This window comes from Kitasatospora sp. NPDC024654, from assembly GCF_055559155.1.
The window spans coordinates 205207-261615 of sequence record NZ_JBVHLF010000001.1 but is presented as its reverse complement, the minus strand read 5'-3'; the positions used below and the strand labels follow the sequence as shown (position 1 = coordinate 261615).

Here is a 56409-nt window from a genome sequence, read left to right as displayed (position 1 = left end):
CGCCGTCCAGGATCGGCATCCCGAGGAAGTCCTGCAGGTCGGGGTGGGCTTCCGGCCAGCCCTCGAAGGCGGGCGCCCGGCGGACGTCGGTCAGCCGGGTCGGCTCCAGCTCGTGCAGCATGGTGGCGAGCACCCCGTGCTGGCGCGGCAGCGGCCCGATCGCCCGCCACTGCTCGTCGGTCACCCCGTCCACCACGAACTGCGCGAACCCGCCGTGGTCGTCCGGCACCCCGAGCGCCGCGTACTCGGCCCCGAGCAGGCTGCGGGCGGAGGCGGTGATCCGGCGCAGCACCTCGCGCACCTCCAGGTGCCCGCTCATCGCCAGCACCGCCGCGCTCACGGCCTCCAGCCCGTCCAGGCACGGGTCCTCGGTCATCCCCATGCGCTCACCGTACCGCCGGGCCGGGCGGCGGCACCTCGGGCGCGGGACCGTCGGACGTAGGCCTCGGGCCCTACGTCCGACGGTCCCGCGCGGCCGACACGGGTCAGATGTCGCGGAAGGTCTCGATCTGGGCGCCGATCGAGTTGAGGCGCTCGGCGAGGTCCTCGTAGCCGCGGTTGATGACGTAGACGTTGCGCAGCACCGAGGTGCCCTCGGTGGCGAGCATGGCGAGCAGGACGACCACGGCCGGGCGCAGCGCCGGGGGGCAGACCATCTCGGCCGCGCGCCAGCGGGTGGGGCCCTCGACCAGGACCCGGTGCGGGTCCATGAGTTGGACGTTGGCGCCGAGCCGGGTGAGCTCGGTGAGGTAGATCGCGCGGTTGTCGTAGACCCAGTCGTGGATCAGCGTGGAGCCCTGCGCGGTGGCCGCGATGGCGGCGAAGAAGGGCACGTTGTCGATGTTGATGCCGGGGAACGGCATCGGGTGGATCTTGTCGATCGGCGAACGCAACTTGGACGGGCGGACGGTGAGGTCGACCAGCCGGGTGCGGCCGTTGTCCGCCACGTACTCCGGGCTGCGGTCGTAGTCCAGGCCCATCTCCTCCAGCACCGCGAGCTCGATCTCGAGGAACTCCACGGGCGCCCGGCGGACGGTCAGTTCGGAGGAGGTCACCACGGCGGCGGCGATCAGGCTCATCGCCTCGACCGGGTCCTCGGAGGGGGCGTAGTCGACGTCGCAGGTGATCTCGGGGAGGCCGTGCACGGTGAGGGTGGTGGTGCCGATGCCCTCGATCCCGACGCCGAGGCGCTCCAGGAAGAAGCAGAGGTCCTGGACCATGTAGTTGGGGCTGGCGTTGCGGATCACGCTCACGCCGTCGTGCCGGGCGGCGGCCAGCAGGGCGTTCTCGGTCACCGTGTCGCCGCGCTCGGTCAGCACGATCGGGCGGTCCGGGCTGACCGTGCGGTCCACCGTGGCGTGGTACAGGCCGGTGGTGGCGGCGACCTCCAGGCCGAACCGGCGCAGCGCGGCCATGTGCGGCTCCACGGTGCGGGTGCCCAGGTCGCAGCCGCCGGCGTAGGGCAGCTTGAAGCGGTCCACCCGGTGCATCAGCGGCCCGAGGAACATGATGATGGACCGGGTCCGGCGGGCGGCGTCGGCGTCCATCGCGGCCAGGTCGAGCTCGGCCGGCGGGGTGATCTCCAGGTCGGCGCCGTCGTTGATCCAGCGGGTCTTCACGCCGATGCTGTTGAGCACCTCGAGGAGGCGGTAGACCTCCTCGATCCGGGCCACCCGGCGCAGCGTGGTGCGGCCGGTGGTGAGCAGCGAGGCGCAGAGCAGCGCTACGCAGGCGTTCTTGCTGGTCTTGACGTCGATGCCGCCGGAGAGCCGGCGCCCGCCGACCACCCGCAGGTGCATCGGGCCGGCGTAGCCGAGCGAGACGATCTCGCTGTCCAGCGCCTCGGAGATCCGTGCGATCATCTCAAGGCTGATGTTCTGCCCGCCGTTCTCGATCCGGTTGACGGCGCTCTGGCTGGTGCCCAGCGCCGCTCCGAGTTCGGCCTGCGTCCAGCCACGGTGCTTACGGGCGTCACGGATGAGCCGGCCGATACGGGCGAGGTAGTCGTCTGCCATGCGGCGACGATATCTCATGAATGAGATATGGACCTGGGCGGTACCCCCATTCGGGGGAACCGCCCAGGTCATGGGTGCTTGAGGCGCGGTCAGCCCTGCTGCATGACCTCCGGCTCGTGCCGGCGCAGCAGACGCAGCACCAGGAAGGCCAGCGCGGTGGAGATGGCCACCAGCGCGAGCGAGTCGATGGACCACTGCAGGGCGCTGTGCTTCCACAGGCCGTCATGCTCGTTCAGGTGCGCGGGGTCGAGCACCATCAGGTGACCGAGGTCCAGCGTGGTGCCGACCACGGCGACGCCCCAGCGGGCCGGCATCAGCCAGGCGAACTGCGCCAGCCCGGCCTTGTCGAAGAGCTGGAACAGGCAGCCGGTGAAGACCACCTGGACGATGGCGAACATCACCAGCAGCGGCATGGTCTTCTCGGCGGTCTTCACCAGCGAGGAGATCACCAGGCCGAACATCATCGAGGCGAAGCTGAGCAGGATGATGCCGATGGCCATCTCGACGGCCGGGGCGTTCTTGAAGATCAGGCCCTCGGTGGGCAGCTTGCGGGTGGAGAAGCCGACCGCCGCGATGATCGTGCCCTGCAGGATGCTGAAGAAGCCCAGCACGATGATCTTCGACATCAGGTACGCCGACCTGGACAGGCCGGTGGCGCGTTCCCGTTCGTAGATCGCCCGCTCCTTGATCAGCTCACGGACCGAGTTGGCCGCGCCGGAGAAGCAGGCCCCGATCGCCAGCACCAGCATGATGGTGCCGGCCGCGTTGTTGGAGCCGCGCGGGTTGGGTTGCAGCCCGTAGGTGGCCGGGACGACGGTACTGACCACCCCGAGCACCGCCGGCAGCAGCACCGACAGCGCCAGGAAGCCCTTGTCGGAGGCGATCACCGAGCAGTACCGGCGGATCAGCGTCCACAGCTGGGAGCCGTAACTCTGCGGCTTCGGCGGGTGGATCTGCTGCTGGGCGATCGGCGCCGACTGGTGCTGCTGCACGGCCACCGCGTCGACGTCCGCGGAGTACTGCTGGTAGTGCACCGAACTGCGGTAGCGGCCGGCCCAGTCGTGGTCCGGGTAGTTCTCGAAGGCCTGGAAGACGTCCGCCCAGGTCTCGTAGCCGAAGAAGTGCAGGGCCTCGTCCGGCGGGCCGAAGTAGGCCACCGACCCACCCGGGGCCATCACCAACAGCCGGTCGCAGAGCGCGAGTTCGGCCACCGAGTGGGTGACCACCAGGATCGTCCGACCGTCGTCGGCCAGGCCGCGCAGCATCTGCATGACCTCACGGTCCATGCCCGGGTCGAGACCCGAGGTGGGCTCGTCCAGGAAGATCAGCGAGGGCTTGGTGAGCAGCTCCAGGGCGACCGAGACGCGCTTCTGCTGGCCGCCGGAGAGCGCGGTGATCCGGTTGTCGGCGCGCTTGTCCAGGCGCAGCTCGTAGAGCACCTCGTCGATCCGGCGGGCGCGCTCGGCCGGCTCGGTGTCGCCGGGGAAGCGCAGCCGGGCCGCGTACTTGAGGCCGGTGCGGACGGTCAGCTCCTTGTGCAGGATCTCCGACTGCGGCACCAGGCCGATCCGCTGGCGCAGTTCGGCGAACTGCTTGTAGAGGTTGCGGCCGTCGTACAGCACCTCGCCGCGGTCGGCCGGGCGGTAGCCGGTGAGCGCGCGCAGCAGGGTGGACTTGCCGGAGCCGGACGGGCCGATCACGGCGACCAGCGACTTCTCCGGCACGCCGAAGCTGACGTCGCTGAGCAGCACCTTCTTGGCGCCCTTGTGCTCGACCTCGACGGTCAGGTGGTGGGCGGAGAAGGAGACCGGGCCGTTGTCGATGAACTCCTGCAACTGGTCGCCGACCAGCTGGAACGAGGAGTGGCCGACCGTCAGGCGGTCCTGCGGGCCGAGCAGCTGGCGCTGCACCGGCTGACCGTTGACGTAGATCCGGTTGTGCGAGCCGAGGTCGACGATCTCGTAGCGGCCGTCGGGCAGTTGGCGCAGCTCGGCGTGGTGGCGGGAGACCTGGAGGTCGGAGACCACGATGTCGTTGTCGAGCGCGCGGCCGATCCGGATCACTCGCATCCCGGCCGTCAGGCTGCGGATCATCGTCGGGTTGCGCTCGCCGGCCACCGGGGCGGCGGCCTGCGGCGGAACGGCCTGCCGCGGCTGGACGCCCGGCCCGGACTGCGACGGCTGCGGCTGCGCCGGCGGCGGGGCCCACTGCTGGGCGGCCTGCGGCGGAACGGCCTGCGCTGCCGGCTGGCCCGGCTGGACATGCTGCTGCCAGGGCTGCTGGTCGTACGCCGGCGCCGGCTGCTGCCAGGCCTGCCCGGCGCCCGCGCCCGCTCCGGCGGCGGCGGGCGCCGTCGCGGCCGGAGCGGGCGCGGCGGCCGGGGCGCTGAAGCTGAGCCGCGGCCCGTTCTCGGCGTTGCCGAGGTTGATCACCGTTCCGGGTGCGAGCCGGGTCTGCTGGGTCCGCGCCCCACCCAGGTAGGTACCGTTGGTGCTGCCGTGGTCCTCCAAAAGCCAGCCACTACCGTCGTAGGAGATGGTGGCGTGCCGCCACGAGACCCGGGCGTCGTCGAACGGGAAGCTCGACTGCGGGTCCCTCCCGATGGTGTAGGGCTCCCCCGGTTGGAGTGTCCGGTACTGCCCGTTGATCTCAAGTACGAGTTGCGGCACTGTTCCGCCTGCCCCGCTCTCTCGGTCCCCCGTGGTTCTCCCTGAGGGGAGAGTGGTGAATTGTCGCTTCTGACGGGGGGTAATCATTCCAGCTCGGCCAGGACGGCGGAAAGTCGCCCCCGCCGACTGTGACCTGGCGGAAACCATGTCACGGTCCACGTAACGGACGGTCCCGGAATCCGTCCGCTCCGCCAGGTAGCGTGGGGCACACCATGAATCCCATGCCACCGCAGCCCCGGACCGCCGAAGACGAGCGCACCCTGCTGGTCAAGGTGTTCGGCAAGGACCGTCCTGGTATCACCACCGGCCTCTTCACCACCCTGGCGGCCTTCGACGTCGACGTGATCGACATCGAGCAGGTCGTCACGCGTGGCCGGATAACGCTCTGCGCGCTGGTCACGCCGCCGGCCGGCGGTGCCCCGGGGGCGGAGGGCGGCCTGCGTTCCACCGTGCACCGGTGGGCCGAGGAGCAGAAGCTGCAGGCCGAGATCATCTCCGGCACCGGTGACAACCGGCCACGCCGGGAGGGCCGTTCGCACGTCACCGTGCTCGGCCATCCGCTCACCGCGGCGGCCGTCTCCGCGCTGACCGCCCGGATCGCCGAGGCGGGCGGCAACATCGACCGGGTGTTCCGGCTGGCCAAGTACCCGGTGACGGCGGTCGAGCTGGCGGTCTCCGGGGTGGCCACCGAGCTGCTGCGGGCGGAACTGGCCCGCGAGGCGGCCGTCCAGCGGGTGGATGTCGCGGTGGTCTCGGCGGGCTTGGAGCGCCGGGCCAAGCGGCTGGTGGTGATGGACGTCGACTCCACGCTGATCCAGGACGAGGTGATCGAGCTCTTCGCCGCGCACGCGGGCTGCGAGGCCGAGGTGGCCCAGGTGACGGCCGCGGCGATGCGGGGCGAGCTGGACTTCGCGGAGTCGTTGCGGGCCCGGGTGGCGCTGCTGGCCGGGCTGGACGCGGGGGTGGTGGAGAAGGTGCGCACGGAGGTCCGGCTCACGCCGGGGGCACGCACCCTGATCCGCACCCTCCAGCGGCTGGGGTACCAGGTGGCCGTGGTCTCCGGCGGGTTCACCCAGGTCACCGACTACCTGGTGGAGTTGCTCGGGCTGGACTTCGCCGCCGCCAACACCCTGGAGGTCGAGAACGGCCGGTTCACCGGCCGGGTCACCGGGGAGATCGTCGACCGCGCCGGCAAGGCCCGCTGGCTGACCCGGTTCGCCGCGCAGGCCCGGGTGCCGTTGGAGCAGACGGTGGCGATCGGTGACGGCGCCAACGACCTGGACATGCTGAACACGGCCGGCCTGGGCGTGGCCTTCAACGCCAAGCCGGTGGTCCGCGAGGCCGCCGACACCGCGGTCAACGTGCCGTTCCTGGACACCGTCCTCTACCTGCTCGGGATCACCCGTGAGGAGGTCGAGGCGGCCGACGAGCTGCACGGCACCCCGTCCGAGTAGTCGCCGCCCGAGCAGGGGTGCGGGAGCGCTCCCGCGGGCGCGCTCCCGCACCCCTCGGGCCGGTCAGTCCGGCACGAAGAACGAGACCAGCTTGGCGGCGCCCGGCTCCACCGTCTTCCAGGAGCCGTCGAAGGCCAGCACGGCGACGGCCGCGGTCGGGAAGCCCCGCTGGCGCAGCTCGGCCAGTGTGCCGCCGATGCTCTCGCCCCCGGCCAGCACCTCGGTGAGGTTCTGCACGCCGGGGTTGTGGCCGACCAGCAACAGGTCGTGGACGTCCTCGGGGGTCTCCTTGAGCACCTCGATGATCTCGCCGGCGGTCGCGTCGTAGATGCGCTCCTCGAAGACCGTCCGGCGGGCCCGCTTGGGCAGCTCGTGGCCGGCCAGCTTCCAGGTCTCCCGGGTCCGCACCGAGCTGGAGCAGAGCACGTAGTCGGGGTTGATCCGGGAGTCGGCCAGCCAGCGGCCGGCGACCGGCGCCTGCTGCCGACCGCGGTCGGCGAGCGGGCGCTCGTGGTCGGCCACCTGCGGCCAGTCGGCCTTCGCGTGCCGAAGCACGATGATCCTGCGGGACGTGTCGACGCTCATTCCGCCAGCTTGGCAGAAAAGCCCGACCGGGGCGCGGCGCTCCCGGACGCCACCACCCGCGGGAGTGGTGGGTGACCGGACGTCAGCCCATCGACTGCGCGATGGTCGCCACGATGGAGACCACCACGAGCAGGCCGAAGATGATGCCGAACAGCCCGAGGAGCTTCTTCTGGCTGTTCTGGGGGTTGGGATCGAGGACAGGCATGGGTACGAGTGTGGCACCCGGGCGCCGCTCCCCCGGCTCCCGGGGTGCACTGCTTGACCTGCGCTTGAACCTTCCGGCCCGGAGGGCGGCTCAGCCGACCTCGTCCTCGATGTGCCGGGCCCGGGCGGCCCGCAGGCCGATCAGCAGCTGCGGGACGAGCAGCGCGACCAGGAAGCCGAGCGGGACGTGCCAGCCGTGGGTGCCCTGGTAGAGCCGGCCGACCAGGATCGGCCCGGGGATGGAGATCAGGTAGCCGACGCCCTGGGCGAAGGCGGAGAGCTGGGCCACCCCGCCACTGGTCCGGGCGCGCAGGCCGATCATCGTCAGGGTGAGCCCGAAGGCGCAGTTGGACAGGCCCGCCAGCAGCGCCCAGAGCCAGGCGCCGGCCGCCGGGGCGAGGGCCAGGCCGAGGTAGCCGGCGATCCCGCAGCAGGCCAGCGCCACCACGAAGACACGCTGGTCGGCACGGCGGGCGGCCCAGTTGGGGAGGAGGAAGGAGACCGGCACGCCGATCGCCATGGTGGCCGCGAGCAGCAGCCCGGAGGTGCCGGCGGAGACCCCGGCGTCCTGGTAGATCTGCGGCAGCCAGCCCATGGTGGCGTAGGCGTTGGTGGCCTGCAGGCCGAAGAAGAGGCCCAGCGCCCAGGCGGTGGGGCTGCGCAGGATCGGCAGTCGGTCGGCGCTCCGGCTCCGGCCGTCGGCCGCCGCGCGGCCGTCCCGGCGCAGCGCCACGGTGAGCAGCCAGAGCAGCAGCGCGACCCCGCCGGCCACCGCCCAGATGCCCAGGCCGAGCCGCCAGCTGCCGCCGAGCGCGTCGGTCAGCGGCACGGTGACGGCGGCGGCCAGCGCGGTGCCGCCGGAGAGCGCCATCGAGTAGAGGCCGATCATCGGGCCGACCCGGTCCGGGAAGTACCGCTTGATGACGACCGGGATCAGCACGTTGGAGACCGCGACCCCGGCCAGTGCGACGGCGGTGAGCAGCAGGAAGGGCGCCGTCCCGCCGGCGAACGAGCGCGCCGCCACCCCGAGCGTGATGGCGCCCATGCCGGCGGTGACCACCAGCGTCGGGCCGAAGCGGCGGGCCAGCCCGGGCGCGGCGAAGCCGAACAGCGCGAAGCAGATCGACGGCACGGCGGTGAGCAGCCCGGCCACCGTCGGGCTCATCCCGAGGCTGGTGCGGACCTCCTTGAGCAGCGGCCCGAGGCTGGTCACCACCGGCCGCAGGTTGAAGGCGGCCACCGCGACGGCGGTCGCGAGCAGCCCGCCGAGCAGGCGGGCCCGAGGCCGGTCGGGGGGCGGCTGCTCGCCGGTGCGGGCCGCGACGGTGGTCTCTGCTGCGCTGGACATGGAGAGCATCATAGAATGATGGGATGAATTAGCGAAGCGCGGGAGAGGGAAGATGGTGCCAGCGGCACCGCAGCCTTCCAGCCCTTCGCGCGACCAAGGAGTCCCATGACGCTGTCCTCGCCCCGGCGCACCCCGCTGGCCGACCAGGTGATCGCCCAGCTGCGGGCCCAGATCACCTCGGGCGAGTGGCCGGTCGGCTCGCGCATCCCGACCGAGGCCGCCCTGGTCGAGCAGCTCGGGGTGGCGCGCAACACCGTGCGCGAGGCGGTCCGGGCGCTGGCGCACAACGGGCTACTGGACATCCGGCAGGGTTCCGGCACCTACGTGCTGGCCACCAGCGAGCTGGCCGGGGTGATGCACCGGCGGTTCTCCGACGCCGACCAGGCGCAGGTGGCCGAGCTTCGCTCGGCGCTGGAGGCCTCGGCCGCGGCGCTGGCCGCCGCCCGGCGCACCGAGCGGGACCTGGTGCTGATGGAGAACGCGCTGGCCCGGCGGGAGGAGGCCTGGTTCGGCGGCGACCCGGAGTGCTTCGTGCAGACGGACGCGGCCTTCCACCAGAGCGTGGTGGCCGCCGCCCACAACGACGTGCTGGCCGCGCTCTACGCGGACCTGGGCGAGGTGCTGCGGGCGCACCTGCGGCAGGACGTCGGGCCGGTGCTCTCCCCCGAGCGGTACGTCGGGCACGACCGGATCCTGGCCGCGATCCGGGCCGGCGACGCGGTGGCGGCCTCGATGGAGTCGTCGAACGTGATCGGCGCGTGCGAACGGGCCGATCGCGGCTGACCCACCCCGGACACCGCGCTGCCCCGGACACCGAAGGCGTCCGGGGCAGCGGCGTACCGAGGGGGTGTCAGGCGCCGATCGCGTGCAGCCCGCCGTCCACGTGGACGATCTCGCCGGTGGTCTTCGGGAACCAGTCCGAGAGCATGGCGACCACGCCGCGGCCGGCCGGCTCGGGGTCGGTGACGTCCCACTCCAGCGGCGAGCGGTGGTTCCAGGTGTCGGCCAGCTGGTCGAAGCCGGGGATCGACTTGGCCGCCATCGACTTGATCGGGCCGGCCGAGACCAGGTTGCAGCGGACGTTCTGCTTGCCCAGGTCACGGGCCAGGTAGCGGGAGGTGGCCTCCAGCGCGGCCTTGGCCGGGCCCATCCAGTCGTACTGCGGCCAGGCCAGCTGGGCGTCGAAGGTCAGGCCGACCACCGAGCCGCCGCCCTCCATGAGCGGCAGGCAGGCCATGGTCAGCGACTTCAGCGAGTAGGCCGAGACGTGCATCGCGGTGGCGACCGACTCCCACGGGGTGTTCAGGAAGTTGCCGCCGAGCGCGTCCTGCGGCGCGAAGCCAATTGAGTGCACCACGCCGTCCAGGCCGCCGAGCTCGGCGCGGACCTGGTCGGCCAGGCCGGCCAGGTGCTCGGTGTTGGTGACGTCCAGCTCCAGCACCTTGGCCGGGGCCGGCAGCTTCTTGGCGATCCGCTCGGTCAGGCTGGGCCGGGGGAAGGCGGTCAGGATGACCTGGGCACCCTGCTCCTGGGCCAGCTTGGCGGTGTGGAAGGCGATGGAGGACTCCATCAGCACACCGGTGACCAGGATCCTCTTGCCCTCAAGAATTCCGCTCATGTGATCAGTGACCCATGCCCAATCCGCCGTCCACGGGAATGACGGCTCCGGTGATGTACGCGGCCTCGTCGGAGGCGAGGAACCGCACGGTTGCGGCGATCTCGGCCGGCGCCGCGTAACGGGCCAGCGGCACCCCCGCGACGATCTCCTGGCGGCGCTCCTCGCTGAGCACCGCGGTCATGTCGGTGTCCACGAAGCCGGGCGAGACCACGTTGACGGTGACGCCGCGCGGGCCGAACTCGCGCGCCAGCGAACGGGCGAAGCCGACCAGGCCGGCCTTGGAGGCGGCGTAGTTGGCCTGGCCGGGCGAGCCGGTCAGCCCGACCACCGAGGAGACCAGCACCACCCGGCCGCGACGGGCCCGCAGCATCTTCGCGGAGGCACGCTTGACCACCCGGAAGGCACCGGTGAGGTTGGTGTCCAGTACCTGGGTGAAGTCGTCCTCGGTCATCCGCAGCATCAGGACGTCCTTGGTGATGCCCGCGTTGGCGACCAGCACCTCGACCGGACCGTTCTTCCCCTCGATCTCGGTGAAGGCGGCGTCGACCTGGGCGGCGTCGGTGATGTCGCAGCGGACCGCGAGCACGTCGTACTTCGCGAGCTGCTCGGGGACCTCCCCGGAACGGCTGGTGATGGCGACCTTGTCGCCCGCCTCGGCGAAGGCCTGGGCGATGGCGAGGCCGATGCCCCGGTTACCTCCGGTGACGAGAACCGAGCGGCTCAACGGTGTCACCTCTCCTAGTTCGTGGTCGGTACGTTCGTTTCGGTACGTGGAGAACGTACGCAATGTGACGCTATCGGTCGGCTCCGGGCCTCGGCGCATCGAGCCTCGACAGGTCATGAGCTGCGGAACTGTCACCTTCCGACAACCATCCGGCCACACCCCGGACCACGGACGGATCCATCCTAGTGATCGGGAACAACCGGGCCGCCAGGCCCGTTGCCCTCACGGTGCGCGGCACCTCCGCACCGAGAGCGACCAGGACGGAGCCCCGATGACCGAGGCAGACCCCACGATCTCCAGGCACCGGGGCCGGCTGCTGGCCCTCACCGCGCTGGCCGCCGCGGTGGGAGCCGCGGCCTGGGCCCTGCGCGATGTCCCGGCCGCGTTCGGCCGCCGGCCCGATCCCGAGCGGGACGCCCGGATCCGGAACTCCCCGCAGTTCGCGAACGGCACCTTCCACAACACCCCCTCCACGCTGGCCCGGGCCGCCGAGGGCCCGACCGTCGACCGGGCCACCGTGCGGCGGATGCTCTTCGAGCGGGCCGGCCGCACCCCCGTGCTCCCGGTGCCGACCGTCCGGCCGGACGGCGAGGGGCGCCCGCCGGCCGAGGGCGTGGAGATCGTCTGGTACGGCCACGCCTCCGCACTGGTCGAACTGGAGGGTGCCCGGGTGCTGTTGGACCCGATCTGGAGCGACCGCTGCTCCCCTTCCGAACACCTGGGCCCCAAGCGGTTGCACCCGGTCCCGGTCGAGCTGGAGGAGCTGCCGGCGGTCGACGTGGTGCTCATCTCGCACGACCACTACGACCACCTGGACATGCCGACCGTCAAGCGGCTGGTGCTCAGCCAGTCCGCGCCGTTCGCCGTGCCGCTCGGCATCGGTGGCCACCTGCGCCGCTGGGGCGTACCCGAGCACCGGATCATCGAGCTGGACTGGAACGAGACCTGCACGCTGGGCGAGCTCACCGTCACGCTCACCTCGGCGCACCACTTCTCCGGCCGCTCGCTGACCCGCAACACCACGCTCTGGGGCTCCTGGGTGATCGCCGGACCGACCCGCAAGGTCTTCTACACCGGCGACTCCGGCTACTTCGAGGGCTATGCGGCGATCGGTGCCGAGCACGGCCCCTTCGACGCCTCGCTGGTGCAGATCGGCGCGTACGACGCGGCCTGGGCCGACATCCACATGACCCCGGAGGACGCCGTGCTGGCGCACCGGGACCTCGACGGCGGCCTGCTGGTGCCGGTCCACTGGTGCACCTTCAACCTCGGCCTGCACCGGTGGTCCGAGCCGATCGAGCGGCTGGTCGGGGAGGCCAAGGCGCAGGGCGTCCCGCTCGCGGTGCCGCGCCCCGGCGAGCGGGTGGACGTGGCCGACCCGCCGGAGCTGGACCACTGGTGGGAGGGCCTGGCCTGAGCGTCCGGTCCGCCACGCCGGCCGCGAAATCGCCTGGCCGAACAACCCGGTGACAGGACATGATGCGGTGCGGGTGCCCCTGCCCCGGGACGCCCGCACCGCCGTCACGATCCCCCGCCGGCGGTGCGCCGCCCGCAGCTCAGGGAGTCCGATGCCGCCGACACCGCGCAGCGCCCACCGCGACGGCCAGGCCGTCGATCCACAGTTCCTCGCCCTGCCGCTGCGCCCGCTGGCCGCCGCCGCGCTCGACCGAGCCCGCCAACTCGGCGTCAGTCACGCCGACTTCCGACTCGAACGGGTCCGCAGCGCCTCCTGGCGACTGCGCGACGCGCGCCCGGCCGGCACCACCGACACGGTCCAACTGGGCTTCGCGGTACGGGTCCTGCTGGACGGCGCATGGGGCTTCGCGGCCGGCGTGGACCTCACCACGGACTCCGCTGCCAGGGTCGCCGAGCAGGCGGTCGCGGTGGCCCGGCTCTCCGCCGAGGTCAGCCGCGCGGCCGGCGGCGGCGACCGGGTCGAGCTGGCCGACGAGCCGGTGTACCCCGACGTGACCTGGGTCTCCGCGTACGAGATCAACCCCTTCGACGTCCCGGACGCCGAGAAGACCGCGCTGCTGGCCGACTGGAGCAGCCGGCTGCTGGCCGCCGAGGGCGTCTCGCACGTCGAGGCCTCCCTGCTGACCGTGCAGGAGAACAAGTTCTACGCGGACACCGCGGGCACCGTCACCACCCAGCAGCGGATCCGGCTGCACCCGGACCTGGAGGCCACCTCGGTCGACGAGCGGACCGGCGCCTTCGAGTCGATGCGCACCGTCGCGCCGCCGGCCGGCCGGGGCTGGGAGTACCTGCGGGGCACCGGCTGGGACTGGGCGGGCGAACTGGCCCGGCTGCCCGAGTACCTGGCCGAGAAGGTCAAGGCCCCCAGCGTCGAGGCCGGCGTCTACGACCTGGTGATCGACCCGACCAACCTCTGGCTGACGATCCACGAGTCGATCGGCCACGCCACCGAGCTGGACCGCGCGCTCGGCTACGAGGCCGCCTACGCCGGCACCTCGTTCGCCACCTTCGACCGACTCGGCACGCTGCGCTACGGGTCCGAGCTGATGCACGTGACCGGCGACCGCACCGCCGAGCACGGCCTGGCCACCACCGGTTACGACGACGAGGGCGTCGCCACCCAGTCCTGGGACCTGGTCACCGACGGCATCCTGACCGGCTACCAACTGGACCGCCGGATGGCCAGGCTGAAGGGTCTGGGCCGCTCCAACGGGTGCGCCTACGCCGACTCCCCCACGCACGTCCCGGTGCAGCGGATGGCCAACGTCTCGCTCCAGCCGGCCCCGGACGGCCCGGCCACCGAGGAGCTCTTCGCCGGAGTGGACAACGGCCTCTACATCGTCGGGGACCGTTCGTGGTCGATCGACATGCAGAGGTACAACTTCCAGTTCACCGGCCAACGCGCCTACGCCATCCGCGACGGCCGACTGGCCGGCCAGGTCAAGGACTTCGCCTACCAGGCGACCACCACCGACTTCTGGGGCTCGATGACCGCGGTCGGCGGCCCGCAGACCTATCTGCTCGGCGGCGCGTTCAACTGCGGCAAGGCGCAGCCGGGTCAGGTCGCGGCGGTCAGCCACGGCTGCCCGGCCGCGCTGTTCCAGGGGATCAAGGTGCTCAACACGCAGCAGGAGGCGGGTCGTTGATGTCCGACACCGGAACCGGCGGGAACGCCCCACACGAACTCGTCGAGCGCGCACTGGAGTTGTCCCGGGCGGACGGCTGCGTGGTGCTCGTCGACGAGGAGACCACCGCCAACCTGCGCTGGGCGGCCCCCGACCAGAGGCCGGGGGCCGCGCTGACCACGAACGGCGCCACCCGGGGCCGCCGGCTCACCGTGATCGCCGTGGTGGACGGCGCCGAGGGCGCCGCCTCCGGCGTGGTGGCCCGCGAGGCGGTCACCGCGGCCGACCTGGCGGAGCTGGTCCGGGCCGCCGAGGCCGCCGCCCGCGCGGCCGGCCCGGCCGAGGACGCCCAGCCGCTGGTCCAGGGCGGCCGGCCGTCCGCCGACTTCGCCGCGCCACCGGCCGAGACCTCGATCGAGGTGTTCCGCGACCTCGCCCCCGAGTTGGGCGCCGCCTTCGCCAAGGCCCGGTCGGCCGGCGAGGCGCTGTACGGCTTCGTCCGGCACGAGCTGGTCTCCACCTACCTCGGCAGCTCCACCGGCCTGCGGCTGCGGCACGACCAGCCGACCGGCATGATCGAGCTCAACGCCAAGAGCGACGGCGGCTCGGCCTGGGCCGGCGCGGCCACCCGCGACTTCCGCGACATCGACCTGGGCGAGCTGGGCGACCGGCTGAGCGAGCGACTGCGCTGGGGCCGGCGCCGGATCGAACTGCCCGCCGGTCGCTACGAGACGCTGCTGCCGCCCACCGCGGTGGCCGACCTGATGGTCAGCCTGAGCTGGTCGATGGGCGCGCGGGACGCCGCCGAGGGCCGGACCGCGTTCAGCCGGCCGGGCGGGGCGACCAAGCTGGGCGAGCGGCTCTCCCGCCTGCCGCTGACCCTCCGCTCGGACCCCAGCGCCCCCGGGCTGGGCACCGCGCCCTTCGTGCTGGCCCACTCCTCCGGCGCCGACCTGTCGGTCTTCGACAACGGCCTGCCGGTGACGGCCACCGACTGGATCCGGGACGGCGAGCTGACCAACCTGGTGAGCACCCGGCACTCGGCCGGCCTGACCGGCCTGCCGGTCCGTCCGATCGCCGACAACCTGCTGCTGGAGACCGCCGACCAGACCGCCGCGCCCACCCTGGAGGAGATGGTCGCCCGCACCGAGCGCGGGCTGCTGCTCACCTGCCTCTGGTACATCCGTGAGGTGGATCCGGCCACCATGCTGCTCACCGGCCTGACCCGGGACGGCGTCTACCTGGTCGAGGACGGCCAGGTGGTCGGTGAGGTCAACAACTTCCGCTTCAACGAGTCCCCGCTCGACCTGCTGAGCCGGATCACCGAGGTCGGCCGGACCGAGCGCTGCCTGCCCCGCGAGTGGAGCGACTGGTTCACCCGAGCCGCGATGCCGCCGGTCCGCGTCCCGGACTTCAACATGAGCTCGGTCAGCCAGGCGTCCTGAGGAGAGGTCCGCGGAGTGGACGAGAAGCGCACGGTCAAGACCTCGAAGCTGCTCTCCCGGGTGCTGCGGCACGACCCGGGGGCGGTGGGCATCACGCTGGACGAGGCCGGCTGGGTCGAGGTGGACACCCTGCTCACCGCCTTCGCCCGGCGCGGCACCCGGCTGACCCGCGAGCAGCTGGACCACGTGGTGGCGACGAACGACAAGCAACGCTTCGGCTACTCCGCGGACGGCCGGCGGATCCGCGCCAACCAGGGCCACTCGATCGAGGTTGACCTGGGGTTGGCCGCCGCCGAGCCGCCGGCGGTGCTGTACCACGGCACCGCGCAGGGCTCGCTCGCGGCGATCTTCCACGAGGGCCTGCGACCGATGGGCCGTCAGGACGTCCACCTGTCGGCCGATCCGGGGACCGCGCTCCGGGTCGGCGCCCGGCACGGCCGGCCGGTGGTGCTGCGGGTGGACGCCGCCGCGCTGGCCGCGGCCGGCCACCGGTTCCGGGTCAGCGCGAACGGTGTCTGGCTCACCGACCGGGTCCCGCCGGCCTTTCTGACCCGGGACCGAGGCGGGTCGGCCGGTACCCGGTCTCGTTTGCCGGAGTTGTCCGGCGTACCGTGGGGGAACCGGGCGGAATCGGTGTCGCGCGGGTGGTTGTCGAAGGCGGCGGGTGACGAGTGAGCAGAAACACGGACGGCGGCCGGGTGTTCCGGATCACCGGGGCTCGGACCAGCCTGACCGAGGACGTGCGGGGGCGACAGCGCCGCTACGTCATCTCGATGCTGATCCGCACGGCCTGCGTGCTGCTCGCGGTGGTGCTGTGGAACGTGCAACGGTACGTGGCCTTCGGCGCGCTGGCCGCCGGCGTACTGCTGCCGTACTTCGCGGTGATCATCGCCAACGCGGGCCGGGAGAAGGCCCCGGGCCTGCCGAGCACCTTCGACGTGCCGGCCGACACCCCGCTGATGCTCGGCCCGGGTGGCACCGGGGGCGGCGGGCGGGTGGACAGTCCCGCGAGACCCGAGGGTCACTCCAGCGCAAGTTGACTCTCCGTACTCGGGGGAGTGGCGAGACCGGCTCGAGTTTCACTGGAATTAGCGTCCGTTTGTCCACTTCTGTTGACATTTACTGGGCCGAAACCTCAAGCGATCCTCAAATAAATCTTGGCAGGCCTAGCCAAGCCCCCATGCCTTCGTGACATACTGCGTACGCGCTCCGCATCCCCCGTCGGAGCGACGGACCGACGCCGGGCGGCTCCCCCCGTGGCTGCCCGGCGTCGTCATGTCCGCGACGGGATCGTCCACGGTCGGCTCGTCCGCGGCGGAAACCGGGGTGAGAGACTGACGATCATGAGCATCGACTTCTTCGGCAGCGCGGCGGACGGCCCGGCCGGACCCCCCAAGTGCTCGGCCAAGGGCTGCCGGAACGCCGCCGCCTGGGTGCTGGCCTGGAACAACCCCAAGCTGCACGCCCCCGAGCGCCGCAAGACCTGGCTGGCCTGCGAGGAGCACCGCGAGTCGCTCTCGCAGTTCCTCGGCGTCCGGGGCTTCCTCAAGGAGGTCGTCGCGCTGGCCGACTGGACCGACCCCGAGCAGAGCTGAGGTCTCCTCGGCGTCAGCCGCCGATCGCCGACATCGGGCGCTCGGGCTGGAGGAACTCCGGGTTGTCTATCCCCGCCCCCGCCTTCTTGCCCCACATCGCCGCCCGCCAGAGCGCACCCAGCTCGGCGTCCGAGGCGCCCGCCCGCAGCGCGCCGCGCAGGTCCGTCTCCTCCCGCGCGAAGAGGCAGTTGCGGACCTGACCGTCGGCGGTCAGCCGGGTGCGGTCGCAGTCCCGGCAGAACGGCCGGGTCACCGAGGCGATCACGCCGACCCGCTGCGGACCGCCGTCGACCAGCCAGCGCTCGGCCGGCGCCGCGCCGCGCGCCGCCGCGGGCTCGGGGGTCAGCGTGAACCGGGCGGAGAGCCGCTCCAGGATCTCCTCGGCGGTGATCATCCCCGAGCGGGTCCAGCCGTGCTGGGCGTCCAGCGGCATCTGCTCGATGAAGCGCAGCTCGTACCCGTGATCCAGGCTCCAGGCGAGCAGGTCGGCGGCCTCGTGGTCGTTGAGCCCGCGCATCAGCACGGCGTTGAGCTTCACCGGGGTCAGCCCGGCGGCCTCGGCGGCGGCCAGGCCGGCCAGCACGTCGGGCAGCCTGCGGCGCCGGCTCAGTCTGAAGAAGGTCTCCGGGTCCAGGGTGTCCAGCGAGACGTTGACCCGGTCCAGCCCGGCCTCCCGCAGCGCGTGGGCCGTCCTGGCCAGCCCGATGCCGTTGGTGGTGATCGACAGCTCGGGGCGCGGCTCCAGCTCGGCGCAGGCCCGCACGATGCCCACCACCCCGGGCCGCAGCAACGGCTCACCGCCGGTGAAGCGCACCTCGCGCACGCCCAGGTCACGCACCGCCAGACCGACCAGCCGGACGATCTCCTCGTCGGTCAGCAGGTTGGCCTTGCCCAGCCACTGCATCCCCTCCTCCGGCATGCAGTAGGTACAGCGCAGGTTGCACCGGTCGGTGAGGGAGACCCGCAGGTCAACCGCCCGACGACCGAAGGTGTCGAGAAGCACGGTGCGCACCCCCCTTCCGGAGTCGGCGTGGCCCGGTCCGCCGGTGCGACGGGCCGGGCCAGCTTATCCGGAGCGTCGGACGGCGCCCGTGGGCCGTCCGACCGATGGGATCTGGTGGGCTCCGGCCCGGTGCGGGATCGGACTTCCAGTTCAGCGTACTTCTCCCGATCGGCGGCCCCGGCCGAGGGCACCGGATCGCGATCGGCCGGCGACCCACCGTACTCGAACACCTCCGGCCCCGCCGGCACGCGGAACGCCCGGGCGGAACCGGCCGAGGCCGTCACCGGGCACGCCCCCCGGACGGGCCGACCGGACGACACCACCAACGAGCCCTGTCCCCTCGTATTCTGACGGTCGATCAGAAGGCGATCCGGACCTTCAGCGCCGTGCGGTCGTCCATCGCGCGGTAGCCGTCCGGAACGCCGTCCAGGTCGACCGTGCGGTCGAAGACCAGGCCGGGGTCGATGGTCCCGTTGAGCACGTCGGCGAGCAGCTCGGGGATGTAGGCGCGGGCCGGGGCGACGCCGCCGCCGAGCGAGATGTTCCGGCCGAACATCTGGCCGATGTCCACGCCCGCGCTGCCACCGTGCGGCACCCCCACGTAGCCGACCCCGCCGCCGTCCCGGGTGATCGAGATCGCGGTGCGCATCGACTCCTCGGTGCCCACCGCCTCCAGCACGGCGTGCGCGCCCTGCCCGCCGGTCAGCTCGCGGACCGCCTCGATCGCCGCCTCGCCGCGCTCGGCCACCACGTCGGTGGCGCCGAACTTGCGGGCCAGGTCGGTGCGGGCCTGGTGGCGGCCGAGGGCGATGATCCGGCCGGCGCCCAGCCGGCGGGCCGCCAGCACACCGCACAGGCCGACCGCGCCGTCGCCGACCACCGCGACCGTGCCACCCTGCCGGACCCCGGCGGACACCGCCGCGTGGTGGCCGGTGGCCATCACGTCGGAGAGCGCGAGCAGGTGGGGCAGCAGGGCCTGGTCGGTCGCCGCGTCCTTCGGCAGCCGGACCAGCGTGCCGTCCGCGAACGGCACCCGGACCGCCTCGCCCTGGCCGCCGTCCGAGCCGACGCTGCCCCAGAACCCGCCGTGCGGGCAGGAGGTCTGCAGGCCCTCGCGACAGAAGTCACAGACGCCGTCCGACCAGACGAACGGCGCGACCACGAAGTCGCCCGGCTTGACGTCGGAGACCTCGGAGCCGACCGCCTCGACGAAGCCCAGGAACTCGTGGCCGATCCGCTGGCCGGGCTCGCGCTCGGCGACGCCGCGGTAGGCCCACAGGTCGCTGCCACAGATGCAGGCGTTGGCCACCCGGACCACGGCGTCGGTGGGCTGCTGGATCACGGGGTCGGGGACCTCCTCGATCCGGATGTTATTGGGGCCGTGGATCACGGTGGCGCGCATGGCGGATGCCTCTCACGGAGAGCTCGGGATTGAACGGAACTGAATACTCCGCCCATATGACCACCCCGCTAGCCACTCTATTCCCGTCCAGTCCCACCCGACGCTTGTGCGGGCTCGCCTGCCCGCCCGCTCCCAGGCCGCACGGCGGCCCCCGCGCCGACCCTTAAGCTGGTGCACCATGCATCCGCTCCAGCCCTCGCTCGGCCCGATCCCCCCGCAGCGCACCGGTGCACCCGAAACCCCCACGGGTTACGCGGTGGTCGACGTCGAGACCACCGGACTGGGCCGCACCGACCGGGTCATCTCGGCCGGTGTCTACCGGCTGGACGCCCAGGGCGAGGTGCTCGACCACTGGTACACCCTGGTCAACCCGCTGCGCGACCCCGGCCCGGTCTGGATCCACGGCCTCACCAGCGCGATGCTGGCCGACGCGCCCACCTTCCCGGAGATCGCCGACGAGCTGAGCACCCGGCTGACCGGCCGGGTGATGGTGGCCCACAACGCGCTCTTCGACTGGAACATGATCTCCCGTGAGTACTCCCGCGCCGGGCTGCGGGCACCGGTGGACCAGCGGCTCTGCACCATGGTGCTCTCTCGGGACCTCGGGCTGCCGCTGCCCAACGGCAAGCTCTCCACCCTCGCCGAGTACTTCGGGGTCCGCCAGCGCAACGCGCACAACGCCCTGGACGACGCGCGGGTGCTGGCCGAGGCGTTCCGTCCCAGCCTGCAACTGGCGCTCAGCGGCGGTATCCCGCTCCCGCTGACCAACTGCGTCGCGGTGACCGACCTGGGCGAGGACACCCCCGGCGGCGGTGGCCAGTCCCCGGCGCGCGGCTCCTGGAGCTCCTCCGCGTCCTCCTCCTACCGGCCCAGCCGCAAGCGCCCGCCGTGCCCCCACCCCAACCCCGGCCGCTGGCGGCCGGGCGGTCCGCTGGTCCAGGGCATGCGGGTGGCCATCACCGGCGACACCGCGACCGACCGTGAACTGCTGGAGGACCGCGCGATCGCCGCCGGGCTGCACATCGCCTCCTCGGTGAGCCGGCTCACCAGCCTGCTGGTCACCAACGAGCCCGGCAGCTGGAGCGGCAAGGCCCGCAAGGCCCGCGAGGTCGGCACCCCGGTGATCGGCGAGGACGCCTTCCTGCAACTCCTCGCCGACGTCGCCCCCCACCCGGGAAGCTAGCGACTCCACCTCCCGCCGGGCGTGCGCGTCGTGCCAGCCGGCCCTGAGCTCCCCCCTCCCGCCTCCTACGGCAGGATTGCGCCCATGGATCTCGGACTTCAGGACAGGGTTTACGTGGTCACCGGGGGAACCCGGGGGCTGGGCTTCGCCGCGGCCCGCGAGCTGGTGGCCGACGGCGCGCGGGTACTGCTGACCGGCCGCGAGCCCGCGGCGGTGGACGCCGCCGTCGAGGCCCTCAGCACCCGCGACGGCAACGGCGCGGTAGCGGGTCTGGTCGCCGACAACGCCGCCCCGCAGACCGCCGAGCGGCTGGTCACCACCGCCGTCGAGCGCTTCGGCCGGCTGGACGGTGTGCTGATCAGCGTCGGTGGGCCCGCCGCCGGCCCGGTGTTCTCGGCCACCGACGAGGCCTGGCGGACCGCCTTCGAATCCGTCTTCCTGGGCGCGCTGCGGATCGCCCGGACGGCGGCCGGGACGCTCGGTGCGGGCGGGGTGATCGGCTTCGTGCTCTCCACCTCGGTCTACGAGCCGATCAACGGGCTCGGCATCTCCAACGGCCTGCGCCCGGGCCTGGCGATGGCCGCCAAGTCACTCGCCAACGAACTCGGCCCGCGCGGCATCCGGGTGCTCGGCCTGCTGCCCGCCCGGATCGACACCGACCGGGTGCGCGAGCTGGATGCCATGAGCAGCGACCCGGCCGCCGCCCGCGAGAGCGCCACCGCGGGCATCCCGCTGGGTCGCTACGGGACCCCGGAGGAGTTCGGCAAGGTGGCCGCCTTCGCGCTCTCCCCGGCCGCCTCCTACCTCACCGGCCTGATGCTCCCGGTCGACGGCGGTGCCCTGCACGCCCTGTAGCGCCTCCCCCGCGCCAGCGGGGACGCCCGAGCCCCGCGCGCCACCCGCGCCCAACCACCAGAACCGCTCGGATGGCCGGCCCCGGCTTCGCCGCCCTTCCGGCCCGGCGAAGCCGGGAGCCGGGGCCGCACGACACACCCCGCCCCCGCGCAGGCCCCGCGGCGACTCCCCACCCCTCACACCACCCGTGGCCGCTCCTCCCCGCACGGCTGCCCCTCCGGCACGGCCGGCGGGTGCGCGACGCGGATCCGCAGGTCCAACGCCGGGTCCGGCAGCCCGTCCAGCGCGGCGGCGCCCCGCGCCAGCGGCCCCGTCCGGAACGCCCGCACCGCAGCGTGCGGATCCGCGCCCGGCGCCAGCAGCAGGACCGCCCGCCACCGCAGCCCCGGCGCGCGCCCCAGCAACCGGACCCGGGCCGCCGTCACTTCGGGCAGCGCCACCGCCGACGCCTCCATCGCACCGGTCAGTGCCGTGCCGCGCAGCCGCAGGGTGAGCCCCGGCGTGTCCGGCGTGGGCAGCGTCAGCTCGGCCGGCCCGGGGCGGAGCAGTCGAGCGAGCAGCCGGGCCGACGCACCCAGCGCACCGAGCGTGACCAGTGCGAGCCCGCCGATCACGGCCGGCCACCACCACTCCCGATCCCGCCAGCGGGTCCGCGCGGCCCGGCTCAGCGCCGCCTGGTCGGGCGAGGTCCACGGCCAGTGGGCGGGCGGCGCGAGCCGCCAGTGCCGGTAGAGGTCGAGCCCACCGGCCAGCACCAGCAGCCCGGCGAGCAGCAGGACCAGCCCGACCAGGCCGAGCAGCACGCGGTTGACGGCGGATCGGCTCATCGGACGCCCGCCCGGCCCCGGCGGCGCCGCGCCGGACGTCCCCGGACGGTGAGCCGCGGCGGCCGGACCAACCCGATCCGGGCCAGCTCCTCCCCGAGCTCCCGGCGCGCCCCGGCCAGGTCGGCGCTCCCCCGCACGGTCACCCGGGCGCGCCGCCGCCCCACCCGGGCCCGGGCCGCGGCGACCATGGTCAGTTCCAGCGCCCGCGCCTCCAGCAGCGCCGCCACCCCGGCCCGCTCGATCACCACCCCGGGCTCCCGCGCCAACGCGAGCCACCGACCGTTCCCGCGCCGGACGGCCAGCGCGAAGAGCCCGCCGCCGAGCAGCACCACGAACCCGGCCGTGCCGAGCACCCACGGTGAGTCCAGCCGCCGGGCGGCCAGCTCGCGGGCCAGCCAACCGCGCCACGCCTCGGCCCGCCCGCCGGCCCGCACCACCGCCACGTCGTACAGCAGCGTCCCCGCGGCCACCAGTACGACCAGCGCCACCAGCGCAGCCGTCCGCTCGCGCGCCGCCCTGGGCACCCGCGGCACGCGCCCGGTGCCGGTCACGCCCCGCCCCCGTCCGTCGCCAGGTGCAGCCGCTCGACCACCACGAGCACCTCGCCGATCGGAATCCCGGTCAGCGCCGCCACCCGTTCGGCCACCGCGCCCCGGACCGCCGCCGCCCACCCCACCAGGTCGTCCGGGAACGGCAGGTCCACCCCCACCCGCACCCGGGCCACCCCGTCCACCACCACGACCGTGGCCCGCGGCGCCTTCCCGGCTCCGACCCCGGCCACCGCCAGCGCCTCCCGCGCCGCCTGCCCGGCGATCCGCCCGAGCACCCGGTCGGCGATCCGCAACCGCCCACGCTGCGCGGGCGGAGCGGACCACCCCGTCGCCGCGGCCATCAGCGGCGCCGGTCGCGGCGGCGCAGCAGGTCCCCGAGGTCGCCCAGACGGACGTCCGCCTCGAGCAGCCACCCGACCGCGAAGCCGATCGCACCGAGCACGGCCACCAGCAGGAAGGCGGCGAACCCGCCGAAGTAGCCGGCGAAGCCCAGGGCCATGCCGGCCAGCATGCCGACGGGGGCGAGATTCATCGTGGTCTCCGTGCGGGTGCGGGGGCCGGCGGGGACTACTGGACGCGGGCGCGGCGCTCGGTGGGGGGCTGCTCGTCCTCGTCGTCGTCCTGCTCGTAGGGCAGGTGCACGTCGTCGACCGCGATGTTCACCTCGACGACCTCCAGACCGGTCATCCGCTCCACCGCGCCGATGATGTTGCGGCGGACGACGGCGGCCACCTCGGGGATGACCACGCCGTACTCGACGACCAGCGCGATGTCGATCGCCGCCTGCTTCTCCCCGACCTCGGCCTTGACCCCCCGGGAGACGCCGGGGCGGCCGCCGGGGCCCCGGTCCCGCACCACGCCGAAGGTCCGGGCCAGCCCGGAGCCCAGCGCGTGGATCCCGCTCACCTCGCGGGCGGCCATGCCGGCGATCTTCTCCACCACACCGTCGGCCAGCACCGTGCGGCCGGGTCCCCCGGTGGCCGGGCCGGTGTGCGCGGCCGCGTGCTTGTCGAGGTCGGACGGCTTGGGGGTGTCGGGCATGAGGGTGCCTCCTCGGTCAGCAAGGTCCAGCTATACCGCAGTCTGCACTAACTGTGACATTCCGCCACGAAGCCCGCCCGTGGAGCACGACGACCCCAACGCCGCGGGCCCGGCTCCCACCGGAGCCGGGCCCGCGAGTGCGCTCTCGGTCAGTCCCCGATGCCCGCCAGGTCGCGCAGCCGGCGGGCCTGGGCGGCCCGCTCGGCCGTCCGCTGCTCGTCGTAGGTGCGGTCGCCGGCACCCCGCAGCAGCGCCTTGGTCTCGATCACCGCGTTGCGCGGCGCGGCGAGCAGCGCGGCGGCGAGGTCCCGGGCGGCGGCGTCGAGCTCGCCGTTCGGCACCGCGAGGTTGGCCAGCCCACTGGCGACCGCCTCGGCGGCGCCGACCCAGCGGCCGGTGGCGCAGATCTCCAGCGCCCGGCCGTAACCGACCAGATCGGTCAGCGGCTTGGTGCCGGCCAGGTCGGGGACCAGGCCGAGCGAGGTCTCGCGCATCGAGAACTGGGCGTCCTCGGCACAGATCCGCAGGTCACAGGCGAGGGCCAACTGGAAGCCGGCGCCCACCGCGTGCCCCTGGACCGCGGCGATGGTGATCACGTCCGGCCGGCGCCACCAGGTGAAGGCCTCCTGGAAGGTGGCGATCGCCGCGTCCAGCTCGTCGTCCGCACTGGCGGCCAGCGCGGCGAAGCCCAGCTCGCCGGGGATCCCCTCGGGGTTGAACATGGCCCGGTCCAGGCCGGCCGAGAAGGAGACCCCTTCGGCCCGGAGCAGCACCACCCGCACGGTGCCGGGCAGCTCGCGGCCGACCGCGGCGAGCGCCCGCCACATGGCGGGGGTCTGGGCGTTGCGGCGGTTCGGGTGACAGAGCGTCACCGTGGCGAGTTCACCCTCGACCTCCAGCCGGACGCCGACCTCCTCCCAGGAGTCGGGAGGGAGGGGGGTGGAGACGGGCGCGGTCATGGGCACCTCCGGCGATCGTCCGGGCAGGCCCCAGTGCGCTGCCCACGGCTTCTACCGGAGAGTAACTTATTGCCCGGCGGCTGAGAACCGACCCCGCCTGGACATGACGATCGGCGGCCGGACGGATACCTGGACCGGTCGCCGATGCGCCTGAAGCTGCCGATGGACCCCCGGGACCTGATGGTGCCGCTCAACCCGCCGACCGGGGGTCTGCCCGTCGGCTCGGTCCCGAGTGGATCTGACGAACCGTCAGGAACCGGCTGCCGCAGCAGCCTTGGCCTTGCCACGCGTAGCGCCACCGCGGCCCCGGAGGTTCACCCCGGACTCGCTCAGCATGCGGTGCACGAAGCCGTACGAGCGGCCGGTCTCCTCCGCCAGCGCGCGAATGCTCGCCCCGGAGTCGTACTTCTTCTTCAACTCGGCCGCGAGCTTCTCACGCGCGGCACCAGTCACCCGGCTGCCCTTTTTCAGAGTCTCGGCCACCCGTGCCTCCTCGTAGCTGTGCTCGGTCAGATTCCCATGATCACCCATCCCCAGCGTCCTGGCCACCCATTCGACAAGGTCCGTCGCAGGAATCCGGCGGCAATCGGAGGAATCCCGAGCGCAGCAGAGCGCTCACCCTGGGTGTGCGCGCCCCCGGGAAAATCCGCCCGCCGGGACGAAAGAGCTGATCAGCAGGGTCGGGCGGGTCACCGGATGAGGACGGTGCGGCCTAAAACGGAATCCCTGACCCCCGCATTCCCGGACACGCCGGGAAGATGAGAATTCCTCGGCCGGATGCAGGAGCGCGTGTCTACGACAAACGAGCGCCCGTGACCGGCGAGCGGTCACGGGCGGCGGGAAGCGGAGGGAGGACCCGCCCCGGCGGTCGACTCAGGCCAGCGAGACCAGGTCGTGGTAGGCCGGGCTCCACAGGTCCTCGACACCGTCCGGCAGCAGGATGATCCGCTCCGGCTGGAGCGCGTCCACCGCGCCCTCGTCGTGGGTGACCAGCACCACCGCGCCGGTGAAGGAGCGCAGCGCGCCGAGGATCTCCTCGCGGCTGGCCGGGTCGAGGTTGTTGGTGGGCTCGTCGAGCAGCAGCACGTTGGCGCTGGAGACCACCAGTGAGGCCAGCGCCAGTCGGGTCTTCTCCCCGCCGGAGAGCACGCCGGCCGGCTTGTCCACGTCGTCGCCGGAGAACAGGAACGAGCCGAGGATCTTGCGGATCTGCACCAGGTCGGTGTCCGGCGCCGAGGACCGCATGTTCTCCAGCACGGTCCGCTCGGGGTCGAGCGTCTCGTGCTCCTGGGCGTAGTAGCCGATCTTCAGGCCGTGGCCCGGGATGACCTCGCCGGTGTCCGGCTGCTCGACGCCGGCCAGCATCCGCAGCAGGGTGGTCTTGCCGGCGCCGTTGAGGCCGAGCACGACCACCCGCGAGCCGCGGTCGATCGCCAGGTCGACGCCCGCGAAGATCTCCAGCGAGCCGTAGGACTTGGACAGGTCGCTGGCGGTCAGCGGGGTCTTGCCGCACGGCGCCGGGTCGGGGAAGCGCAGCTTGGCGACCTTGTCGGAGGCACGGACCTGCTCCAGGCCGGAGAGCAGCTTCTCGGCCCGGCGGGCCATGTTCTGCGCGGCGACCGTCTTGGTCGCCTTGGCACGCATCTTGTCGGCCTGCGCGTTGAGGGTGGCGGCCTTCTTCTCGGCGTTGGCCCGCTCGCGCTTGCGGCGCTTCTCGTCGTCCTCGCGCTGCTGCTGGTACTGCTTCCAGCCCATGTTGTAGATGTCGATGCAGGAGCGGTTGGCGTCCAGGTAGAAGACCTTGTTGACGACCGTCTCGACCAGTTCGACGTCGTGCGAGATGACGATGAAGCCGCCCTTGTAGGTCTTCAGGAAGTCCCGCAGCCAGGCGATCGAGTCGGCGTCGAGGTGGTTGGTGGGCTCGTCGAGCAGCAGCACGTCGGAGTCCGAGAAGAGGATCCGGGCCAGCTCGACGCGGCGCCGCTGACCGCCGGAGAGGGTGTGCAGCTGCTGGCCGAGGATCCGGTCCGGCAGGCCGAGCGCGGCGGCGATGGTGGCGGCCTCGGCCTCGGCGGCGTACCCGCCCTTGGTGAGGAACTCGGTCTCCAGGCGGGCGTACTTCTTCATCGCGTTGTCGCGGGTGGCGCCCTTGCCGTTGGCCATCCGGTCCTCGTTCTCGCGCATCTTCTTCAGCACGAGGTCGAGGCCGCGGGCGGAGAGGATCCGGTCGCGGGCCAGCACGTCCAGGTCGCCGGTGCGCGGGTCCTGCGGCAGGTAGCCGATCTCGCCGGAACGGGTGACCGTGCCGGCCGCCGGCAGGCCGTCACCGGCCAGGACCTTGGTCAACGTGGTCTTGCCCGCGCCGTTGCGGCCGACCAGGCCGATCCGGTCGCCCGGGGCGACCCGGAAGCTGGCGGACTCGATGAGGATGCGGGCGCCGGCGCGCAGTTCGAGGGCGTTGGCCGAAATCATGGCTGGAAAGGGCTCCTGGGGCTGGCGGCCCGGGCCGCGCCGGTGGGCGGGGCGATGCGGGCACGGGGGTGCGGCGGGGGTCTGGGGCGTACTGGACGGCGTGACGGCGCACACCGGCCGGGCCCGAGGGGCGCGGACCGGGAGCTCGCCAGCAGGCGCCGCTAATGCCCGGGGAGAACAGCCATGCGGGTCAGTCTACCGGGCCGCCCGAGCGGACCCGGAAGGATTTCTCCGGTCGCCCACCGCCGCCACCCGTCGCCCACCGCCGCCGCGGACGATCAGCGCCCGGCACCCCCGGCCGCGGGCGCCGCGGCACCGGCCGGGCAGCCGCCGTCCGGCGGCAGCGCGGCGAACGGCTCGTTCGGGCTGCCGCACGGCGTCACGTCGATGCCCTGCTCGGTGTCGAAGATCCGGCTGCCCACCAGCGGACCGTCGTCGAGCAGCACCTGGTGCCCGTTCACCCGGCTCAGCTTCACCTGCGGCCCGGCCGCCAGCAGCCAGCCGTGGCCGTCGAGCTCGGAGCCGGAGACCCCGCCGGGCAGCGGGCGGCCGGTCGAGGTGGTGCCGGTGCAGGTGCGCGGCACGAGCACCGCGTTGTCGGTCGCGACGCTGCGCAGCGGGTCGAACTGGCAGCCCGACATCGGGCGGGCGTTGAACCGCAGGTCACCGTCGCGGTCGCGGAAGCCCATGGTCAGGTCGGGGGTGAGCACCTCGACCCAGGGCTCGGGCAGCGTGGCGGTGCGCACGGCGGCGGCGGCCCGCTGCTGTTCCAGCCGGGTGCGCTGGGCGTCGGTGAGCTGGCCGGTGCCGCTCTCGTCGCTGCCGTGCTGCAGCCAGTCGGCCAGCCCGGGGACGGCCCGGTGCCAGCGCACCGAGTGGTCGCTCATCTGGACCGAGGTGACCATGCCGTCGTCCCAGACCACGATGGCGCTGCCCCCCAGCACCGACACGTTCAGCGCGGTGGCGCCGTCCCGCCGGTAGGACCAGAGCAGCTCGCCCGTGGTGGGGTCGTAGGCCTCCAGGCCCGGGCCGACCCGCAGGTCGGGCTGGGCGGTGCCGACCGCCTCCGCGCCCACCGGGCTGGCCTGCGCGTTACCCGGCACGGAGACCTGGTCGCCGAACGGAACCGGGCGGTTGGCGTGGGCGGCGGCACCCGCGCCGAGCACCAGCAGCACGGCCAGGGCGGGCAGGGCCGACCGGGGGGTCAGAGTTCGAAACGGCTTCCAGGACACCTCGGGAGGGTACCTGGCCTACGCTCGGCCGTCAGCACAGCGGGGCCGCCCGTCCAGCTCATGGGCGGATAACCAGACAATCGGCGGGGGCGCCGCGACCGAAAATCATTCCGCAGGCGAACAACTCTTGTCGCATTCGGCCAGCCCTACGACAAATGTCCCCTTTGGAGTGACATTCGGCTTTTCTGACGTCCGGCAGGCCGTACTGTCAGCCCTGCAGGCGTCCGTGTCCGGGTCCGCCTCGTGAAGCCCCGAGGGAAGCCCGAGGAGAGAGACATGCGAATCGGCCGCCTGGCGCTGGCCGCCTCCGCGCTACTTCTACTCACCACCGCCGGCGCCGCCGGCCTCGGCTCCCAGCCCACCGCCGACCGGGTCCCGGCCACTTCCTCGGGCTCCTCGGCCTTATCGGGCCCATCGGGTTCCTCGGAGGGCGTCACCTCCCCCGACGGCATCGCCCACCCGCGCGGGGCCGCCCCGCGCCCGCCGGCCCGGCTGGCCCCGCACGAGGCGCCGTTCGGCGCCTTCGTCGGTTCCTGGGACACCTACATCCCGCAGATCGCCGAGCTCGCGACCTGGCTGAACGGCGCCAACCTCCAGGTCGGCCACACCTATCTGGCCGGGAACACCTGGAACGACGTCGAGGGCGACACCAGGGTGCTCGCCCTCTGGTCGCAGTGGCGACTCACCGACCCCACCCGGACCCTGGTGCTCAACGTGCCGATGCTGGTGCCCAACGAGGCGAACCTGCCGGACGACCAGGTCGCCCGGCTGCTCCAGCAGGGCGCCCGCGGCGACTTCGACCAGCACTTCCTCAAGCTGGGCCGGAAGCTGGTCGCGCTCGGCGGCGGCGACACGGTGATCGTGCTCGGCTGGGAGATGAACGGCGTCACCTACACCTCGCGCTGCAAGCCCGACCCGGCCGCCTGGAAGGCCTACTGGCGGCGGGTCGTCGACGTGCTGCGCTCGGTGCCCGGGCAGCGGTTCCGCTTCGACTTCACCCCCAACCGCGGCCTGGACGCGATCGCCTGGACCAGGTGCTACCCGGGCGACGACGTGGTCGACATCATCGGGACGGACAGTTACGACCAGCCAGCCGGTGCCACCTTCGACGACTACGTGCGCGAGCCGTACGGCCTGCGGGACCAGGTCGAGTTCGCGGCCCGGCGCGGCAAGCAGGTCTCCTACCCCGAGTGGGGGCTGTTCCGGAACGGCGACAACCCGGAGTTCGTGCGCCGGATGGTCGACTGGATGCGCACCCACGACACCGCCTACCAGACCGTCACCGACTACTGCCCGCACGGCTTCTGGGAGTGCCGCAGCAACCCGCGCAGCAGCGCGGTGTTCCGCGCGCTGATGGCGGGCTCCAGGGGCGTCGCGGCGGCCACCACGCCGCCGCCCTGCCCGGGGAGCTCGCAGGTCCTGCGCCCCGTCCGGCCGGACGGCGGGGCCGGCTGCGCGGTGCCCCGGCCGCCCGCCGTGCCGACCGCCCCACCGGTGCCGGGAGACCAGACCGGCCCCACGGCGAACGCGGTGCCGGTCCGGCCGCCCCGCCCTTCCCGGCCCGACCGGCCGGGCGGGCCGCCCGTCCCGCCGGCACCGCCCGCACCGCCCGCGCCGCCCGAACTGTCGCTCGGAGCGGACGGCGTACCGCTCAGGCCCGACGGCCGCTGAACCACCGGCGGCGGTCCAGCAGTCCGCGCACCCGACGCGCCGGCCCGCGCAGCCGCGGCGCGGCGGCGGCCCGCAGCCGCGCCAGGGTCAGCCGGAGGGTGAGTGCCGGCGCGAACCGGCGCGGCCCGAGCAGCAGCCGGTGGTTGTGCCCGCGCAGCGGGCGCCAGCGCTCCTTGTACGGCTCCTCACCGCGCAGCAGGCTTATCTCCGGGATGCCGGCCCGCACGGTGTCCGCCAGCGAGGTGCCGAAGAGCAGCCCCGCGATGTCCAGCCGATCGCGCAGCCCCGGGTCCGTGCCGTAGAGGTAGAGCCCGGCGAAGGACGGGCAGCGCAGCAGCAGGTTGACCGCGACCAGCTCGCCGTCCAGGTGGTAGCGGTAGAGCACGGCGTCGCCGCGCGCCGCCAGGCCCGCGGTGGACTCGGTGAGGTGCGCGGCGAACCGGGCGCTGACGTGCTCCGGGGTGACCCGGCGGGACTCCCACTGCCGGGCGTGCAGCCACAGCAGGTCGGCCACCGTCGCCGGGACCTCCTCGAGCGTCGCCCGCCGCGCCACCACGCCGAGCTGCGCCAGCTTGCGCTGCTTGGCCCGGCTGCGCTGCGCGGTGCGGCCCGGCAGCCGGTCCAGCAGCTCTTCCATCGGCACGGCGGGCAGGTGCTGGCAGAGCGAGTCGAGCAGCTGGTGCCGGCGGCCCCGCCAGTGCGCGTACACGAGATGGGCGCCCGAGCCGGGGCGCACCTCGCGCAGGTCGAGCGCGTGCCAGGGCCGGCGCAGCGGCAGCGCCTCGGCCAGCCGGGCCGCGGCCTCGGCGGCGCAGGAGTCGTCGACCAGCGCCTCGGTGAAGTCGGCCAGCTCGCCGCCGAGCGCGGTCAGTCCGCCCAGCCGGCCGCGCCGCAACGCGAGCCCGCCGACCAGCCGGCCGTCCCGGCGGACCAGGACCAGCCGCAGCGTGCCGGGGCGCCCGTAGTGGTGCCACCAGGAGCGCTGCCAGGCGGCGGCCTGGAACGGGGTGGCGGTGCGGCAGCGGGCGGCGAGCGCGTCCCACTCGGCGGCCAGCTCGGTCAACGCCTGGTCGTCGCGGCGGATCTCGCTGGTCCAGCGGGGGGCGGCCGGCACGGTGCCGACCGGGGCCGGAGCCGGGTGGGTGGTGGTCACCGGGGGCTCCCGGCCGCCGCGGGCTGCTCGACGGGCTTCGCGGTCTCGGTGGCGGCCCGCTCGACGGCTGGTCGCTCGGCGGACGGTTGCTCGGCGGCGGGCGCCGGACCCGGCAGCGGCACGTCCTGCCCTGGCTCGCTTCGCCGCTTCGACCGGGCCATCATCGCCAGCGCCCCGACCAGCACGCCCGCCGCCCCGCCGACCGCGACGTCCAGCGTGGGGCTCGGCGTGCTCGGTTGGTCCGGCTCGGCGGCGGCGGCCAGCGGGACCAGGCTGACCCCGGTCTGCTTGCTGCTCGCGTTGGCGAACGTCACCAGCGCCCTGGCCACCGCGTCGGCCGACCGGACCGCGTCCTGCGGGTGCCGGCCGGTGCCGTCGATCTCGATCACCGGCGCGTCCGGCGAGGTGGTGCCGCGCACCAGGTTCGCCAACTCGGTGCCGCTGCGCCCGGCCGCGGCCGCCGCGAGGTCCAGGACCTGCGGCTGCCCGGCCAACCGGCCGTACGCCTGGGCGAAGTTGACCGCGACCCCGGCCTCACCGGAGTTCTGCGGCACCACCACCACGTAGGAGTTGGCGGAGTAGGCCGGCGGCGCGAGCACGCCGTATCCGGCCCCGGCCACCACGCCGAACGGCACGGCGACCGCGACCGGCCACCAGCGACGGGCCAACGAGCGTGCGTGGTTGCGCAGTTCGGACATCTCAGGACTCCCTCGGTCCGGCCGGAACGGGCCGTGCGCCGCGCCCCAACCGCTGGTACAGGTCGGCCAGTTCGGCGGCCGTACGGGCAATGTCGTAGTGGGCCACAGCCGGTGGCTGCGACTGCTCCGGGCTGCGCCGGGGTACCGGGGCGGCCAGCGTGGCCAGGTACGAGGCGGGGTCGGAGGGCACCTTGCGGGCGCCGGGCGCGGCCTCGGCCGGCAGCTCGTCCAGCGCCGGGCAGGCGCTGTGGCGGACCGGCAGGCCGGCCGCCAACCCCTCCAGCACGGCCAGCCCGAAGGTCTCCTCCACCGAGGGCGCCGCCAGCACGTCCATCGCGGTCAACAGGTCGCGCACGTCGTCCCGTTCACCGGTGCAGAGCAGCCGGTCGGCGACCCCGAGCCGCCGGGCCCGCGCCTCCAGGGCGGCCCGCTCGGGCCCCTCCCCCACCAGCAGCAGCCGCGGATCGCGCTCGGGCGGGAGCCCGGCCAGCGCCTCGACCAGCACCGAGAATCGCTTGCCCGGCACCAGCCGCCCCACCGCGCCGACCACATAGGCTCGTTGGGGCAGTCCGAGCCCGCTTCGCACGGTCTGCCGGACGGCGGCCCGGGAGGCGGTGGGCAGTGCGTAGTGCGCGGCGTCGATGCCGTTCGGCAGCACCCGCACCCGTCGCGCCGGCACGCCCCAGTCGGCGAGCGTGGCGGCGACCTGCCCGGAGACCGCGATGGTGGTCGACCCGAGCCGTTCCGCCGCCAGGTAGAGCGCCCTGACCCCGGCGGTGACCGGGCGGCCCTCGATGGTCCCGGCGTGCAGCGAGTGCTCGGTGGCCACCACCGCACCGACCCCGGCCAGCCGGGCCGCCAACCGGCCGTACAGCATGGCCCGGTAGAGGTGGGTGTGCACCACGTCGTAACCGCCGCGCCGGATCAGCCCGGTGAGCCGGGGCAGCACGGCGAGGTCACGGTTGCCGCGCATCGCCAGGTCGTACACGGTGAAACCCTCGGCGCGCAGCGCGGTGGCGACCGTGCCGGGGTTGGTCAGGGTGGCCACTTCGCAGTGGTGCCGCGGAAGGTGGCGAAGGGTCAGCAGGAGTTGGCGCTCCGCGCCGCCGGCCGCCAGGCCGGTGATGACGTGCAGCACCTTCACCGCGCCACCCCCCGGCCGCCGCGGCGCAGTTCGGCCACCACGTCACGCAGCCCCTGCCGGTGTCGCTTGGCCCGCAGCCGCCAGGCACCGTCCCGGTCACCCACGTAGCAGCGCGGCAGCGCGTACCGGCCGGCCAGCGGGCTGTGCCCGATCGCCACCGCGTAGTCGTAGCCGGCCTCCTCGACGGCCCGCGCGGCCGGCTCGTCCACCGCGCCGTACGGGTAGCAGAAGCCACCCACCCGGCCGCCCACCAGCTCCTCCAACACCAGGCGGCTCTCCCGTACTTCGCGCCGCAACTGCTGGGACGGGATGCCCCGCAGCGACCGGTGGCTCAGTCCGTGCGAGCCGATCTCCCAACCGGCGCCCACCAGTTCGTGTACCTGCTGGACGCTGAGCAGCTGCTTGCGCGGCCCTTCGGCGTCCCAGCCGTTCTCCCCGCCGAGCCGGTCGGTCACCAGGTACGCGGTGGCCGTGAAGCCGTAGGCGCGCAGCACCGGAACGACATGTCCGGCCACGTCCGCGTAGCCGTCGTCGAAGGTCAGGCCGACCAGCCGGCCGCCCTGCCCGGCGGCCCGGGCGGCGAACAGGTCACGGATGCTGACCCCGCGCCAGCCGCGGTTCGCCAGCCAGCGCATCTGGGCGGCGAACCGCCCGGGGCTGACGGTGAGCAGGTACGGATCCTCCTCCTCGTCCGCCACCGAGTGGTACATCAGGATCCACGGTGCTCCGCGGCGGGCCTGCCCCGCGGCCTGCCGTGGCAGACCCGCCCGGTAACCGGGATCAGTGGCCATCGGACAGCGCTCCTTCTTCCGGGATGTCACGGGGACCTGGCACCCGCGCGCCGGCCCGCCGGACCAGCCGCAGCGCCGACCGGACCGGGCCGCGCAGTTCGCGGGCGCCGAACAGGGTCCCCAGGGCGACGTAGCCGAACAGCACGGCCAGCCCACCGGCGGTGATCGAGAGCACCGGCTCCGTGCTGACCTCGGCCGCGACCGTGCCGACCGCCGCCGCACCGGCCGCCGCGGCCAGCAGCCGGGCCTGGCCGCCGAGCACCTGCGGCATCCGCAGCGCGATGCCGCGCAGCGACAGCCCGCGGAGCAGCAGTACGGCGGTGGTGCTGATGCCGGCCGCGTTGCCGGCCGCCAGGCCGAGCGCGCCGTAGTCGGGCATCGCCAGCCGGCCGACGGTGATGGTGATCACCAGCCCGACCGCCATCACCGCCACCGGGTACCAGTCCAGCAGTCCGCCACCGGCGTGCTCCGGGCCCGGGTCGTCGGCCCGGCGGACGGCCGGCCGCATCGAGAAGAACGGCCGGACCATCACTCCGATCAGCGCCTGGGCCAGCAGGCCGAAGCTGTAGACCTGGATCACCTGGGCGGTGGCCCGGGTGTCCGCCGCGTCGAAGGCACCGCGCTGGAAGAGCAGCGCGACCACCGGGTGGGCGCAGGCGAACAGGAAGGCCATGCCCGCCAGGACCACCGCGGCGGCCTGGCCGAGGTCCTTCTCGACCCGGTCGCGGGCGGTCTCCAGGTCCCCGGCCGCGAGCGCCCGGGCGACCAGCGGGAAGGTCACCGTGCAGATCAGGATGGCGGTGGTCATCGCCAGCTGGGAGACCTTGGCGGCGTAGTTCAGGTGCGAGATGGTGCCGGCCGGTAGATCCGAGCCCAGATAGCGCTCGATGAAGACCTGGGACTGCCGGCTGAGCGTGAAGGCGGCCACCGGCAGCAGGGCCAGCGGGCTGAGCACCAGTCCGCGGGCCCGTACCGGGCCGACGGGCCGGGCCGGACGGCGGCCGGCCCGCAGCCGGGCGGTGAACGGTCCGACCAGTACCCCGGCCATCAGCAGGCTGCCGAAGGCCACCCCGAGCGCGGCGGCGCGCACCCCGAGCAGCGTGTGGCAGGCCGTCAGCACGGCCAGGATGCCCAGGTTGTAGGCCACGTAGATGCCGGCGGGCGCAGTGAAGCGGTGGTGCGCCCGCAGCGCGGCCCCCAGGTAGCCGGCCACCCCGAACGGCAGGATGGTGATCGCGGTGATCCGGGTGCAGGTGACGGCCAGTGTCGGGTCGGCCAGCCCGGGGGCCAGCGCGTGCACCACCTGCGGGGCCCAGAACGCGGTGGCCCCGGAGAGCGCGCAGAGCACCGCCAGCAGCCCGGGCAGGGTGGCCGCGGTCAGCTGCCCGACCGGGTCCGGACCATCCGGCCGCTCCTCACGGAGCACCAGGGCCAGGCTGAAGGCCGGGATCATCAGGAACGCCATGGCGTCCTCGATCATCAGCGGCGCGGCGGTCTCCGGCACGGTCCAGGCGACCAGGAAGGCGTCGGTGCCCTCGTCCGCGCCGAAGAACCGGGCCAGCAACAGGTCGCGGAGGAGTCCGAGCGCCGAGCCGGCGGCGCTGAGCACGGCGGTGACGCCGAAGGCCCGGGCCAGGAAGGACTCGGCGCGCGGTGCGGGCGTGGCGGCCGGGGCCGGTGATGGCGACGGGGGTGGAGGTGGGACGGTGAGGCTCTGGCTGGGGGTCATCGCGTCCCGTCCACCTGGTCCGGCAACGCCCGCCGGGCGGCGATGCCGAGGATCACCGAGGTCAGCACCGTGGTGCTGCCGCCGATGTCCGCGTACAGAAAATCCACCAGGATCCAGCAGAGCAGCCCGACGGCGGCCAGGCCGTCCGGGCCCGGGCGGCGCAGGCAACCGAGCAGCAGGGCGAGGAAGAGCCCGCCGTACGCGACGATGCCCACCAGGCCCTGTTCGCTGAGCACCAGGAAGTACATGTTGTGCGGGGAGAGCAGCGGCTCGCGCTCGAAGCCGATGGTGGCGTCGGCGGCGTCACTGCCGGAGGAGAGCCGCAGCGGGGCGTGCGAGTCGCGCAGCTGCGGGAAGCTCTTCGGGCCGGCGCCGGTGACCGGGTGGTCGGCCCAGATCGACCGGGCGGTGGCCCACAGGTCGTAGCGGTCGCTCACCGAGTGGTCCTCGTTGCCACCGGAGACCGAGCCGATGCTGCTGAGCCGCTCGGCCACCCCGCCGCCACCCGCGCCCAGGCCGCCCACCAGCACCACCACGGCGGCCAGCGCCAGCACCACGCCGCGCAGCAGCACCCGGACGTCGAACTTCAGCAGCAGCACGGTCACCGCCACCGCGGTGGCGATCCAGCTGCCCCGGCTGAAGGAGACCGCGAGCGGGACGAGCAGGAAGGCCGCGACGGCCAGCAGCGCCCCCCGCAGCCGGCGGTTCCCGCGCTCGGTGAGGGCCAGCGCCAGCGCCGCGATCAGGCCGAAACTGACCACCCCGGACATCGCCATGATGTCCAGCGCGCCGAAGGTGCCGACCGCCCGGATCGGCTCGCCGGCGTACGAGGCGCCGGTGCCGGTGAGGTACTGGTCGGTGCCGACCCCGCCCTCGACCAGCGCCGCGAGCACGAAGGCGCCGAGCACCAGCCGCAGGTCGGTGCGGTCGCGCAGCGCCGTCAGCACCGCCACCGGGACCAGCACGAAGACCTGCACCAGCCGGACGAAGCCGGTCAGGCTGGCGGACGGGTCGACGGAGGCCACCGTGGCCGCCGCGGCGGCGCAGGCCACCGCCGCGAACAGCACGGCGGTCGGGCGGCTGATCCGCACCGTCCGGCCGCGCAGCAGGTCGAGGCCGGTGAGCGCGACCAGTCCCATCGAGGCCAGGTCGGCCGGGGTGACGTGGACGGCCGCCGTCACGTCCTCCTCGCCGGTCGGCACACAGACCAGCAGGACGGTGGCGGCGGCGAGCAGGCTGGGCCGGCTGAGCAGTGCCCGCCCGGGATGGCGTAAGGCGGTGGGGAGCGGCAGCGGGAGGGCCAGGGCCACGGCGTGTCAGCTCCCGTCCGGGCGCGCCAGCAGGGCCGCGGTGCGCAGCAGGATCTTGACGTCCTGCCAGAGGCTCCAGCTCTCGATGTAGTGGTTGTCGAAGCGGGCCCGGTCCTCGATCGAGGTGTCCCCGCGCAGGCCGTTGACCTGGGCCAGGCCGGTCAGACCGACCGGGACCCGGTGCCGGTCGGCGTACTCCGGGTAGGCCTGGCTGAACCGCATCACGAAGTACGGGCGCTCCGGGCGCGGGCCGACCAGGGTCATGTCGCCGCGCAGCACGTTCCACAGCTGCGGGAGCTCGTCCAGCGAGCTGCGCCGCAACAGCCGGCCGATCGCGCCCATCCGGTGGTCCTGCGAGATGTTCCAGCGGGTCGCCGACTCGTGCTCGTTGCTGGGCCGCAGGGTGCGGAACTTGAGCACGGTGAAGGTCCTGCCGTCCAGCCCGGTGCGCTGCTGGCGGAAGAGCACGCCGGGGCCGGTGTCCCAGCGCACCGCGAGCGCGCAGAGCGCCAGCACCGGAGCGAGCAGCAGCAGGCCGAGGCCAGCGGCGGTGATGTCCAGCGCGCGCTTGACGACCCAGCCCGGGCGGCGCATCGCCGGACGGCCCAGCTCCAGGCAGGGGAAGCCCCAGAGGTGGTCGGGGCCGCGGCGGACGGCCGGCTCCAGCGAGCCGTGCTCGCGCAGCGCGGGCACCAGCCAGACCTGGCAGCCGAGTCGGGTGGCCTCGCGCAGCGTGGCGGCGGTCTCCTGCTCCTGGGCGGCGCCGGCGGTGGCGATCAGCCGGCGGACGCCGTGCCGGCGGACCTCGCGCTCCAGGACCTCGCGGCCGCCGAGCACCGGCAGCGGGGAGTCGCCGGGCAGCAGGTGCGGGTCAGGGTCCAGGTAGCCGATCGGGCGCATGCCGTACTCCGGTCGCTCGCGCAGCGCGGCCGCCACCCGCTGGCCGAGCGGTCCGGCGCCGAGCACCAGGACCGGGACCGGGCGGCACCGGCGGACCCTGCGCAGCACCCCGTACAGCACGGCCCGGCCGACGGCGGCGGTGAACAGGAAGACGGCGAGGTGGGTGAGCAGCCGCAGCGGGGTGACCGGGCCGGCCGAGGGCCAGCGGCCGGCCAGGCAGCCGGCCAGCGTGACGGCGAAGGCCAGCGCGACCGCGGCCCGGGCGAGCAGGGCGGGCAGTTCGTCGAGGGCGGAGGGGGTCATCCGGAGCCGGTAGAGGCCGCCGGCCAGGTTGAGCGGCAGCAGCAGCGGGAGCATCGCGGCCGCGCCGGCCAGTGGGTGCGCCGGGTCGGCGGCGCAGGCCGCGGCGGCGGCGCAGCCGGCGGTGGCGTCGACCACGAGCAGACCGGCCGGGACGGCGGTGCGGGAGCGCAGCCCGCGGCGACCCCGGCCGGAGGACGGCGCGTCCGGCGAGGCCGGTGGCCGGGCCGGCCGGTCGAGGAGCTCGGTCGACAGGCGCCGGCCGGCCGGTTCGGCCCGCGGCACGCTCTCGTGGTCAATGGTCATCAGCGCACGAACTCCCCTGCTGTGTGCCCCTGGTGGCGAGATCCCGGAACCGGGAGGCCGGCGCCGCGAGCCCGGCGCCGTGGGCGCGGTCCGGGTAGCACCTGCTGGTCGGGCGAGCGGTTCTCGCTCCGGCCCGTCGAGGCGAGTCGATTCACGTCGAGTCGAGTCGAGGGATCCGGTCGAGGATCTCGCACTGGGAGAAAGAAGCAGGCAAAGTCAGACATTACCGAACAGTCGCAAGCTTTCCGGGAGTTGACTGGCCATTTCATTCCACCCGCCCATTAGTAGGAATTTCCGACCGGACACCTCGGTTGATCGCCGGATAATCGACAATCCATCGCATTTCCAGACCAGTTCGACCCCGAGATCGAACTTCGGTGCGAGCCTTGACGCGAATTCGGCGACGCTACCCGGTAGGACTTTCACAGCCTGAGAACGATCAGATCCGCACGGGGACACGGGGTGGCGGCTGGCCGTCACCGATCGACTTCTGGTACAGCTCCGACACCCTGGCCACCACCGAACGGACATCGTGCCGGGCGGTCACCCACTCCCGCGCCTCCCCGCCCCGGCGGGCGCACTCCAGCGGATCGGCCAGCGCCTCGGCCAGCGCGTGGGTGAGCGCGGCCGGGTCCCGCGCGGCGATCAGACCCGCGGCGCGGTGCGCGGGGGGCAACTGCTCGCGGGCGCCGGGGACGTCGGTGAGCAGCACCGGGCGGGCCATCGCCATCGCCTCCAGCGGCGCCAACGCCATGCCCTCCCAGCGGGACGGCAGCACCACCAGGTCGGCCGCGGCCAGCCAGGGCCGCGGATCCGGCACGTCACCGGTCAGCCGGACCCGGTACGGCTCGGGCAGCGCCCGGGCCTGGGCCGCCAGCGCCTGGGCGTCCGGGCCGCCACCGACCAGGGCGAGTCGGGCCGTCGGCACCCGGCGCAGCACCGCGGGCCAGGCCGCGAGCAGCAGGTCCTGGCCCTTCTGCCGGCAGAGCCGGCCCACGCAGACCGCCAGCGGCCCGGAGAGGTCCAGACCGAGCGAGAGCCGGGCGGCGCGGCGCTCGGCCGGCGCGTAACGGCGCAGGTCGACGCCGTTGGGGACGACCGTGTAGTCGGCCCGCACCCCGGCCGCCAGGCCGTCCAGCCGCTCCTGCTCGCTGACGCAGAGCACCGAGCCGGCCCAGCGGGTCGCGTACCGCTCCCAGCGGCAGCCGGCCCTCGCCAGCGGGCCGGTGACCGCGGCGAACGACCAGGCGTGCGGTTGGAACACGGTGGGCAGCCGGCCACGGACCGCCAGCCGGCCGGCCAGCCCGGCCTTGGCGCTGTGCAGGTGGACCAGGTCCGGCGCGGCGGCCTGGACCAGCCGTCGCAGCCGTCGGGTCTCGCCGGGCACGGACGGCCCGGGCGAGCGGCGGGCCGGCCAGTGCAGGACCTCGGCGCCGGCCGCCACCGCCTCGCGGCCGAGCCGGCCGCCCTGCGGACAGGCGACCAGCACCCGGTGGCCGGCGACGCGCTGCCCCCGGACCAGGTCGGTGACCACGCGGGCGACGCCGCCGTCGACCGGCTGGGAGACATGAAGGATCGTCAGATTCACGGCCGTGAGCCTAGGGCGGCACGGCGGGCCGCTTCGCCCGCTGTCACCCGCCCGGGGCCGGGGACCACTCGGACGGCTGGCCGCTCGTACGGACGTCCGGCGGGTCGTCGCCGGCTCCCGTCCCTCGGACCGACCGACAGGCGGTGGGCGGCGGCGCGGGCCGACCGCTCTCGCCTGCCGCCGTTGCCGTCAGTCGCCGCAGCTCCGCCGCTGCTCCGTCCTCGGCCCGGGCGGACTCGGCTCCCGACCCGCTCCCTCCACCCGCCGTTCGCCGGTCGGTCCTACTTCACCTGGTCGGCGAGCCGGGCCAGCACCTCGTCGTGGATCCGGTTGATGCCCTTGGGCGCGAAGGTGCGCTCGAAGAAGCCGCCGATGCCGGACGCACCCTGCCAGGTGGTCTCGATCTGGACCTTGGTCTGGCCGGCGCCGGCCGAGCTGACCGTCCAGGTGATCACCATCGAGGAGTTGGCGTCGGTCTCCACCAGCTTGCCGGGCGCCGGCGCGGTGACCGTGAACAGGCAGTCGCGGACCCGCTTCTCGGTGGCCTGCAGCTTCCAGTGCACCTGGGTGCCCGCGCCGATGCCACCGGCCCGGACCTCGTACTCGCTGTACTGGGCGGGCAGCAGCTTCGGACGGACCGTGCGGTAGTCGGCGAGGGCCTCGTAGACCTGCTCGGTCGAGGCGGCGTAGGTCCGCTCGGTGCTGGCGTGGACCTGGGCCATGGCTGCTCCTTCTGTTCCCGCCGCGCGGCGCGCGGGACGGCTGAACGGGGTGTGGGGTGGTACGACGGGGCAAGCCAACCACATCCCCGCCGGGCACCCGCGACAGCGTCCACGACCGGGCCGGGTCCGTCGCCCGGGACCGCGTCGTAGGGTGGCCGGTGTGCTGAACCAGGTGAGGGCGCTGCGCTATCTCGACCCGTTGCGCAGGGGCGGCTCGGTGCCGGGCATCGTCGAGACGGATGACCTGGGCACCTACGTGGTCAAGTTCACCGGGGCCGCACAGGGCCGCAAGGCGCTGGTGGCCGAGGTGATCGTCGGTGAGCTGGCCCGGCGGCTCGGGCTGCGGGTGCCGGAGCTGGTGCTGGTCGACTTCGACCCGGCGGTCGCCGCGCACGAGGAGGACCCGGAGATCCAGGACCTGCTGCGGGCCAGCGCCGGGCTCAACCTGGGGATGGACTACCTGCCCGGTGCCCACGACTTCACCCCGCCCACCGCGGGCCGGCCGGGTGCCGGCCCGGCGGCGGTCGGCCCGCTGGAGGCGGGGCGGGTGGTCTGGCTGGACGCGCTGACCGCCAACGTCGACCGCACCCGGGCCAACCCGAACCTGATGACCTGGCACCGCCGGCTCTGGCTGATCGACAACGGCGCGGCCCTGGTCTTCCACCACCGCTGGAGCGGCGCCGCCGGCGCGGTGGCGAAGCCGTACGACCTCAGCGCCCACGCCCTCGGCGGCTACCACCCCGACGTGCGCGCCGCGGACGCCGAGCTGGCACCGCGGGTGACGGCCGGGCTGCTGCGCGAGGTGGTCGCACTGGTCCCGGACGAGTGGCTCGCCGACGAGCCGGCCTTCCCCGACCTGGCCGACCACCGCGAGGCGTACGTCTCCCACCTCGCCGCCCGGGCCGCCACCTCGGCCGCCTGGCTGCCGCAGGCCTTCGCCACCGACGAGCAACTCCGCGCCGCCGAGGCCGCCCGCACCGCCCGTACCCAGGCCGCGCGCCCCGCCTGGCTCCAACACGTGCCGGACCTGCACGGGAGAGGCGCCGGCTGACCGCCACCACCCGGCCGGTCCGCGACCCGCCGGCCGTCCGACGGCTTTCACCGCGGTGCCCCAGGAGCGTGGTGAGTACCGGTGCGGCGCCGGCGAGCGCGCGGGGGCGAGCCGCGGACGGGGAGGTCGGGCGGCGCGACCTCCGGGACGGGGTGCCGGCAGGGGGCGGTTGGGAAGGTGCGGCCGGGGCGGGTCAGACGGCGTACAGGCGCTCGGCGTTGGTGGCGCCGAGCAGGGCCGTGAGGTGGGCGGCGTCGGCCGGAGTGCAGCTGGAGGCGGCCTGCCAGGCGGTGAGGAGGCTGGCCAGGGCGTGGCGGAACTGGGCGGCGCCGGTGAGGTGGAGTTCGGGCAGGCCGTAGCCGTCGGTGGAGAACAGGACCTTGCCGAAGGGGGCGAGTTCCAGCAGCTCGCCGAGGATGTCGACGGCGCGCGGGCCGAGGTGGGAGAGGGTCAGCCCGGTGTCGGTGTAGACGTGCGGGAAGACCTGGGCGAGCCAGCCGGCCTGGCGGTGGTACGGGTAGCCGTGCAGCAGGACCAGCGGGACGCCGGTCGGTTCGACCGCGCGGATGAAGCCGGTGAGCAGCGAGGGATCGGCCCGGTGCAGGGTCAGGTCGGGATCACCGAAGCCGGTGTGCAGTTGCAGCGGGAGCGGCGGGGTGCGCTGCGCGCAGAGGTCCACGGCGGTCCAGAGCAGGTGGCGGAGCAGCACCGGCTCGGCCAGCCGTCCGGTGGAGCCGGCCAGCCAGATGCCCGCGGCGCGGACCGTCTCGGCACGGTCGGGCCGCTCGGCCAGGGCGGCCGGGTCGAGGCCGGTGCGGTAGGCGAGGACGGACTTGGCCCCGACGGCCTGGCCGAGTGCGGTGGTCAGCGCGTCGCGCACCGCGCAGGGCCAGTCGGCGGCGGCGGGGGCGTGGGCGGCGAGCCGCTCGGCGACGGACTCCAGCCGGACCACCTCCCGGACCGCGGCGCCGCCCAGTTCGGCGAGTTCGCTGAGCGGCAGCATCGGCCGGCCCGCGGCGCTGGTCAGACCGGTGTCGACCAGCAGGGCGGAGAGCCCGGCGGCCCGGAGCAGCCGCCGGGTCGCCTCCCGCGCGCCCAGGGCACGGCGGCGGGCCAGGTAGTCGGCGGCCGAGGCGTGCGCGGGCAGGCCGAGGGCCGGCGGGCACCAGCGGCGCACCGCCAGCCCGAGGGCGCTGTCGAAGGGGTCGGTGCCAGCCGCCGGCGGTCGGTCGGACTCGGTGAGCAGGGACGCGAAGGCGGCGTCGTCCAACTCGGCGACGGTGACGCTGTGGCAGTGGTGGTCCAGCAGGCCGGGAGAGGGGGGAGGAAGGAGAGGCGGTGTGGCGGTCACGGCGTCAGTAGCGCCAGCGGGTGGCCTCGGCGATCTCCTGCGCGGAGCGGTCGGCGAACAGCGTCAACTCGCCCTGGCGGACCGCGCGGACGGCCTCGTACAGCGGCTCGCCGAGCGCCTCGCGCAGCACGCCGGACGTCTCGTACGCGCTCAGCGCCTCCGCGAGGCTGGCCGGGAGGCGCGCGACGGCCCCCTCGGGCAGCGCGGACGGTTCGCCGGGCACCTCGGGCGGCAACGCCCGCCGGGCGTCCAGGCCGGCCAGACCGGCGGCGATCGCCCCGCCCACCGCGAGGTAGGGGTTGGCCGTCGCGTCGAAGCACTTGACCTCGGCGTTGGCCGCCCCGGGCCCCTCGTCGGGCGGGCCGGGGATCAGCCGCAGCGCGGCCTCGCGGTTCTCCAGCCCCCAGCACTGGTAGGCCCCGGCCCAGTGCTGCGGGACCAGCCGCAGATAGCTCGCCACGCTCGGGGCGCCCAGCGCGAGCAAGGCGGGCAGCTCGGCCAGCACACCGGCCAGGAAGGACTCCCCCTCGGCCGTCAGCCCGTACGGCCCGGGGCCGCCCTGGCCGAGGTTCTGCTCGTCGCGCCAGAGCGAGAGGTGCAGATGGCCGCCGTTGCCGACGCCGCCGGGCTCGACCACGGGGGCGAACGAGACCCGCAGGCCGTTCCGGGCGGCCACGGCGCGGATCGTCTGCCGGACCAGCACGGTGGTGTCGGCGGCCCCGACCGGCCCCTCGGCGGCGACCGAGACCTCGAACTGGCCCGGCGCGTACTCGGGATGGAGCTGGAGGACGGCCAGACCCTGTTCGTCGAGCGCGCGGAGCAGCTCACGCAGGCAGTCCGAGAGGTCGGTGAGCCGGTGCATCCCGTAGGCCGGGCCGGAGGTCGGGTAGGCCGGCGGCTCGGCCGGCGGGCCGGCCAGCGCGAGCACGAACTCCACCTCGATCCCGGCCTTCAGCTCCAGGCCGCGCTGCCGGGCCGCCGCGACCATCCGCCGGGCGAACCGGCGCTGGCAACCCGGATGCGGCGTGCCGTCCTGCGCGAACCGGTCGGCCGGGGCCCAGGCCCACCCGGGCTGGCCCGCCAGCCGGACCAGCCGGTCCAGATCGGGGATCAGCCGCAGATCGCCGGCCGGGCCGCCGATCCAGCGGCTGTCCGTGATCGAGTCGTCGACCAGGAAGACGTCGAAGCAGGGGGCGGCGCCGACGCCCCAGGCGGCGGCCTGCTCCAGCCGGCGGACCGGGACGGTCTTGACCCGGCTGAGGCCGGCGTTGTCGACCCAGCCGAGGACGACGCCGTCGACCCCCTCGGCACTGAGCCGCGCAGCGGCGACCCTCGCCCGCGCGGCCCGCTCGGCCCGGGCGTCGGCGGTCGGCGGGAGATCCGGAACCTGCTGCTCAGTGACGGTGGTACTCATACGATCCATGCTGCCCGCCCTCGTTCGCCGACGGAACTCCCCCAACGAGTGGTCTCGTTGGCACCATGCTGACGCCTGCCCGCCCGGACCACGCCGGTGCCACCGAGAAGCGCTCCGGAAGCACCTCGCGACCCCGCACACCCCCTTCCTACCTCGCGGTAACTTCGCTACAGTGACCGGCACGCACCACGCTGGGCCTCGGGAGCCGCACCAGCGGGGCGCCGGCCGCGTGCCCTCGCACGGACGGACGGCACGCGACTTTTCCCGGTCCGGGGCGACCAGCCCCCAGGACCGCCTCCTCACCCCTCGCGCTTGGCATCTCCGCGGCACGGCCGGAGCGGACCGGCCTCGCGGACGCCCACCGCCCCCGTCATCCCTTTCCGCCCGCGGGCGCGAACCCTCCTCCTGGCGCCCTGACGCGCCCGGAGCGCGCCCGCGGGACCTGTGACTAGGAGTCAGGACACATGGAGCGTCCCTTCCCCACCGTCGCCGTGGTCGGCCTGGGCACCATGGGCGCCGGCATCGCCGTCGCCGTGGCCCGCAGTGGCCGCCGGGTGATCGGCATCGAGGCCGACGGCGCCAACGCCGGCCGGGCGCTGGCCCGGATCGAGGAGGCCACCGCGCACGCGGTGGCCCGCGCGCGGCTCACCTCCGAGGAGCGCGCCGCGCTGCTCGCCCTGATCACCGTCGGCGACCAGCTGGACGCCGCCGCCGAGGCCGACCTGGTGATCGAGGAGATCCCCGAGCAACTGGAGCTCAAGCGCGAGCTCTTCGCCGAGCTGGACCGGATCTGCCCGCCGCGGACCGTGCTGGCCACCGGCACCACCTCCCTCTCGGTGACCCGGATCGCCGCCGCGACCGGCCGCCCCGAGCGGGTGCTGGGCCTGCACTTCTTCAACCCGGTGCACGCGATGAAGCTGGTCGAGGTGGTCCGCACGGTGCTGACCGATCCTCAGATCGCGGCGCAGGCCGCCGACTTCGCCCGCGCACTGGGAAAGGAGCCGGTGGCGGCCGGCGACCGGGCCGGCTTCGTGGTGAACGGCCTGCTCTTCGCCTACCTCAACCAGGCCGCCGCGATGTACGAGTCGCGCTACGCGACCCGTGAGGACATCGACGCCGCGATGCGGCTCGGCTGCGGCCTGCCGATGGGCCCGCTCGCCCTGCTCGACCTGATCGGCATCGACACCGCGCGCACCGTCCTGGAGGCGATGTACCAGCAGTCCCGGGACCGGTTGCACGCGCCGGCGCCGATCCTCGGCCAGCTGGTCGCGGCCGGCCTGCTGGGCCGCAAGACCGGCCGCGGCTTCTACGGCTACGAGGCGCCGGGCTCCTCGAAGGTGGTGCCGACCGCCGAGGCGGTGGCCGCGCCGAGGCCGGCCGGCCGGCCGGTGCACGGCGTCGGGGTCTGTGGCTCCGGCACGATGGCGATCGGGATCGCCGAGGTGCTGGCCAAGGCCGGCCTCCAGGTCACGCTGCTGGCCCGGACCCAGGAGAAGGCCGACCGGGCGCACGCCCAGCTCGCCCGCTCGCTGGACCGCTCGGTGGAGAAGGGCCGGCTGACCGACGGCCAGCGCACCGCCGCGCTGGCCCTGGTGACGCCGTCCGCGCAGGTCACCGCGCTGGCCGAGGCGGACCTGGTACTGGAGGCGGTCACCGAGGACCTGGCGGTGAAGCGCGAGCTGTTCGCCGTCCTGGACAAGGTCTGCAAGCCGGGTGCGGTGCTCGCCACCACCACCTCCAGCCTGCCGGTGATCAGCTGCGCCAGTGCCACCTCGCGCCCGCAGGACGTGATCGGGATGCACTTCTTCAACCCGGCGCCCGCGATGAAGCTGGTCGAGGTGGTCTCCACGGTGCTGACCGCGCCGGACGTCACCGCGACCGTGCTGGAACTGTGCGCGGCGGTCCGCAAGCACCCGGTGGAGTGCGGGGACCGGGCCGGCTTCATCGTGAACGCGCTGCTCTTCCCGTACCTGAACGACGCGGTGCGGATGCTGGAGGAGCACTACGCGACGGTGGACGACATCGACACCGCGATGAAGCTCGGCTGCGGCTACCCGATGGGCCCGTTCGAGCTGCTGGACGTGGTCGGCCTGGACGTGTCACTGACCATCGAGCGGGTGCTGCACCAGGAGTTCCGCGAGCCGGGACTGGCCGCGGCGCCGCTGCTGGAGCACCTGGTCGCGGCCGGCTGCCTGGGCCGCAAGACCGGCCGCGGCTTCCGCGACCACGCCCGCCGATGAGCGGCGGTGAGCGCAGAGCGGTACCGCCGCCGGGCCTGCCACCGCGGCCGGCCTGGAGCCCCGGGACGGTCTCGTCCCGCTGGCCCCGCCCGGCGGTCGGCGGCCCGGTCACGGCCGTTCGCCGGCCGATGCCGGTGACCGCGCCGAGCCCGGCCGCCCGGCCGTGTAGCGTTCCGGGCATGGATCGGGAACAGTCTTCCGCCGAGCACGACGCCGCACGTCCGGCCGCCGAGGGGCCGGGCAGCCGCCGGGCCGCCGCCCAGCGCCAGCAGATGCGCCAGGATCTGGCCACCGCGGCGATGGAGCTGTTCGCCGGCCAGGGCTACGAGGAGACGACGGTCGATCAGATCGCGGCGGCCGCCGGCGTGGCCCGGCGGACGTTCTTCCGGTACTTCCGATCCAAGGAGGAGGCGATCTTCCCGGACCACGACGACACCCTGGTCCGGGTGGCCGACCTGCTGGCCAGCGCCGAGCCGGAGGAGCACCCGCTGGACGTGGTCTGCCGGGGCATCAAGGAGGTGCTGCGGATGTACGCCTCCACGCCCGGGGTCTCGGTGGCCCGGTACCAGCTGATCCGCCAGGTGCCGGCGCTGCGCGAGCGGGAGATCGCCGTGGTGGCCCGCTACGAGCGGCTGTTCACCCGCTATCTGCTGGGCCGGTTCGAGGCGGCCGTCGGGACGGCGGCGGAAGGGGCGCGGGACGAGCGGGGCGCGGAGCGCGACCGGGTCGCCGCGATCCCGCCCGGCTGGCAGCACGGCGGGGACGACGACTCGATGCTCGCCGAGGTGTCGGCGGCCGCGGTGGTGGCCGCCCACAACCACGTGCTGCGGCGCTGGCTGCGGGCCGGCGGGCACGGCGACGTGGAGGCACAGCTGGACCACTCCTTCGAGGTGATCCGGGGCACCTTCTGGGCCACCCCGCCGCGCGGCGTGCGACGGCGTGGCACTGTCGTGACACCCGGTGCCATTGGGGAGGTCGTGACGGCACAGGAGCCGTCTGCCGCGAGCGCACTGAGTGCCACGCCAGGCGGTGAGGTGCTCATCACAGTGGCCCGTACCGACGCCCCACTGGACCTGGTACTGGACAGTATCAAGGCCGCGCTGGCCGCTGAGTAGGCCAAGATAACGGCAGGTCAGAGGGCCCGTTCCGACTTCCGGGACGGGCCCTTCGGCTACCCCGGAGTAGCCCGGCGGACCCCACCCACCCCCACCGGAGCCGGGCGGAATTCCTGGCACGCAGTGTCTTTACGAGTGGCACAGGGTGCCAGTAGTTTGTTACTCGCCAGTCGCGGCGCCGCGGCTCCCCACCTCGGCGCGCCGTAGTCCGGTGTCCCCCCAACCTCGGGGACGAAGACCACCCGACAACCCCCTCAGCGAAGCCGGTGTCCGCTCCCGGCTCCCCCAGACGCCCTGTGCCCTCACACAGGTACGCCTTCGGAGGCAGCCATGAACGAAATCCTCGACGCGATCCTCAGTGGCGACAGCACCTCGGCGGACTTCGCCGCGCTCAAGCTGCCGGAGTCCTACCGGGCGGTGACGCTCCACAAGGACGAGGAGCAGATGTTCGCCGGCCTGCAGAGCCGCGACAAGGACCCGCGCAAGTCGCTCCACCTGGAGGACGTCGCGCTGCCCGAACTCGGCCCGGGCGAGGCCCTGGTGGCCGTGATGGCCAGCGCGGTGAACTACAACACCGTGTGGAGCTCGATCTTCGAGCCGGTCTCCACCTTCGGCTTCCTGGAGCGCTACGGCCGGCTCTCCCCGCTCACCAAGCGGCACGACCTGCCGTACCACGTGCTCGGCTCGGACCTGGCGGGCGTGGTGCTGCGCACCGGCGCCGGCGTCAACGCCTGGAAGCCGGGCGACGAGGTGGTCGCGCACTGCCTCTCGGTCGAGCTGGAGTCCCCGGACGGCCACGACGACACGATGATGGACCCGGAGCAGCGGATCTGGGGCTTCGAGACCAACTTCGGCGGCCTGGCCCAGCTGGCACTGGTGAAGACCAACCAGCTGATGCCCAAGCCGGCCCACCTCACCTGGGAGGAGGCCGCCTCCCCCGGTCTGGTCAACTCCACCGCCTACCGCCAGCTGGTCAGCCGCAACGGCGCCGGCATGAAGCAGGGCGACAACGTGCTGATCTGGGGCGCCAGCGGCGGCCTCGGCTCGTACGCCACCCAGTACGCGCTGGCCGGCGGCGCCACCCCGATCTGCGTGGTCTCCAGCGAGCAGAAGGCGCAGATCTGCCGGACGATGGGCGCCGAGGCGATCATCGACCGCAGCGCCGAGGGCTACCGGTTCTGGAAGGACGAGAACACCCAGGACCCCCGCGAGTGGAAGCGCTTCGGCGGGCGGATCCGCGAGCTGACCGGCGGCGAGGACGTGGACATCGTCTTCGAGCACCCGGGCCGGGAGACCTTCGGCGCCTCGGTCTACGTGACCCGCAAGGGCGGCACCATCGTCACCTGCGCCTCCACCTCCGGCTACATGCACCAGTACGACAACCGGTACCTGTGGATGTCGCTCAAGCGGATCGTCGGCTCGCACTTCGCCAACTACCGCGAGGCCTGGGAGGCCAACCGGCTGATCGCCAAGGGCAAGATCCACCCGACGCTCTCCAAGGTCTACCCGCTGGAGCAGACCGGCCAGGCCGCGCTGGACGTGCACCACAACACGCACCAGGGCAAGGTGGGCGTGCTCTGCCTGGCTCCCCAGGAGGGCCTGGGCGTGCGCGACGCGGAGCTGCGGGCCACCCACCTCGACGCCATCAACCGCTTCAGGAACATCTGATGACCGAACGTCAGAAGGACCGCCCCTGGCTGATGCGGACGTACGCCGGTCACTCCACGGCGAGCGACTCCAACGCGCTCTACCGGCGCAACCTCGCCAAGGGCCAGACCGGCCTCTCGGTCGCCTTCGACCTGCCCACCCAGACCGGCTACGACGCGGACCACGTGCTGGCCCGCGGCGAGGTCGGCCGGGTCGGCGTGCCGGTCGGCCACCTCGGCGACATGCGCACCCTGTTCGACGGCATCCCGCTCGAACGGACCAACACCTCGATGACCATCAACGCCACCGCGATGTGGCTGCTGGCGCTGTACCAGGTGGTCGCCGAGGAACAGGGCGCGGACATCGCCAAGCTCACCGGCACCACCCAGAACGACATCGTCAAGGAGTACCTGTCGCGCGGGACCCACGTCTTCCCGCCCGGCCCCTCGGTCCGCCTGATCACCGACATGATCGCCTACACGGTCGGCCACCTCCCGAAGTGGAACCCGATCAACATCTGCAGCTACCACCTGCAGGAGGCCGGGGCCACCCCGGTGCAGGAGATCGCCTTCGCGATGAGCACCGCGATCGCCGTGCTGGACGCGGTGCGCGACTCCGGCCAGGTGCCGCCGGAGCGGATGGGCGAGGTGGTCGGGCGGATCTCGTTCTTCGTGAACGCGGGCGTCCGGTTCGTCGAGGAGATGTGCAAGATGCGCGCCTTCACCCGGCTCTGGGAGAAGGTCACCCGGGAGCGCTACGGCATCGAGGACGTCAAGCAGCGCCGGTTCCGCTACGGCGTCCAGGTCAACTCGCTCGGCCTGACCGAGGCGCAGCCGGAGAACAACGTCCAGCGGATCGTGCTGGAGATGCTGGCCGTCACGCTCTCCAAGGACGCCCGCGCCCGGGCCGTCCAGCTGCCCGCCTGGAACGAGGCACTGGGCCTGCCCCGGCCCTGGGACCAGCAGTGGTCGCTGCGGATCCAGCAGGTGCTGGCCTACGAGTCGGACCTGCTGGAGTACGGCGACCTGTTCACCGGCTCCGTGGTGGTCGAGGCCAAGACCGCCGAGCTGCTGGCCGGCGCGGAGGCGGAGATCGCCAAAGTGCTGGAGATGGGCGGGGTGATCGCGGCGGTCGAGTCGGGCTACCTGAAGTCCGCGCTGGTCGCCTCGCACGCCGAGCGGCGGGCCCGGATCGAGTCCGGCGAGGACCGGATCGTCGGGGTGAACTGCTTCGACACCACCGAGGAGAGCCCGCTCACCGCCGACCTGGACGCCGCGATCATGGTGGTCGACCCGGCCGCCGAGCAGGCGGTGCTGGACGGCCTGCGGCGCTGGAAGGACGGACGGGACGAGGTCGGCGCGCAGACCGCGCTGGAGCGGCTGAAGGAGGTCGCCCGGACGGACGCCAACCTGGTGCCGGCCACCCTGGAGTGTGCCCGGGCCGGCGTGACCACCGGCGAGTGGTCCTTCGCGCTGCGCGAGGTGTTCGGCGAGTACCGGGCGCCCACCGGGGTCGGCGGCGCGCCGGTCGCGGTGGCCGCCGAGCCGGGCGGCGAACTGGCCCAGGTGCGCGAGGCGGTGGCCGCGACCGCCGCCGAGCTGGGCGCCGGCAAGCTGCGGCTGCTGGTCGGCAAGCCGGGTCTGGACGGCCACTCCAACGGTGCCGAGCAGATCGCGGTGCGGGCCCGGGACGCCGGCTTCGAGGTCGTCTACCAGGGCATCCGGCTGACGCCCGAGCAGATCGTCTCGGCCGCGGTGGCCGAGGACGTGCACTGCGTCGGCCTGTCGATCCTCTCCGGCGCGCACCCCGAGCTGGTCCCGGACGTGCTGCAACGGCTGCGCCGGGCCGGGGTGGAGGATGTGCCAGTGATCGTGGGTGGCATCATCCCGGCTGCGGACGCCGAGGTCCTGCGGGCCGCGGGGGTCGCCGCCGTGTTCACCCCGAAGGACTTCGGCATCACCACCATCATCGGCCGGATCGTGGACGAGATCCGGCTGGCCAACCGGCTTCAGCCGTGGGCGTCCACCGCCACCGCCCCTGGAAGGAACTGACACACCCCCATGACTACCGTGAACCGCCTCCGCCCGCGCCGCTCCTGTCTGGCCGTGCCCGGGAGCAACCCCCGCTTCCTGGAGAAGGCCCAGGGCCTGCCCGCGGACCAGGTCTTCCTCGACCTGGAGGACGCCTGTGCCCCGCTGGTCAAGGAGAGCGCCCGGCACAACATCGTCGACGCGCTGAACAACGGGGACTGGGGCAAGAAGACCAAGGTCGTCCGGGTCAACGACTGGACCACCCACTGGACCTACCGCGACGTGATCACCGTCGTCGAGGGCGCCGGCCCGAACCTGGACTGCATCATGCTGCCCAAGGTGCAGGACGCCACCCAGGTCAAGGCGCTGGACCTGCTGCTGACCCAGATCGAGAAGACCATGGGCTTCGAGGTCGGCCGGATCGGCATCGAGGCGCAGATCGAGAACGCCAAGGGCCTGGTCAACGTCGACGAGATCGCCGCCGCCTCGCCGCGGCTGGAGACCATCATCTTCGGCCCGGCCGACTTCATGGCCTCGATCAACATGAAGACCCTGGTGGTCGGTCAGCAGCCGCCCGGCTACCCGGCGGACGCCTACCACTACATCCTGATGCGGATCCTGATGGCCGCCCGCACCCACGACCTGCAGGCGATCGACGGCCCGTACCTGCAGATCCGCAACCAGGAGGGCTACCGCGAGGTGGCCGGCCGGGCCGCCGCGCTGGGCTTCGACGGCAAGTGGGTGCTGCACCCGGACCAGGTCGCCGCCGCGAACGAGATCTTCTCGCCCTCGCAGGAGGACTACGACCACGCCGAGCTGATCCTGGACGCCTACGAGTGGTGCACCTCGGAGGCGGGCGGTGCCAAGGGTTCGGCGATGCTCGGCGACGAGATGATCGACGAGGCGTCCCGCAAGATGGCGCTGGTCATCGCGGGCAAGGGCCGGGCCGCCGGGCTGGAGCGCACCTCGAAGTTCGAACCCCCGCAGGCCTGAGGAGAGACCGGAAATGCAGTTCGGGCGCACGTACGAAGAGTTCGAGGTCGGCGCGGTCTACAAGCACTGGCCCGGAAAGACCGTCACTGAATATGACGATCATCTCTTCTGTCTACTGACCATGAACCACCACCCGCTGCACATGGACAGCAACTACGCCGAGCGGACCACCGACTTCGGCAAGAACGTGGTGGTGGGCAACTACATCTACTCGCTGCTGCTGGGCATGTCCGTCCCGGACGTCTCCGGCAAGGCGATCGCCAACCTGGAGATCGAGTCGCTGCGGCACATCGCGCCGACCTTCCACGGCGACACCCTCTACGGCGAGACCACCGTGCTCGACAAGTGGCCCTCCAAGTCCAAGGACGACCGGGGCATCGTCCACGTCGAGACCAAGGGCTACAAGCAGGACGGCACGGTCGTCTGCGTCTTCCGCCGCAAGGTGATGGTGCCGACCGCCACCTACACCGAGGAGCGCGGCGGGGAGCAGCCCGGCCGTCCGACCCCGCTCTCCTGAAGAGACTCCGGGCGGAGCCGCCGTCATCGGCTCCTCCCGGTCCCGGGGGCTCCGCGGAAGTCACGCTCCGCGGAGCCCCCGAACCCCTCCACCCCCAGTACAGAAAGGCAGCCGCACGATGGGACGCCTCGCACAGACCGACGGCCTCACCGAGATCCAGCGGGACATCCTCGCCACCGTGCGGGACTTTGTCGACAAGGAGATCATCCCGGTCGCCACCGAGCTGGAGCACCGGGACGAGTACCCGACCCAGATCGTGGAGGGGATGAAGCAGCTCGGCCTGTTCGGCCTGACCATCCCCGAGGAGTTCGGCGGCCTCGGCGAGTCGCTGCTCACCTACGCCCTGGTGGTCGAGGAGATCGCCCGCGGCTGGATGTCGGTCTCCGGCATCGTCAACACCCACTTCATCGTCGCGCACATGATCAACGCGCACGGCACCCAGGAGCAGAAGGAGTACTTCCTGCCCCGGATGGCGGCCGGCGAGATCCGCGGCGCCTTCTCGATGTCCGAGCCGGGCCTCGGCTCCGACGTGTCGGCGATCAGCACCAAGGGCGTCCGGGACGGCGACGAGTACGTCCTCAACGGCCAGAAGATGTGGCTGACCAACGGTGGCACCTCCACCCTGGTCGCGGTGCTCTGCAAGACCGACGAGGGCGCGGCCACCCCGTACCGCAACATGACCACCTTCCTGGTCGAGAAGACCCCCGGCTTCGGCCCCAACCCGACCGTCCCGGGCCTGACCGTGCCCGGCAAGATCGAGAAGATGGGCTACAAGGGCGTCGACACCACCGAGCTGGTGCTCCAGGACGTCCGGGTCCCGGCCGACCGGATCCTCGGCGGCGTCCCCGGCAAGGGCTTCTACCAGATGATGGACGGCGTCGAGGTCGGCCGGGTCAACGTGGCCGCGCGCGGCTGCGGTGTCGCCCGGCGCGCCTTCGAGCTCGGCATCTCCTACGCCCAGCAGCGCTCGACCTTCGGCAAGAAGATCTCCGAGCACCAGGCGATCCAGTTCAAGCTGGCCGAGATGGCCACCAAGGTCGAGGCCGCGCACCAGATGATGGTGATGGCCGCCCGCAAGAAGGACGGCGGCGAGCGGAACGACCTGGAGGCCGGGATGGCCAAGTACCTCGCCTCCGAGTACTGCAAGGAGGTCGTCGAGGACGCCTTCCGGATCCACGGCGGCTACGGCTTCTCCAAGGAGTACGAGATCGAGCGGCTCTACCGGGAGGCCCCGATGCTGCTGATCGGCGAGGGCACCGCGGAGATCCAGAAGATGATCGTCGGCCGCCGGCTGCTGGAGGAGTACCGGATCGCCGAGTAGACCACCGCCGTCCTGGTCCGGGAAGGGGGCCGGGCGGTGGGCCGGAGGGCCCGGTGGGGAGACCGGGCCCGCGCCGGCGGGGGGGACGTCCGCGCGGGCAGGGAAGGCCCCGCGGACGTGGGAAGGGGAGGCCGCAGGGCTCGTGCCACGGTGCACGCGCCCTGCGGCCGCGCCCATGCGCACCTGAAGATCACCGGCAGGGCTGAGACAAGACTCACGGATCTTGACCAGAGCCTTGGGAACCGGAGAACCGGCGGCTACGGTCGTATACATAGCGCGTGCGCTCCGGCACGGCAGCGGACAGTTGAACGAGCAGGCGGGTTGCCCACCCACCACCTGCTCCCGATAGCATCCACCGGGACAGCAGCTGTCCCCTTATCACCCGATCCCCGCGGTGGCCCCCGTGCAGCGGCGCCATGATCCCCCGCGACAAAGGTCTTCGATGCCCATCAGCCCGTCCCCTCACTCCTCCGTCACGGAGCGCGATGCCCTCGCTCCCGAGACGCCCGGTCGGCGACCCCGCGTGACCATCGCGCGCGGAGCCACTCCCTGGTTCGTCCCGACCCTGGCCACCGCCGCCCTGACCACCGCTCTCACCAAGCGGAACGGCAAGTGGGCGCTGGCCGCGGTCCCGGCCTGCGCGCTCAGCGCGGGCATGCTGTGGTTCTTCCGCGACCCCGAGCGTGAGATCGGCGCCGGCAGAGTGATCTCGCCGGCCGACGGAGTGGTGCAGAGCATCGACGCCTGGCCGGACGGCCGGACCCGGGTCGCGATCTTCATGAGCCCGATCAACGTGCACGTGAACCGCGCCCCGCTGCCCGGCACGGTGACCTCGGTCGAGCACGTCCCCGGTGGCTTCGTGCCCGCGTTCAACAAGGACAGCGACCGCAACGAGCGGGTGGTCTGGCACTTCGACACCGAGCTGGGCGACATCGAGATGGTGCAGATCGCCGGTGCCGTGGCGCGCCGCATCGTGCCCTACACGGTCGCCGGCACCAAGGTCGAGCAGGGCGAGCGGATCGGCCTGATCCGGTTCGGCTCGCGCGTCGACACCTACCTGCCGCCCGGCGTCGACGTCGGCGTCGAGGTCGGCCAGAAGACCACCGCGGGGGTGACACGCCTTGACCGTGACTGATCCCGAGACGCTGGTCGGCCTGAGCGAGTCGGCGGAGGAGACCGAGCTGCGCCGGCGCCGCTGGGCGCGCGACCGCGAGCTGCGGGCGCCGCGCTCGCCGCAGGCGCTGTCCACGGCCGACTTCCTGACCCTCGGCAACGCCGTCTGCGGCTTCCTGGCGATCTACTCGATCACCACCAACATGCTCATCCCGCACATCACCGGCACCGGGGACGGCTCCGGCGGCGGCATGGTCCGGCACGGCGCGGCCACCGCGGTGACCCTGCTGCTGCTCGGTTCGATGTGCGACCTGTTCGACGGCCTGGTGGCCCGCAAGCTGCGCTCCTCGGCGCTGGGCGCGGAGCTGGACAACCTGGCCGACCTGATCAGCTTCGGCATCGCGCCGGCCTACTTCGTCGCGGTCTGGGGCATCGTCTCGCCCGGCAGCAACCAGGGGCTCTCGGCGTTCATCGCGCTGACCGTGCTGCTGGCGGTGGTGCTGCGGCTGGCCCGCTTCTCGGCCGTCAAGATGCGGCCCGGGGTGTTCCAGGGCATGCCCTGCCCGATGGGCGCGATGACGGTGATCGCGATCGTGCTGCTGGACCCGCCGTTCCTGGCCGGTCTGGTGGCGATCTTCGGCGTGGCGTACCTGATGGTCAGCCAGGTCGAGTACCCCAAGCCGCAGGGCCTGCTGGCCACCGCCACGCTGGCCTGGATCGTGGTCTCGATCGGCTGCCTGGCCGCCTGGGCCGCCGGACTGCCGGGCGGCGACGTGCTGATGCACATCGGCGCCGTCGCGCAGATCGCGCTGGCGGCGATGGCCCCGCTGCTGGTGATCCGCCGCAAGGTCGGCCAGAAGGTCGGCGACGTGCGGGCCCGCCGGGCGGAGTCGCGCGGCTGCTGAGCCGCCCGGAGACGGCCCCGGGGGGGGGGGGGGGGGGGGGGGGGGGGGGGGGGGGGGGGGGGGGGGGGGGGGGGGTGTGGGGGGGGGGGGGGGGGTGGGGGGGGGGGGGGGGCGGTA

The 56409-nt window shown here is 73.5% G+C and carries 50 protein-coding genes and 1 pseudogene (1 of these 51 only partly in view); 21 read left to right on the top strand and 30 right to left on the bottom strand.

Going from position 1 to position 56409, the window contains the following annotated elements; all coding sequences use genetic code 11:
• The 3 genes from ACZ38L_RS01160 to ACZ38L_RS01150 all read right to left on the bottom strand — a co-directional run.
• A protein-coding gene (locus ACZ38L_RS01160; RefSeq protein WP_465688027.1) for a GAF domain-containing sensor histidine kinase crosses the window boundary here: on the bottom strand, positions 1–376 show its beginning. It extends 755 nt beyond the left edge of the window; only the first 376 of its 1131 coding nucleotides appear in the window; the start codon lies at positions 374–376; its stop codon lies beyond the left edge, outside the window.
• Between the two features lie 109 nt (positions 377–485).
• Complete coding sequence (locus tag ACZ38L_RS01155; RefSeq protein ID WP_465687986.1) at positions 486–2015, bottom strand: helix-turn-helix domain-containing protein; 1530 nt, start codon at positions 2013–2015, stop codon at positions 486–488.
• 89 nt (positions 2016–2104) lie between these two features.
• Positions 2105–4684, bottom strand: a complete 2580-nt coding sequence (locus tag ACZ38L_RS01150) for an FHA domain-containing protein (protein ID WP_465687984.1) — start codon at positions 4682–4684, stop codon at positions 2105–2107.
• Between the two features lie 212 nt (positions 4685–4896).
• Here ACZ38L_RS01150 and serB point away from each other — a divergent pair, with 212 nt between their 5' ends.
• The gene (gene serB, locus ACZ38L_RS01145; protein WP_465687982.1) at positions 4897–6138 is read left to right on the top strand and encodes a phosphoserine phosphatase SerB; all 1242 of its coding nucleotides are present in this window, start codon (positions 4897–4899) and stop codon (positions 6136–6138) included.
• 63 nt (positions 6139–6201) lie between these two features.
• On the opposite strand, the gene ACZ38L_RS01140 is transcribed toward serB, so the two are convergent.
• The 3 genes from ACZ38L_RS01140 to ACZ38L_RS01130 all read right to left on the bottom strand — a co-directional run bounded on the left by ACZ38L_RS01140 (position 6202) and on the right by ACZ38L_RS01130 (position 8275).
• Positions 6202–6723 (bottom strand): SixA phosphatase family protein, encoded by a 522-nt coding sequence (locus ACZ38L_RS01140; protein ID WP_465687980.1) that lies wholly within the window; start codon positions 6721–6723, stop codon positions 6202–6204.
• 82 nt (positions 6724–6805) lie between these two features.
• A complete protein-coding gene (locus ACZ38L_RS01135; protein WP_396560652.1) occupies positions 6806–6928 on the bottom strand; it encodes an SGM_5486 family transporter-associated protein in 123 nt (40 codons plus the stop codon).
• A 90-nt stretch (positions 6929–7018) separates the two neighbouring features.
• Entirely contained in the window at positions 7019–8275 is a 1257-nt protein-coding gene (locus ACZ38L_RS01130; protein WP_465687977.1) for a CynX/NimT family MFS transporter, read from the bottom strand.
• A 105-nt stretch (positions 8276–8380) separates the two neighbouring features.
• On the opposite strand from ACZ38L_RS01130, the gene ACZ38L_RS01125 reads away from it, so the two are divergent.
• On the top strand, positions 8381–9058 hold the full coding sequence (locus tag ACZ38L_RS01125; protein WP_396560648.1) for a FadR/GntR family transcriptional regulator: 678 nt from the start codon (positions 8381–8383) through the stop codon (positions 9056–9058).
• A gap of 67 nt (positions 9059–9125) precedes the next feature.
• Here ACZ38L_RS01125 and fabI read toward each other — a convergent pair whose 3' ends face one another.
• Both fabI and fabG read right to left on the bottom strand, forming a co-directional pair.
• Positions 9126–9893, bottom strand: coding sequence for an enoyl-ACP reductase FabI (fabI, locus tag ACZ38L_RS01120; protein ID WP_465687975.1), 768 nt, complete (start codon positions 9891–9893; stop codon positions 9126–9128).
• Positions 9894–9897: 4 nt separating this feature from the next.
• Positions 9898–10617: a 3-oxoacyl-[acyl-carrier-protein] reductase gene (gene fabG / locus ACZ38L_RS01115; protein WP_396560645.1), complete on the bottom strand. Its 720-nt coding sequence runs from the start codon at positions 10615–10617 to the stop codon at positions 9898–9900.
• A 271-nt stretch (positions 10618–10888) separates the two neighbouring features.
• On the opposite strand from fabG, the gene ACZ38L_RS01110 reads away from it, so the two are divergent.
• The 6 genes and pseudogenes from ACZ38L_RS01110 (at position 10889) to ACZ38L_RS01085 (ending at position 16758) form a co-directional block, all read left to right on the top strand.
• Complete coding sequence (locus ACZ38L_RS01110) at positions 10889–12034, top strand: MBL fold metallo-hydrolase (RefSeq protein ID WP_465687972.1); 1146 nt, start codon at positions 10889–10891, stop codon at positions 12032–12034.
• 151 nt (positions 12035–12185) lie between these two features.
• Positions 12186–13739, top strand: coding sequence for a TldD/PmbA family protein (locus tag ACZ38L_RS01105; RefSeq protein WP_465687970.1), 1554 nt, complete (start codon positions 12186–12188; stop codon positions 13737–13739).
• Positions 13739–15163, top strand: coding sequence for a metallopeptidase TldD-related protein (locus tag ACZ38L_RS01100; RefSeq protein WP_465687968.1), 1425 nt, complete (start codon positions 13739–13741; stop codon positions 15161–15163). The genes ACZ38L_RS01105 and ACZ38L_RS01100 overlap by 1 nt, the downstream gene beginning before the upstream one ends.
• A 15-nt stretch (positions 15164–15178) precedes the next feature.
• Positions 15179–15712: pseudogene (locus tag ACZ38L_RS01095) on the top strand (RNA 2'-phosphotransferase); the annotation flags it as partial.
• 122 nt (positions 15713–15834) lie between these two features.
• The gene (locus ACZ38L_RS01090) at positions 15835–16203 is read left to right on the top strand and encodes a DUF3099 domain-containing protein (RefSeq protein ID WP_396560359.1); all 369 of its coding nucleotides are present in this window, start codon (positions 15835–15837) and stop codon (positions 16201–16203) included.
• 303 nt (positions 16204–16506) lie between these two features.
• Positions 16507–16758 (top strand): hypothetical protein, encoded by a 252-nt coding sequence (locus tag ACZ38L_RS01085; protein WP_465687965.1) that lies wholly within the window; start codon positions 16507–16509, stop codon positions 16756–16758.
• Between the two features lie 13 nt (positions 16759–16771).
• On the opposite strand, the gene moaA is transcribed toward ACZ38L_RS01085, so the two are convergent.
• Together moaA and ACZ38L_RS01075 are read right to left on the bottom strand one after the other, a co-directional pair.
• Positions 16772–17761, bottom strand: coding sequence for a GTP 3',8-cyclase MoaA (moaA, locus tag ACZ38L_RS01080; protein WP_465688025.1), 990 nt, complete (start codon positions 17759–17761; stop codon positions 16772–16774).
• A gap of 358 nt (positions 17762–18119) precedes the next feature.
• Positions 18120–19163: a zinc-dependent alcohol dehydrogenase family protein gene (locus ACZ38L_RS01075; RefSeq protein ID WP_465687963.1), complete on the bottom strand. Its 1044-nt coding sequence runs from the start codon at positions 19161–19163 to the stop codon at positions 18120–18122.
• A 178-nt stretch (positions 19164–19341) separates the two neighbouring features.
• Here ACZ38L_RS01075 and ACZ38L_RS01070 point away from each other — a divergent pair, with 178 nt between their 5' ends.
• Both ACZ38L_RS01070 and ACZ38L_RS01065 read left to right on the top strand, forming a co-directional pair.
• Positions 19342–20346: a DEDDh family exonuclease gene (locus ACZ38L_RS01070; RefSeq protein WP_465687961.1), complete on the top strand. Its 1005-nt coding sequence runs from the start codon at positions 19342–19344 to the stop codon at positions 20344–20346.
• Between the two features lie 84 nt (positions 20347–20430).
• Positions 20431–21201, top strand: a complete 771-nt coding sequence (locus ACZ38L_RS01065) for an SDR family oxidoreductase (RefSeq protein ID WP_465687959.1) — start codon at positions 20431–20433, stop codon at positions 21199–21201.
• 176 nt (positions 21202–21377) lie between these two features.
• Here ACZ38L_RS01065 and ACZ38L_RS01060 read toward each other — a convergent pair whose 3' ends face one another.
• The 9 genes from ACZ38L_RS01060 to ACZ38L_RS01020 all read right to left on the bottom strand — a co-directional run bounded on the left by ACZ38L_RS01060 (position 21378) and on the right by ACZ38L_RS01020 (position 28283).
• Entirely contained in the window at positions 21378–22028 is a 651-nt protein-coding gene (locus ACZ38L_RS01060) for an alkaline shock response membrane anchor protein AmaP (RefSeq protein ID WP_465687957.1), read from the bottom strand.
• On the bottom strand, positions 22025–22579 hold the full coding sequence (locus ACZ38L_RS01055; RefSeq protein ID WP_465687955.1) for a DUF6286 domain-containing protein: 555 nt from the start codon (positions 22577–22579) through the stop codon (positions 22025–22027). Before ACZ38L_RS01055 ends, ACZ38L_RS01060 begins: the two co-directional genes overlap by 4 nt.
• Positions 22576–22872, bottom strand: a complete 297-nt coding sequence (locus ACZ38L_RS01050; protein WP_465687953.1) for a hypothetical protein — start codon at positions 22870–22872, stop codon at positions 22576–22578. Before ACZ38L_RS01050 ends, ACZ38L_RS01055 begins: the two co-directional genes overlap by 4 nt.
• 47 nt (positions 22873–22919) lie before the next feature.
• Positions 22920–23111: a hypothetical protein gene (locus tag ACZ38L_RS01045; protein WP_465687951.1), complete on the bottom strand. Its 192-nt coding sequence runs from the start codon at positions 23109–23111 to the stop codon at positions 22920–22922.
• A 35-nt stretch (positions 23112–23146) separates the two neighbouring features.
• Positions 23147–23620 carry an Asp23/Gls24 family envelope stress response protein gene (locus tag ACZ38L_RS01040; protein WP_465687949.1) on the bottom strand — a complete coding sequence of 158 codons (474 nt, stop codon included), beginning with the start codon at positions 23618–23620 and terminating at the stop codon, positions 23147–23149.
• Between the two features lie 149 nt (positions 23621–23769).
• Complete coding sequence (locus tag ACZ38L_RS01035) at positions 23770–24579, bottom strand: enoyl-CoA hydratase/isomerase family protein (RefSeq protein ID WP_465687947.1); 810 nt, start codon at positions 24577–24579, stop codon at positions 23770–23772.
• A 249-nt stretch (positions 24580–24828) separates the two neighbouring features.
• The gene (locus ACZ38L_RS01030) at positions 24829–25062 is read right to left on the bottom strand and encodes a helix-turn-helix domain-containing protein (protein WP_035843861.1); all 234 of its coding nucleotides are present in this window, start codon (positions 25060–25062) and stop codon (positions 24829–24831) included.
• 390 nt (positions 25063–25452) lie between these two features.
• Positions 25453–27051, bottom strand: a complete 1599-nt coding sequence (locus ACZ38L_RS01025) for an ABC-F family ATP-binding cassette domain-containing protein (protein ID WP_465687945.1) — start codon at positions 27049–27051, stop codon at positions 25453–25455.
• Between the two features lie 278 nt (positions 27052–27329).
• Complete coding sequence (locus ACZ38L_RS01020; RefSeq protein ID WP_465687943.1) at positions 27330–28283, bottom strand: hypothetical protein; 954 nt, start codon at positions 28281–28283, stop codon at positions 27330–27332.
• Between the two features lie 276 nt (positions 28284–28559).
• Between ACZ38L_RS01020 and ACZ38L_RS01015 the strand changes: the two genes are divergently transcribed.
• The gene (locus tag ACZ38L_RS01015) at positions 28560–29954 is read left to right on the top strand and encodes a glycoside hydrolase family 26 protein (RefSeq protein ID WP_465687941.1); all 1395 of its coding nucleotides are present in this window, start codon (positions 28560–28562) and stop codon (positions 29952–29954) included.
• Here ACZ38L_RS01015 and ACZ38L_RS01010 read toward each other — a convergent pair.
• From ACZ38L_RS01010 to ACZ38L_RS00970, 9 genes are all read right to left on the bottom strand, one after another.
• Entirely contained in the window at positions 29935–31107 is a 1173-nt protein-coding gene (locus tag ACZ38L_RS01010) for a GNAT family N-acetyltransferase (protein WP_465687939.1), read from the bottom strand. The two genes, ACZ38L_RS01015 and ACZ38L_RS01010, sit on opposite strands and share 20 nt — an antisense overlap.
• Entirely contained in the window at positions 31104–31805 is a 702-nt protein-coding gene (locus tag ACZ38L_RS01005) for a YveK family protein (protein WP_465687938.1), read from the bottom strand. Before ACZ38L_RS01005 ends, ACZ38L_RS01010 begins: the two co-directional genes overlap by 4 nt.
• Before the next feature lies 1 nt (position 31806).
• Positions 31807–32949, bottom strand: a complete 1143-nt coding sequence (locus ACZ38L_RS01000; RefSeq protein ID WP_465687936.1) for a glycosyltransferase — start codon at positions 32947–32949, stop codon at positions 31807–31809.
• Positions 32946–33740: a polysaccharide deacetylase family protein gene (locus ACZ38L_RS00995; protein WP_465687934.1), complete on the bottom strand. Its 795-nt coding sequence runs from the start codon at positions 33738–33740 to the stop codon at positions 32946–32948. The genes ACZ38L_RS01000 and ACZ38L_RS00995 overlap by 4 nt, the downstream gene beginning before the upstream one ends.
• Complete coding sequence (locus ACZ38L_RS00990) at positions 33730–35469, bottom strand: lipid II flippase MurJ (protein ID WP_465687932.1); 1740 nt, start codon at positions 35467–35469, stop codon at positions 33730–33732. The genes ACZ38L_RS00995 and ACZ38L_RS00990 overlap by 11 nt, the downstream gene beginning before the upstream one ends.
• Positions 35466–36779: an O-antigen ligase family protein gene (locus tag ACZ38L_RS00985; RefSeq protein ID WP_465687930.1), complete on the bottom strand. Its 1314-nt coding sequence runs from the start codon at positions 36777–36779 to the stop codon at positions 35466–35468. The genes ACZ38L_RS00990 and ACZ38L_RS00985 overlap by 4 nt, the downstream gene beginning before the upstream one ends.
• A 6-nt stretch (positions 36780–36785) precedes the next feature.
• The gene (locus tag ACZ38L_RS00980; protein ID WP_465687928.1) at positions 36786–38285 is read right to left on the bottom strand and encodes an exopolysaccharide biosynthesis polyprenyl glycosylphosphotransferase; all 1500 of its coding nucleotides are present in this window, start codon (positions 38283–38285) and stop codon (positions 36786–36788) included.
• Between the two features lie 439 nt (positions 38286–38724).
• A complete protein-coding gene (locus tag ACZ38L_RS00975; protein WP_465688023.1) occupies positions 38725–39867 on the bottom strand; it encodes a glycosyltransferase in 1143 nt (380 codons plus the stop codon).
• A gap of 287 nt (positions 39868–40154) precedes the next feature.
• Positions 40155–40595 (bottom strand): SRPBCC family protein, encoded by a 441-nt coding sequence (locus ACZ38L_RS00970; RefSeq protein ID WP_465687926.1) that lies wholly within the window; start codon positions 40593–40595, stop codon positions 40155–40157.
• A 160-nt stretch (positions 40596–40755) separates the two neighbouring features.
• On the opposite strand from ACZ38L_RS00970, the gene ACZ38L_RS00965 reads away from it, so the two are divergent.
• Entirely contained in the window at positions 40756–41646 is an 891-nt protein-coding gene (locus tag ACZ38L_RS00965; RefSeq protein WP_465687924.1) for a HipA family kinase, read from the top strand.
• Between the two features lie 193 nt (positions 41647–41839).
• Here the strand turns inward: ACZ38L_RS00965 and ACZ38L_RS00960 are convergent, their stop codons facing one another.
• Both ACZ38L_RS00960 and ACZ38L_RS00955 read right to left on the bottom strand, forming a co-directional pair.
• Positions 41840–42997: an amidohydrolase family protein gene (locus ACZ38L_RS00960; RefSeq protein ID WP_465687922.1), complete on the bottom strand. Its 1158-nt coding sequence runs from the start codon at positions 42995–42997 to the stop codon at positions 41840–41842.
• Positions 42998–43001: 4 nt separating this feature from the next.
• A complete protein-coding gene (locus tag ACZ38L_RS00955; RefSeq protein ID WP_465687920.1) occupies positions 43002–44411 on the bottom strand; it encodes a type I glutamate--ammonia ligase in 1410 nt (469 codons plus the stop codon).
• Between the two features lie 464 nt (positions 44412–44875).
• Here ACZ38L_RS00955 and ACZ38L_RS00950 point away from each other — a divergent pair, with 464 nt between their 5' ends.
• The 9 genes from ACZ38L_RS00950 to ACZ38L_RS00910 all read left to right on the top strand — a co-directional run bounded on the left by ACZ38L_RS00950 (position 44876) and on the right by ACZ38L_RS00910 (position 56292).
• Positions 44876–46651 carry a 3-hydroxyacyl-CoA dehydrogenase family protein gene (locus ACZ38L_RS00950; RefSeq protein ID WP_465687918.1) on the top strand — a complete coding sequence of 592 codons (1776 nt, stop codon included), beginning with the start codon at positions 44876–44878 and terminating at the stop codon, positions 46649–46651.
• A gap of 179 nt (positions 46652–46830) precedes the next feature.
• Positions 46831–47766, top strand: a complete 936-nt coding sequence (locus ACZ38L_RS00945) for a TetR family transcriptional regulator (protein WP_396560310.1) — start codon at positions 46831–46833, stop codon at positions 47764–47766.
• A gap of 330 nt (positions 47767–48096) precedes the next feature.
• Positions 48097–49434, top strand: coding sequence for a crotonyl-CoA carboxylase/reductase (gene ccrA / locus ACZ38L_RS00940; RefSeq protein WP_465687915.1), 1338 nt, complete (start codon positions 48097–48099; stop codon positions 49432–49434).
• A complete protein-coding gene (locus ACZ38L_RS00935) occupies positions 49434–51464 on the top strand; it encodes a protein meaA (RefSeq protein ID WP_465687913.1) in 2031 nt (676 codons plus the stop codon). Before ccrA ends, ACZ38L_RS00935 begins: the two co-directional genes overlap by 1 nt.
• A 9-nt stretch (positions 51465–51473) precedes the next feature.
• Entirely contained in the window at positions 51474–52436 is a 963-nt protein-coding gene (locus tag ACZ38L_RS00930; RefSeq protein ID WP_465687911.1) for an HpcH/HpaI aldolase/citrate lyase family protein, read from the top strand.
• A gap of 13 nt (positions 52437–52449) precedes the next feature.
• Positions 52450–52953 (top strand): MaoC family dehydratase, encoded by a 504-nt coding sequence (locus tag ACZ38L_RS00925; protein WP_465687909.1) that lies wholly within the window; start codon positions 52450–52452, stop codon positions 52951–52953.
• Between the two features lie 118 nt (positions 52954–53071).
• Positions 53072–54274, top strand: coding sequence for an acyl-CoA dehydrogenase family protein (locus ACZ38L_RS00920; RefSeq protein WP_465687907.1), 1203 nt, complete (start codon positions 53072–53074; stop codon positions 54272–54274).
• Positions 54275–54716: 442 nt separating this feature from the next.
• On the top strand, positions 54717–55409 hold the full coding sequence (locus ACZ38L_RS00915) for a phosphatidylserine decarboxylase (protein ID WP_465687905.1): 693 nt from the start codon (positions 54717–54719) through the stop codon (positions 55407–55409).
• Positions 55396–56292 (top strand): CDP-alcohol phosphatidyltransferase family protein, encoded by an 897-nt coding sequence (locus ACZ38L_RS00910; protein WP_396560296.1) that lies wholly within the window; start codon positions 55396–55398, stop codon positions 56290–56292. Before ACZ38L_RS00915 ends, ACZ38L_RS00910 begins: the two co-directional genes overlap by 14 nt.
• Positions 56293–56409 lie beyond the last annotated feature (117 nt).

Excerpts from the sequence above, each read along its gene's own strand:
- ACZ38L_RS01155 (WP_465687986.1), bottom strand. The coding sequence starts at position 2,015 with ATGGCAGACGACTACCTCGCCCGTATCGGCCGGCTCATCCGTGACGCC.
- serB (WP_465687982.1), top strand. The coding sequence starts at position 4,897 with ATGAATCCCATGCCACCGCAGCCCCGGACCGCCGAAGACGAGCGCACC.
- ACZ38L_RS01140 (WP_465687980.1), bottom strand. The coding sequence starts at position 6,723 with ATGAGCGTCGACACGTCCCGCAGGATCATCGTGCTTCGGCACGCGAAG.
- ACZ38L_RS01135 (WP_396560652.1), bottom strand. The coding sequence starts at position 6,928 with ATGCCTGTCCTCGATCCCAACCCCCAGAACAGCCAGAAGAAGCTCCTC.
- ACZ38L_RS01130 (WP_465687977.1), bottom strand. The coding sequence starts at position 8,275 with ATGTCCAGCGCAGCAGAGACCACCGTCGCGGCCCGCACCGGCGAGCAG.
- ACZ38L_RS01125 (WP_396560648.1), top strand. The coding sequence starts at position 8,381 with ATGACGCTGTCCTCGCCCCGGCGCACCCCGCTGGCCGACCAGGTGATC.
- fabI (WP_465687975.1), bottom strand. The coding sequence starts at position 9,893 with ATGAGCGGAATTCTTGAGGGCAAGAGGATCCTGGTCACCGGTGTGCTG.
- ACZ38L_RS01110 (WP_465687972.1), top strand. The coding sequence starts at position 10,889 with ATGACCGAGGCAGACCCCACGATCTCCAGGCACCGGGGCCGGCTGCTG.
- ACZ38L_RS01105 (WP_465687970.1), top strand. The coding sequence starts at position 12,186 with ATGCCGCCGACACCGCGCAGCGCCCACCGCGACGGCCAGGCCGTCGAT.
- ACZ38L_RS01100 (WP_465687968.1), top strand. The coding sequence starts at position 13,739 with ATGTCCGACACCGGAACCGGCGGGAACGCCCCACACGAACTCGTCGAG.
- ACZ38L_RS01085 (WP_465687965.1), top strand. The coding sequence starts at position 16,507 with ATGAGCATCGACTTCTTCGGCAGCGCGGCGGACGGCCCGGCCGGACCC.
- ACZ38L_RS01075 (WP_465687963.1), bottom strand. The coding sequence starts at position 19,163 with ATGCGCGCCACCGTGATCCACGGCCCCAATAACATCCGGATCGAGGAG.
- ACZ38L_RS01070 (WP_465687961.1), top strand. The coding sequence starts at position 19,342 with ATGCATCCGCTCCAGCCCTCGCTCGGCCCGATCCCCCCGCAGCGCACC.
- ACZ38L_RS01065 (WP_465687959.1), top strand. The coding sequence starts at position 20,431 with ATGGATCTCGGACTTCAGGACAGGGTTTACGTGGTCACCGGGGGAACC.
- ACZ38L_RS01060 (WP_465687957.1), bottom strand. The coding sequence starts at position 22,028 with ATGAGCCGATCCGCCGTCAACCGCGTGCTGCTCGGCCTGGTCGGGCTG.
- ACZ38L_RS01045 (WP_465687951.1), bottom strand. The coding sequence starts at position 23,111 with ATGAATCTCGCCCCCGTCGGCATGCTGGCCGGCATGGCCCTGGGCTTC.
- ACZ38L_RS01040 (WP_465687949.1), bottom strand. The coding sequence starts at position 23,620 with ATGCCCGACACCCCCAAGCCGTCCGACCTCGACAAGCACGCGGCCGCG.
- ACZ38L_RS01035 (WP_465687947.1), bottom strand. The coding sequence starts at position 24,579 with ATGACCGCGCCCGTCTCCACCCCCCTCCCTCCCGACTCCTGGGAGGAG.
- ACZ38L_RS01025 (WP_465687945.1), bottom strand. The coding sequence starts at position 27,051 with ATGATTTCGGCCAACGCCCTCGAACTGCGCGCCGGCGCCCGCATCCTC.
- ACZ38L_RS01015 (WP_465687941.1), top strand. The coding sequence starts at position 28,560 with ATGCGAATCGGCCGCCTGGCGCTGGCCGCCTCCGCGCTACTTCTACTC.
- ACZ38L_RS01005 (WP_465687938.1), bottom strand. The coding sequence starts at position 31,805 with ATGTCCGAACTGCGCAACCACGCACGCTCGTTGGCCCGTCGCTGGTGG.
- ACZ38L_RS00995 (WP_465687934.1), bottom strand. The coding sequence starts at position 33,740 with ATGGCCACTGATCCCGGTTACCGGGCGGGTCTGCCACGGCAGGCCGCG.
- ACZ38L_RS00990 (WP_465687932.1), bottom strand. The coding sequence starts at position 35,469 with ATGACCCCCAGCCAGAGCCTCACCGTCCCACCTCCACCCCCGTCGCCA.
- ACZ38L_RS00980 (WP_465687928.1), bottom strand. The coding sequence starts at position 38,285 with ATGACCATTGACCACGAGAGCGTGCCGCGGGCCGAACCGGCCGGCCGG.
- ACZ38L_RS00970 (WP_465687926.1), bottom strand. The coding sequence starts at position 40,595 with ATGGCCCAGGTCCACGCCAGCACCGAGCGGACCTACGCCGCCTCGACC.
- ACZ38L_RS00955 (WP_465687920.1), bottom strand. The coding sequence starts at position 44,411 with ATGAGTACCACCGTCACTGAGCAGCAGGTTCCGGATCTCCCGCCGACC.
- ACZ38L_RS00950 (WP_465687918.1), top strand. The coding sequence starts at position 44,876 with ATGGAGCGTCCCTTCCCCACCGTCGCCGTGGTCGGCCTGGGCACCATG.
- ACZ38L_RS00945 (WP_396560310.1), top strand. The coding sequence starts at position 46,831 with ATGGATCGGGAACAGTCTTCCGCCGAGCACGACGCCGCACGTCCGGCC.
- ccrA (WP_465687915.1), top strand. The coding sequence starts at position 48,097 with ATGAACGAAATCCTCGACGCGATCCTCAGTGGCGACAGCACCTCGGCG.
- ACZ38L_RS00935 (WP_465687913.1), top strand. The coding sequence starts at position 49,434 with ATGACCGAACGTCAGAAGGACCGCCCCTGGCTGATGCGGACGTACGCC.
- ACZ38L_RS00930 (WP_465687911.1), top strand. The coding sequence starts at position 51,474 with ATGACTACCGTGAACCGCCTCCGCCCGCGCCGCTCCTGTCTGGCCGTG.
- ACZ38L_RS00925 (WP_465687909.1), top strand. The coding sequence starts at position 52,450 with ATGCAGTTCGGGCGCACGTACGAAGAGTTCGAGGTCGGCGCGGTCTAC.
- ACZ38L_RS00920 (WP_465687907.1), top strand. The coding sequence starts at position 53,072 with ATGGGACGCCTCGCACAGACCGACGGCCTCACCGAGATCCAGCGGGAC.
- ACZ38L_RS00915 (WP_465687905.1), top strand. The coding sequence starts at position 54,717 with ATGCCCATCAGCCCGTCCCCTCACTCCTCCGTCACGGAGCGCGATGCC.